The sequence below is a fragment of the Arthrobacter globiformis genome, from assembly GCF_003261175.1.
GTDB classification, from domain to species: Bacteria; Actinomycetota; Actinomycetes; order Actinomycetales; family Micrococcaceae; genus Arthrobacter; species Arthrobacter globiformis_A.
Genome location: NZ_QLNP01000038.1, coordinates 1 through 55,330 on the forward strand (window position 1 = coordinate 1; position 55,330 = coordinate 55,330).

Sequence of the window (55,330 nt, forward strand, 5' to 3'; positions counted from 1 at the left end):
CCGCGCCGACATCGAAGCAACCCGCGCCCGCCTCGGCACCAACGTGGACGCCGTCGCCGACAAAGTCACCCCCTCCAACATCGTCCACCGCCAAACCAGCAAGGTGAAGGACGCCGTCTTCGGAGTCAAGGAGAAAGTCATGGGCACCGCAGAACACGCCACCCACAGCACCACCGGCAACCTCCACCACGCCGCCCACACCACCACCGGCGGGGTCCACCAAGCCACCGACGCCGCCGGGAACGCCCTGCACGGCGCCGGCGAAGCGATCGCCGACGCACCCCAGAAAGTCGCCGCCAAAACCCAAGGCAACCCCCTCGCCGCCGGACTGATCGCGTTCGGCGCCGGGCTCCTCGTCTCCTCCCTGATTCCCCCGAGCCAGAAGGAACGCGAAGCCGCCGACGCCCTGAAGACCGCGGCCGAGCCGATGACCAGCCAGGTCACCGAGGCGGCCAAGGACATGGCCCAGGGCTGGAAGGAACCCGCCCAGGAGGCCATGGAACACGTCAAGGCCACCGCCGCCGACGCCGCCCAGCACGTCAAGGACGAAGGCCAAACCGCCGCCTCCGACGTCAAAGCCACCGCCACGGACGCCAAGGACCACGTCCAGAACACGTGAGCCGGCATGAGCCTGGCTCATTCGGCAGGACCGGAACGCTGGCCAACGCACCGGCTCCTCAGCATCGCTGCCCGTTTGGATGAGCTGCGGATCAACCGCAACCTCACGCACCTGGGCCTGACCAAGGGGTCGCTGGATGTGCTGGAGGCGGTGGCGGACCTCGAGCCCGTCTCCGTCTCCGATCTGGCCGCCCTGCTCTGTGTTAGCAAGCAAAGCCTGGGCAGGGTGGTCCGCCGCCTGCAGGGACTTGGCTTCCTGAGCAGGGAACGCAGCGATGACCGGCGCTATACCGACATCCGGCTCACGCCAGACGGACGGAAGGCACTGGCGACTGCAGAGACCCTGGTCCAGGGCCTAACGCAGAGCAGGCCGGATACAGAGTCCGCCCTGCGCCTCGACCTGGAACGCTACATCCGCGACCTGCGGATGTAGCGTTCCGCTCTGTCTGACACTGACACCAACTACACGCTGCAACCGCCCGATACCATCCGCCGGCCGCACCGCTGCCGCCGGCCTAGGAGAACCATGAAAAGACCCGATCCGCGCGGTCCCGTCAGCGCCGAGCTCATCGACCTTCTGACCCGCCGTCCAGGAGCTGATCCGGCAGCACACTCAGAACTGCTCGTACTCGCGGCCGAAGCTGCGAGACTCACGGATGACATCCTCGATGACGACGATCTCCAGCTCGCGCTGTTTTGCCTCTACGAACTGCACTATGGAGGCGTGGAGGGAGTGGATGACGCGTGGGAATGGGAACCCGGGCTGATCGCCGTCCGTCGGCTTCTGGAAGAACCGTTCGAACAGGCCTTGCGCTCTGCCGCGCTCGTGGCCGCTGGACCCCCGTCAGAGACCCCGGCTGCCGAGGGCAAACCGGACAGCGACGCAGTGGCGGACATGCTGTTTGCACTGGCTGCGCAGGATAGCGGACCCAGCCTCTCCCGCTACGTGGCCAAGAAGGCGACGGCCGAACAGCTGGCAGAATTCCTCATTCACAAATCCATCTACCAGCTCAAGGAGGCCGACCCCCACACCTGGGCGATCCCGCGGTTGGCCGGGCGCCCCAAGGCCGCCCTCGTGGAGATTCAGGCGGATGAGTATGGAGGCGGCCGGCCGCACCGGATGCACAGCGCGCTGTTTGCCCGGACCATGCAAGGGCTGGGACTCGACACCAGCTACGGCAGCTATGCAGACGCTGTTCCAGCCGTGGCCCTCGCTTCGGTGAACATGATGTCCCTGTTCGGACTGAACCGCCGGCTGCGCGGCGCGATCACGGGTCACCTTGCGATTTACGAGATGACATCGTCCCGCCCCAACCACCTGTATGCCCGGGGCTTCCGCCGCCACGGTTTTGGTGCTGACGTCACGGAATACTTCGACGAACACGTCGAAGCCGACGCCGTCCACGAACAAATCGCCGGCCGGGACCTCGCGGGAGGGCTCGCAGAGGCAGAACCACAGCTCCTCGAGGACATCCTGTTCGGGGCGACGGCGGCTCTTGCCGTCGACGCCCGCCTCACCGCCCACATCGTGGAAGCGTGGGAAGACGGCAGGTCCTCGCTGCGGACGCCCCTCCTCGCAGCGGCGTGAGGGCAACACCAGAAGGCGCGGGACCGGACACGGAGTACATCCTCCCCCTGCGCTGGGCAGAGGACTCGGGCGTTGAGGAGCTCGCGGCATACATCTCGGAGCTCGCCACCTGGACCCGGGTAACTGTGGTGGACGGCTCCCCCGCGGAGTTGTTCGCCCGGCACCGGGTGCTGTTCCCGGCGTCGGTCCGTCACCTCCCACCCGACGCCACCCGTGGCGGCAACGGCAAGGTGGCGGCGGTTCTGACAGCAGTCAGGCGGAGCACCGCCGAGCGGCTGGTGATTGCCGACGACGACGTCCGCTACACACGTGAGGGGCTGGCCGAAGCATTCGCCGCCCTAGACGACGCCGAACTGGTCCGCCCGCAGAACTACTTCGCCCCGTTGCCCTGGCACGCACGCTGGGACACTGCGAGGACTCTGATTAACCGTGCGTTCGCCGGGGACTTCCCCGGCACCCTGGCAGTCCGCCGGTCCGCACTGGCAGCCACGGACGGTTATGCGGGTGTGCTCTTCGAGAACCTGGAGCTCATCCGGACCGTCACTGCTGCCGGCGGCCGCGAAAAGCAGATGCCGGCGTTGCTGGTTGCCCGGAGGCCGCCCACAAGCCGCCACTTCTTCAATCAGCTCGTCCGGCAGGCCTATGACGACTTCGCCCAGCCCGCACGGCTGTTCACCGAGCTTGCCGCGCTGCCGGTCCTGGCAGTGGTGCTGGCGCAACGGCGAGTACCGCGGGCCCTGTGGGTCCTCGCGCTGGCCGGCGCCGCCGTCGGGATAGCGGAAATCGGGAGAAGGCGCGACGGCGGCACGGCCGCCTTCCCGGCGGACACCGTCTTGTTTGCCCCGCTCTGGGTCCTCGAACGGGCAGTCTGCGTCTGGCTGGCCCTGGCGCTGCGCGCCGGCGGCGGGGTTCCCTATGCGGGCGCCAGGATCAAAACGGCCGCCCACTCCCAAGCCGCGCTCAGGTGCCGGCACGGAGGGAAAATCCAGCCGGTCCAAGGGACCCACAACCAGAATGGAACACAACATGGATCATGAGACCAAGCAGCCAGGCGACTCCAGCTCCGTGGTGCTCTGCCCCGACGGGCCGATTCTGATCCGGGGAGACTTCGAGATTGTTACCCCGTCCGGCGATCCGGTCCCCCGGCAAAGAACCACGGTTGCGCTTTGCCGCTGCGGCGCCTCAGCCATCAAGCCTTACTGCGACGGCTCCCACAAGCTGATCAAATTCCGCACCGATGCCTGACTTCGCCCCTCTGTATCTTGCGCCGCCCGGAGGGAGTAGGCTCAGAAGCAGAGGCGGAGCAACCCTCTAAAAGCGGAATCCCGCAGCGCGGGGTTCCTGTGGTCGCGTCCGCCGCTTTCGTAACGCATGGACCGCGGACACTACAAGTCCGCGGTCGTCCCCGGACTTTGTATCCGGCCGTAAAAGAGGACCGGGGCAACCCGGTTCCCAGTGGATCGAGGCACGCGATGGCCGCCGAGCCGGGCCAGTCGCCGACGTCCGGACAGTTCCCTTCGCCGACCCTGGAGCAGTTGCAGGACCTTCTGCTGGAAAGCCCTGGGTTTGACGAATTCCTCCTCGAACTGACGGTTTTTTCTGCCGCCAAATTGGCCGCGCCGGAAGCGATGCTGTGTGCCATTTCCGTGGAGCGCGACGGGCGGCCCGTCACAGTGGCCAGCAGCAGCGACACGGCCAAGCGGATGGATGAAAAACAATACGGGTTCGACGACGGCCCCTGCCTCACAGCGCTGAGGGAAGACCGGAGGGTGCTGGTGGAGGACCTCACAACGTCCGGACGGTGGCACCGGTACGCGCAGGCTGTAACTCACGACGGCGCCGCGTCCATCCTCGCTGTTCCCCTCGACGCAGGCCCTGGCGCTGCGGCAGCCTTGAACTGCTACGCCCTCAATACGGACACGTTCAATACAACGGCGATCGCCGCGGTGGAATCATACGCCGTGTCTCTTTCCCGTATTCTCCGCCTGGCCCTGCGTGTTCACCGGCCGGCTGTGCACCCAGAAGGGCTGCACGGCGCCCTGCAATCCAGGGCCGTCATCGACGCCGCCCTCAGCCTGGTGATGGTCCAGACGCGCGGCAGTCGCGAGGAGGCCGCAGTGGTTCTCCACGAAATGGCTCAATCCAGCAAACAACGACTGAAGCAGATAGCAACGGACATCCTAAACGGCGCAAAGCTTCCGGAGCGGGAGGTCCACGATGGCGATAGGCACCGGTAAGCCCACCGGCAGCGGCAGCAGGACACCTGACTATGATGGAGAGCACCTGCCGGATGCACCTCGCAGGGGGACGATTTCCATACTGACGACATGTGAGGCCCGCCTGTGACGCAGAAGCACCAAACGGCAGGCGAACTGCCCGAGATCTTTGCCAGGGTGGCGGGTCTCCTGCTCACGGAACCAGTAGTGGACAGGGCGGTGGCCAGCATTGCCCAGGCCGCCCACGAAACCTTTGCCGGCAGCGTCGGTGCCGGCGGGACGCTTATCGACGCCCATGGCCGGCCAACCAGCACGGCCTCGACGAACAGCCTTGTGGAGGAGGCGGACCGGCTGCAGTACGACCTCGGGGAGGGACCCTGCCTGGCAGCCTGGGCCGGGGCTCGTGCTGTCCGCGTGGACGATCTCCGGCAGGAAGAACGCTGGCCGCAGTGGAGCGCCGCGAGCGCCCGCTTCGGCCTGCTGTCCTGCATCAGCGTCCCGATGCTGGTGCCCGACGTGACCGGGGGAAACGAACCGGAAGCAATTGGAGCCCTGAAAATCTACGCAGACCGGCCCCATGCCTTCGACGAGCACAGCGAGCAGGTCCTGTCCCTCCTGGCTGGGCCAGCGGCACTTTTCCTGTCCAACCTCCAGGCGCGGGAACGCGCCGCCCACCTCAGCGATTCCCTGAAGGATGCCCTGCACAGCCGGAGCCTTATCGACATGGCCAAGGGCATGCTGATGGAACGGTTGCGAGTGAGCGAACATGGTGCCCTGCAGGTCATGATCACGCGGTCGCGCGCGGAGGAAGTCCTCCTCAGCGACGTGGCCCGCAACATCATCGAACCTTCCACGGACCCCCGAGCCGGACGCCATGAGCGTTGACAAGGAGGGAGAGGCGCAAAGAGAGCGGACCGCCAAGGCATTCCGGCACGCAGAGCTTGAAATCGACGACCTTTGGATGCACTACTTCAGCATCGGTGGCGACGCCGGCGCGCTGGAGATCGAGGCGTACCTGCACGGTTCGTACATGCTGCGCCCTATCCAGCGGGACCTGCTGGACCACGCCATCTACGAATTGGGTAACTCGCACGGGGACTGAGGCGGGACTTGGAGGAGCAGGGCCGTGGCTCCCACGTTAGTCCCGCCGTCGTCAGTTAACAGCGCCGTCGCCCTGGCGGGCGGCCGTCGGTAGTCAGTTCCGCGCGCGTCAGCGGGGCTGTTGCGACGGATTGTTGGGGACGCCGTGCGAGGGCGGATTGATGGACGGTCCCGATGTTGCCGGGCTGACCTTGGAGCCGGTCTGGGTCTGGCCCACTTCCGGGGTGTCCGGAGCGGAGGTGCCGCTGGGCTGCGCGCCTCCCTTTAGAGCCTCCAGGCGGTGCTCCAGTATCTGCACCACCGGAAGCCTGTTGCCATGCGCCCGCTCGTACTCCAGCAACTGGCCCACGCCGCCCTCGTCGAGCCCCGAGATCCGGGACGGCAGGGTTCCGCTGGGGATGTGGTCGTAATCCGCGAGGGGCAGTTCATCGTGTCCAGGAATATCGTTCATTGAAGCAACCTCCTAAAACAACAGCCTGCGTTGCCAGCAAGGACGGCAGGCACCGGTCAGTCTTGCCAAAATAGCAGTGATCGTGCCGGAGCATAAGTCAGGCGCTCCTGACCGCGAGCGCAGCCAAACCCCGCCTATGGAGCAGCCAGCCGCCAGGGATGAGTAGCAGGCTGACGGCCAGGAACCCGAGGTCCCACGCCAGCGGGCCGCCCAGGTCGTCCCGGACGTGGTGGATCTGGAGCAGCTGGTGATCCACGAGGCCTTCCACGACGTTGAAGATCCCCCAGCCCGCGATTACCAGGCCGAAATGAAAGCTCCAGTTAGGTGCGAGCCTCCCCCGGCGCCAGGCGCTGATGGTGACAACCGACGCCGCGAGGACCAGGAACCACATTGCGAGGTGGAAAAACCCGTCCACGAGCGTGTTCACTTCCAGTCCGGGCACCGTGTCCACCGGATGATCGTGCGTGTTGCTCACCATGTGGTGCCACTGCAGGATCTGGTGGAGGACGATGCCGTCCACAAAGCCGCCCAGACCCAGGCCGAAGAGAATGCCCCCCGCCTTGGACGGGGGAATTCCGGCTGCTCCCTGGCTGCGTCCTTGTCCGGTCATAGGCGTACGCTACCCCACGGTCTTCCGGCATCCCGACTTCATGGATAGTCTGAGGTGATCAGCAGCCTGTTTTCTTCGCGCGGGCCGATGATGGTGGCTCGTGCAGGAGGGCTGTCAGCTCCACCCGCAGCTGGCCCGTGCGACACTGGCCAGGGGCCTCTTTCCCCTAGGAACTGCATTATGTCCGGCCCGCTCTGGCCGCCAGCGGGGGCGAGGAGCAGGTGACCCTGGGAGTGGCGCAGCTCCTCACCGCCGGGACGGGTGCGCAGAGGCAGCGCCAAACGATGATGAACAACCAGAACCTAACCGCGGTGGTGCTGGACGCCATCAACTGCACGCACGGGACGCCGGCACGCCGCGTAGCCGGTCCCGGCGCCTCCAAGCCAGCTGAGTAACTTCGACAGGAGCACCGATGGACATTGACGATGGCGTTCGCGACTATGTCGACGTCCACACTCCCCTGATGCTGGAGCGGCTTACCGAGTGGGTCCGCATACCCTCGGTAGCCGGCGTTCCTGAACGGAAACACAACCTGACCCGGTCAGCCAACTGGCTGGCCGGAGAACTGCGCGACGTCGGGTTCCCCACAACGGAGATCTGGGACGGGGCCGAGGGTCCTACTGTCTTTGCCGAATGGTCCGAATCCCCGGACGCCCCCACGATTCTTATCTACAGCCACCATGACGTCCGCGCCGTCAAGGAGGAAAACTGGGACCAGACCTCCCCGTTCGACCCCGTGCCGCGGGACGGCCGCCTCTACGGCCGGGGAAGTTCGGATGCGAAGGGCCAGGTCATGGCCCACATCTGGGGTCTCCGCGCCCACCTTCACGCCACCGGGCGCACGGCCCCGGCCGTGAACCTCAAGGTGATCGTCGAAGGAGAGGAAGAGGCCGGCTCCCCGGGACTGGCAGACATCCTTCGGGAGCACCGGTCGCAGTTGGAGGCGGACGCGGTGATCTTCTCCGACACCCTGCTGTGGCGGGCCGGCCATCCGGCGCTCTGCACCAGCATCCGCGGCATGCTCGGGGCCAGGCTCGAGGTCTACGGTCCGCTGACAGACATTCACAGCGGCGCGGTATCCGGCACCGCGCCCAACCCTGCCTTCGAGCTCAGCCACGTGCTTGCGCAGCTGCATGACCAAAAAGGCAGGATCACGCTCCCGGGCTTCTACGACGACGTCGAGGAGATTTCCTCCCGCCGCCGCGCCGAACTGGCCGCACTCCCGTTTGACGCGGAGGACTGGCTCGAGCGTTCCCATACCCGCAGCATCGGCGGCGAGGAAGGCTACACGGTCCCGGAGCGGCTGTGGGAACGTCCCGCCGTCGAGGTCATTGCGATGGCGGCCGGGGACCCCATCGGCGTTGCCCGGGCAGCGGTTCCCTCGATGGCGTCGGCGGACCTCAGCATCCGTACCGTCTCCGGGCAGAAAGTGGACGAAGTCGCTGACCAGCTCCGGCGCTGGGTTGCCGCGACCATCAGTGACCGCTACGCCTACGAGCTGTCGATCGAAACCGAGACCGCCCAGGAAGCCTACCGAACGCCGGACTGCGCATATGTTGACGCCCTCTCAGTGGCTATGGCAAAGGGCTTCGGAGCTAGCGACGTGGGGCGGATGGGAAACGCGGGCGGCGGACCCGCCGAACTTCTCTCCTCCGCACTGAATGTTCCGGTGGTTTTTTTCGGGACGGGGCTGGTGGAGGACAACTGGCATGACAGCGACGAAAGCGTCAACATCGACGTCCTGAAGGCGGGCGTGGCGACGCTGGCGGTTCTCTGGGACGAGCTGGGGCGGCAGCGAGGCTGATCCTGCTCGCCGGCACGAGGCCTGGCCGCTCCGACCAAAACGCAATGGTCCTGTTCAGACGGATGGGACAGCTTGACGGCGCGCCCAGCACGGACTAAACAATAAGTAGCCTTAGTAATTGTCAACGTCCTGCACGAGGAGGAATTGCCATGAGCGACAAGCCAGGTAACCAGACGCCGAATACCCCCAACGTCAGCGAAACCGATCTGCGGGAAATGAAGGTGGATGAGCTCCGCAAGGAGGCGAAGGACGAAAACGTCGGCGGAACCTCGAACATGCGCAAGGAAGAACTGGTGCAGGAAGTTGCCAAAGCCCGTTCCCAGGGCGAGGGCAACAACGACGGCGGCGCTGACCCTGATGATCTGGGCGCCGGGCCCGAGGGTGGCAAGATCCGGCACGGAGACGCGTCATCCAGCTCGTTGAAGTATTCGCAGGAGGTCACCTCCACAGAGGACGAACCCGAACGGGAGGGCCGCAGCCTGGCCACGACGCACCACGAGGTCATCAGGCAGTGGGCCGAGGAACGCGGCGGAAGCCCTGCGACGGTTGAAGGCACCGAACACGGCGACCATCTCGGCGTGCTGCGCATAGATTTTGGCGGCGACGACAGCAACCTGCGCCGCGTCAGCTGGGAGGAATGGTTCAAGACGTTTGACGGCCGAGGCTTGAATTTCATCTACCAGGAGCAGCGCACGGACGGAACGCAGTCCAACTTCTTCCGTCTTGAAAACCCGGAACGTGAAGACGCCTAGGGGCGCCCCGGTCCTGCGGATCGGGCTCATCGCCCTACTCGCGCTTTCCGGTTGTGCACTTTCGGGTTGCGCACCGGAGGGAACGGCGGCCTCTCTCGCAGCTGAAGAATTCCACCGGGACGTGGTCAAATCCGACATGACCGCGGCGTGCTCGCTGCTCCAGTCCAAGACGCGGGAGGAGACAGCGCGCTCCGGTGATGCTGGCAGTTGTGAGGGCCAACTGGAAAAGGCCCAGTTCACGGACCCGGGAAAGCTCCTGAGCACCGAGCAGTACGGCCGGAACGCCTTCGTGGAGTTCGAGCACGACACCGTCTTCCTGGCCGCCTCCGACGCGGGCTGGAAAATAACGGGTGCCGGTTGCACCCCCAACGGGGAAGAAGCACCGTACACCTGCGAAGTGGGAGGCAAATAGAATGCGCTGGAGCTTTGCCCTGTATCTCATCCTGATCTTCGGCGGACTGGCCTACATGGCGGCCATCGGGCTGATTCGGGGATAGGCGGACCGTGAAAAAAGCACTCAGAAACAACGGCCTCAGCCTCTTCTTCGGCCTCATCTTCCTCCTGGCCCTGCTGGGCCAGGCGCTCACCGGCCACGCCCTCTTCAATGAGGAGCAGGTGGCCTCCGGGCTGGAGGAAATCAGCTTCGCGCAGTACCTGGTGTCGTCGAACTTTGCCGTGGACGTCTCGGAGAACTGGCAGTCCGAGTACCTGCAGTTCCTGCTTTACATCTTCGCGACCATCTGGCTGGTGCAGAAGGGGTCTCCCGAGTCCAAGGAACTGAACGAGCCCGGCCCGGAGTCGGACAAAGAACAGCTCGTGGGCGAGTACAGCAACGCGAAATCCCCCAAGTGGGCGCGGGTTTCCGGCTGGCGGCAGACCCTGTACTCCAACTCGCTGGGACTCACCATGGGGCTGATCTTCCTCCTGTCCTGGCTGGTCCAATCGATTGCCGGGAACAGCAACTACAACCAGGAACAGATCCAGAACTTCCAGCAGCCGGTCAGCTGGGGCGAGTACATCGCATCGCCGGAGTTCTGGAACCGGACCCTGCAGAACTGGCAGTCCGAGTTCCTCGCCGTCGGTTCCATGGTGGTCCTGTCGATCTACCTCCGCCAGCGCGGCTCCCCGGAGTCCAAGCCCGTGGGCTCGGCGCACGACGACACAGGCACCACCGGCTAGCTAGCGCCGCCTCACAGCCCGTCGACTGCCCAGCCTTCCTGGTAATCCGGATGGTCCTTGTAAACGGCGGCGAGGGACATCAGGACGTACTCGCTGGTGGCGCCGATGGCGGTGGGGACATCGGTGACCAGCGGGACGTTCCCCAGGATGGTCCGTTTGGCCGCGCATTCCGAAAGCACGCGCCCGGGAGTGAACCAGCCGACGACGGGCCCCGCCGATCCCTCCGTCTCCAGTCCCCGCCGGGCATCCGCCTCGTCCTCGGCGATCCGCGCTTCCAGGAAATCGATCAGGTCGGCCATATGAAGTCCCTCGCATTCAGCTTGTCTGGGTGATGGTGGTTGTGTTGGACCGTCAATCGGGTCGGAACAGCGTCAGGCGTCCTCCTTCGGGCGGTGCCGTCTCTGCGGACCGAGCGGAACAACCACCACCGGGCGGGTCTGCCGGTGCGTGAGGTGGACCGCCACCGAGCCGAGCAGCAACTGCTCCAGCCGGGCCCCCACCCTGCCTTCGCGCGTGCCCACCACAATGACCGAGGCATCCGCCGAATCGGCCAGCCGCGCCAGCGCCCGCGCGGGTTCCCCGACAAGGGTCAGGAGCGACCAGCGGATTCCGGCCTTGCCGAGGACGGCCTGCAGGTGCTCCCTCAGATGGGCGCTCGTTTGCTCTGCGTCGTCAACCGCTCCCTCCTGCCCGGCGGTTTGCAGCAGGTCCTGGTCGTCCCGTTCGTTGCTGAGGTAGGAGGTGATGTCCACATAGGCACAGATGAGCTTGACGTTCAGGGAGTACGCCAACCGGGCGGCGCTTTGCACGACGGCGGACGGCTGGCCGGGCACGACGCCGGCCACCACCGGGCCGGCAATACGCTGGGGGACGAATTCGTCCTCCCCGCCCGGGGAACCGGCCTTCCTTGCTGGCTCATTCATGAGTGATGCCATTCCACACTGTCCTCACGGCAGATCGGGGTGACTCTCATTGCCAGCCTACTAGGACCCACTGGCACCGGCGGGCAAGCAGGTGGAGGATGGTCGCATGGCGGAACGTGGAAGTCGCACGCAGGTTGCTGTTGCCGGCTGGCTCTTCGGGTCCGTCACCGTTGTGCTGGGTCTGGTCATCCACGCTCTGTCCGGCCATCCCGTGCCTGCGTTGCCGATCGTCGTCGCCACCGCCGCGCTGCTGAGCCTGGCCGGCACAGTCGTCACCCGCTTCGGTGTTCCGAACTGGGCCCTGCTGGTGCTGGCCGGAGTTGGACAGCAGGTCATTCACTGGGCATTCGCATTCTTTTCCAACCCGTTGGCCACCACCACCCTGGCCGCCCACGGACATGCAGATGCAGCGCAGTTCACCGGTCCCGGCCTGCTGCTTGGAGGTGCGCCAACCCAGCCCCTGCACGTGCTGCTGTACGCACACGTTGCCGCGGCGCTGCTGACAGGTCTGCTTGTTCAGCGGCTGAATACATCGGACCCGAAGCGGTTCAGCCCGGGGGCCGCGGCGTACCCCAGATAGGGCAGGCCGAAGGTGTCCTCGATGCTGGCCAGCAGGCTGTAGTGGCTGTACAACCGGTCCGAGGTGGTGCCTGCCCTGGCCAGCGGTGAAAGCACCAGCGCCCCGATCCGTCCGCCCGCCGCTCCTCCGGGCACCGCGGCGTCCGCGCGTTCCTTCCCCTCCGCCTCGTCGAAGGTGATGACCAGCATCCCGTCCTGCTTGTACGCCGGCGAGGCCAGGATCTCCGGAACATGCTCGCGTAGCCATGCGTCCGCGGACACCAGGCCACCTTCCCGCCCGTCAACGCATGGGTTGTCGTGCCCGTCATTGCACAGGTTGGGGCTGATGTAGGACAGGTTCGGTGTGGTTGCCACGGCTTCGAGATCGGTGGCGAGGTTTGAGAAGTCGACGTCGTTGGCTTGGCACTCGGGCGACGACGTGATCGCGGCAAAGTACACGAACGGGTTGTGCCGGGTGGCGTACTGGCTGCCCTCCTGGGCAGCATGGTTCGAATCCGGGGCGCCCGGCTCCGGATGGAGGCACGGGGTGCCCATATCCTCCATGTAGCCCTTCCAGGTCTTCCCTGCCGCGCTCAACTGGCCGGCAACGGTCTGCACGGACTCGGGGTACACGCAGCCCCGGCCTTTCGCCTGGCCCAGCGGTGCCGTGCCACTCGAGTCAAACGGCTCATAGCCCGGGCAGTCGCCCTTGGTGGCGGCGTTTGGGCGCTGTCCCGAAATCTGGGCGATGTAGTTGGGTAGGGAGGCATGCCCGATTGCGTAGTACCGGCTCAGCAGCACGCCTTGCGGGCGCAGGGTCTGGGACAGGTACTTTGCATCCGACTGGTCGTTCCAGACATCCCGGAAGGACTTGTTCTCCAGGTTGACCACGAACACGTGCCCCGGCCTTGCCGCCGTGGGCGACGGCGACGGACCAGCTCCGCAGGCAGTAAGGCCCGTGAGCGCGGCCACCACCAGCCAGCGGTTAATCAGGGCAGCTCGCATTGAATCCTGCCTTCTGCAGCAGCGTTGGTTCGCGGTCCAGGCTCTAGGTGCAAGCTCCATGCTGGCACCGCTGTCCCGGCAGCAGCATGAAAGAAAGCTGGGAGTTGTTTGGGAGGGCGCACCACCTTCCTCCGGAAGGCGGGCTGGCTCACGTGTTAAGTTGAATTTGTGGGACAGACCTGTCCTGCGCGCCAGACTGAGAGAGCCAATACGTGGAATCGCCGTCGCCAGTCCGAATCCTGACCGTCTGCACGGGCAACATCTGCCGTTCCCCCGTGGCGGAACGCCTGCTCCAGGCAGGCCTTGACCAGGTGCTCCCCGGCGGCTTCGAGGTGCGCAGCGCCGGAACCCGTGCCCTGGTGGGCGAGCCCGTGCAGCCGCTCTCCGCGGATATCATCCACACCTTCGGCGGCACGGCGGAGGGCTTCGCGGCACGCCAGCTGTCGGGCAAGATTCTTCGGAACGTGGACCTGGTCCTCACCATGACGTCGGGGCACCGGGGCGAGGTGCTGCAGCTGGATGCCTCGCTGCTGAAGCGCACCTTCACCATCCGCGAGTTTGCCAGGATGCTCGATGTCCTGGAGGAACGTGGGGACCAGTTACCCCGGAGCGGCGGCCTTAACGGGGAACGGCTCGCGGCCAACACCAAGCTGTGGCGCAAGCTTCCCGCCCGGGCAGCATCTGTGCGGCACCTCGCGCTGGCCCCGGACGCCGCGGACAACGACGTCGTCGACCCCTACCGCCGCAGCGACGAGTACTACCGGCAGATGGAAGACGAACTGGCCCCGGCGATCATCTCCATCCTGCGTTTCGCCCGGCTGAACGCGCCCTCCTAAAACCGGCCGGCCGCCGTCGTTCTCACGAGCGACTTTTGGTGGTACCGTCCGATCATGAAATCCCGGAACAGTCCGGGAGCAGGGGGCAACGGCGACCCCGCTCCAGGCGCCAATGGCGGCGCCAAACCCAAGCGGACCATACGCAACATAGTTTTGGCAGGGCTGCTGGGGATTGCCTTGGTGGCCGGCGGCTTCCTGTTCAATGTGGCACAGATCTGGAATACCCAGACCGCCAAGACAGAGGTCAGCGCGGCCCCGGAAACTCCGCCGCAGACGGCCGCACCCTCGCCCAGCAAACCGGCGGCCCAACCGGTGAAGCCGGCGCCAAAACCGGTGAAACCGCCACCCCCGCCCACGCTGCCGATGAACATCCTGCTCATCGGCAGCGATCACCGTAAAGGTGACGCCCCCACGCCCAACGGCCTGCCGAACCAGCGCTCTGACGTCATGATTCTGGTGCACCTCGCGGCCGACGGCAGACACGCCTACGGCATCTCGCTCATGCGCGACCTGTGGGTTCCGATCCCTGGGTACGGCGAAGCCAAGATCAACGCCTCGCTGGAGCAGGGCGGCATGCCGCTCGCCGTGAAAACAGTGGAATCCCTGTTCGGGCAGAAGATCCAGCACTCCGTCATGATCGATTTTGAAGGCTTCAGGGGAATCACCGAGGCGCTTGGCGGCGTGGATGTGAACGTCCGGGAGGCCTTCACCTCCACGCATGACACGCACCAGCACTTTCCCGCCGGAGTGAACCGGCTCAAGGGCCAGCGCGCCCTCGAATTCGTCCGCGAACGCTACGCGTTTGCCGACGGTGACTTCCAGCGCGTCGCGAACCAGCAGCTTTTCCTCCGCTCCACGCTGGGCAAGCTCCTCTCAGCCCGCACCCTGGCGAACCCGGTGACGCTCTATAAGCTGGTCAGCACGGCGTCCAAGTACATCACGGTGGACAAGGGCCTCAACGCCGCGACCCTGGCCAGCCTCGCCTACAGCCTGCGCAATGTCCGGGTGGAGGACGCGGTCTCCTTCACGCTTCCGACAGCCGGATTTGGGACCAGCACCGACGGGCAGTCGATTATTCTGCCGGACTATGGCGCCATGGCCCAGGTTGGGGCGGCGCTGAGGCAGGACCGGGTGGGGCAGTACGCCGCCGCGCTGGGGAAGTGAGACGCTCGCAGATAAGGGGAATTCGATGAGAAAACTTTTATGGATCATCGTTGCTGTCGCGGTGGCGTTTTTCATCGTGGGTGCCGTCATCAAGGCGGTGGCCTTCCTGCTGTGGGTGGCGCCCGTCCTCCTGCTGGCGGCCGTGCTGGTGTTCTTCCTCAACCGCTCCGGCGGCAAACGCATCCCCTGACGCCTCCTCACATCCTGCCGCCTTCCCCGACGCTCTATCACTCCCTGCGGGTTTTGAGCGGACGCTCTCTCACCGGGTGCGAGAGCGTCTCCTGATTAGCGGCGAAAAGTGAGGAAGCGTGTGGCGTTTTGCGGCGGGTGGTTACTCTGCTGACATTCCGGGTACGGCACTAGTAACGTGGAAAATTCGCAGGCCTAGGCTGAACGGGAGTGCAATCGTGGGACAGAACGGAACCTCCGCTGACGGAACGCACAAGGATGCCCCGGTACCCGCTGCCTGGACCGCCGGTGCCGTGGAACTCATCCTGATCCGGCACGGCGAGAGCCAGGGCAATGTGGCCGCCACCGACGCAACGGTTTCCGGAGCCGAGGTGATCGCGGTCCCGGCCCGTGATGCCGACGTCGAACTCTCCTCCACAGGGCGGGAGCAGGTGACGGCCCTGGGCCGCGCACTGGCGGAGGTTCCCGAGGACCGCCGGCCCGACGTCGTCATTTCCTCCCCGTACATGCGGGCCTACCAGACGGCGGAGATCGCCGTGGAGACGGCGGGCTGGCCCGTCCCCGTCCGCTCGGACGAGCGCCTTCGCGACCGCGAACTGGGCATCCTTGACATGCTCACCGCCTTTGGCGTGGAAACCCGGCTTCCCCAGGAAGCAGAACGACGGCGGTGGCTGGGCAAGTTCTATTACCGCCCGCCGGGCGGGGAATCCTGGGCGGACGTGGCATTGCGGCTGCGCTCCGTGATCGGGGAACTGAACGCGCTGGGCAGCGGCCACCGGGTGATGCTCGTCTGCCATGACGCCGTGGTCATGCTGTTCCGCTACATCCTCGAAGGCATGTCCGAACGGGAGCTCCTGGACGTGGCCGCCAGCACTCCGGTCCTGAACGCCTCGCTGACCCGCTATGTGCGGCCGGACGGTGTGGGCCCGTGGACGCTGGACAGTTTCAACGTGGCCGACCACCTCATGGAGCAGGGCGTCGAAGTGACCGAACACTCCGGGGACGCCAATGTCCACCCGCGCTGAGCCTGCCAGGGCGCCTGCCGCAGGCACGGCTGCCACCCTGATCACACCAACGCTGCTGCGGAGCTGGCCGCTGCCCTCGGCCGGTTCCGACAAATACTCCCGCGGCGCGGTGCTGGTCATCGGCGGCGGGAGGCGGACTCCGGGTGCCGCGTTGCTCGCCGGCACCGCCGCACTGCGCGCCGGAGCCGGCCGGGTGACACTGGCCGTAGCGGAGTCAGTAGCCGTTCAGCTGGCGGTGACCCTGCCGGAGGCAGGGGTGATCGGACTGCCCCAGTCCGCCGGCGGTTCCGTGGGTGATGCCGGGCTGGAAAACCTGCTCGAGGACTTCGACGGTGCAGATGCCGTCCTGATCGGCCCGGGCCTGGACGACATCGAGCAGACCGAGGCGCTCCTCCGCGGCCTGCTGCGGCATGACTCCTCCCGGGATCCGGGTGATGCTCCAACAATTGTGCTCGACGCCTACGCCCTGGGCGCCCTCCCCCGGCTGCTTGACGAACTGGGCCCCTGGGCGGGGCGGCTGATCCTCACGCCGAACCCCACCGAGGCCGGGATTTTGCTGGGCGGGGATACCGGGGACTTGGCGGCCGATGTCGTCGAGCTCGCCCGCAAGTACCGCGGGGTGGTGAGCTGCCAGGGCGTCATAGCCGGACCTCCCGGCATGGGAGACCCCGACGGCGGCGCACAGGGAACCGGCTCCCCCGGCGCTGACTCCCCGGACACCGGAGACCACTGGGAAATCACTACCGGATACGGCGGGCTAGGGACGTCCGGCAGCGGCGACATTCTGGCGGGTGCGATTGCCGGGCTCCGTGCGCGGGGCACCAGCGACGCCCAGGCCGCCTGCTGGGGCACGCACCTTCACGCCGCGGCAGGCGATAGGCTCGCCAGCCGGGTGGGCAGCCTGGGCTATCTGGCTCGGGAACTGGCCGACGAACTGCCCCCGCTCATGATGGAACTGGCCACTTAGGCTGACCCGGCCGCTCAGGTCACTGGCTCACTTCATCAATTTCAGGATGGACCGGAGGGACGCGGCGGCCTTGGTCGCTGCGGCCTGCGGCTCAGCCCGGCCCGCTGCAACGTCGCTGACGGCTTTTGCTATTGGCAGTTCGCTCATGGCAGCAGCGGCAAGGTCGCCTTGCCCCTGGACAATCCCCCAGTGTTCCAGGTCTGCGGAGCCCTGCAGCACGGTGGAGAGAAGGTCCTTTGCGTAGACGCTGCCGAAACGCTCGGTACTTCCCGCTGCCACGGGAATGGACATCCAGGCCTCCGCGTACTCGGCCGGATTTGCAGCGCTGCCGGAGCGCACGGGAATCCGCTCCTCCGGAGCGATTGCCAGCCATTCGGCATAGCCGTCGGTCAGGAAGTACTCCACGAACCGGCGGGCAGGTTCGGTATCCGAATCAGCTGTCACGGTCCACGAAATCACCTCGCCGAAGTGCGCCGGACGCTGTCCGTCCGGCCCCTGAAGGCCGGCAACTACCCCGGTGTTCCGCGCCAGGAACAGCAGGTCTTTGCTGCATTCGGGGCAGCTGGGCCGCGCGTCGACGCGCGTGCCGGCCAGCTCATCCAGCATGTGCGTGGGCCAAATCGCCATGGCGGCCTTGCCTGCAAAGTACGCGGTCCGCACCGTATCAACGTCCTGGACGCCGGGCCTGGAGTAGTCCCTGAGCAGGTCGCGGTAGAAGGCGAGCGCCGCCACGCACTGCGGGCTGTCGAACGTGATGCGGCCCTTGGCATCGACCATCTCGCAGCCGTTGCCCTGCGCAATGTGCTCAAAGGACTGCTGCGTGAAAGCCTGGCCGGTCTTGTTGGCCGCGACAATGCCCGCCAGTTCCGGAGAGTTCAGCTTCCTGGCCGCGGCAACAATGTCCGCGTACGTCCGGGGCGCCTTCAATCCAGCCGCGACGAAGAGGTCCTTGCGGTAATAGATCAGCTGCTGCCAGGCGGAGCCGGGAAGGGCCAGCTGGTGGCCGTTTTCGCGGGTCAGTTCGAGTGCCCGGGCGGTCCACGTTTGTTCCCCGAGGCTTTGCACTATGTCCGCGTTTGTCTTGTAGTTGATGTGGCCGGCCGCCGCCATGGTCCGGACCTGCCCCAGCGACAGGGAAGCCATCACGTCGGGAAGGTCTCCTGAGGCGGCTGAGGACGTCAAGACCTGGTTGAAGCGGTGCGGGGGCACACCCACAAGGTCAGCCTTGATGCCTGTGGCCGAGGTGAAATCCTCGATGACGACCCGAAGCTTGGCCATGCGGTCCGGCAACGTCTCGGTGGTCCAGACCGTGATGTTGTGGTGGTCGGTGTCCGGGCTGGGCGCGGGTGGTTGACCGTTGCCGGACGTGCACGCCACTAAGAAGGCCGCCGCCAAGGACACCGCCGCTAGAACGCCCGCCCTGACGTGGCTTCTGGTCCTATTCACCTGGCGCTCCTGCCAAACGGTGCCGCAGTATGAATGCACGCCGGGCGACGAACCCCCGCGCACCACTAAGAGACCTGTAGTAAAAGCGTATCCAATTGCTCCCCGACTGTCAGTAGGGCCGGGGCTTCCGCGACGCTCAGCGCACATGAAGGGACGGCCCCCGCTCTGTGAGCCGGAGACCGCCCGCGAGAGGATCCGGATGCTGCTGCCGTGCGCTATTTGGCGCGGTGGCGTGCTCCCGGGCTAACCGCCCTTCTGGCAGCCGATTTGAAGCCCCGTGTCCTCCCGTTCACCGCCAGCCGCATCGGCTGGCGGTAGCTGTTTTATAGCACCCCGTCCTTCACGCCACAAGGGTTCGGCCGCGGATTTTTTCCTTGCGGATACCCGGCCGCTGGGGCAGGGTTTCAGGGCGAACGACGGCGGCCGGCCGGCTGTTCCGGCGGCCTCTCCGCCGGCTGGGGGTGCTATTGCTCGGCCCGGCTGGACGGGAGTATTTTAAGCGTGGGATTGAGCTCAAGCAGCAGGGCACCGATGCCCCCTTAACAGGAGCACGTCAATGACGACCATCTCCAACGCCCAACTGCCCGGCGAAGCGCAGCGTCCCTCCGGCGACCCCTTGTGGTGTTCCGAGTGCCAGACGGATGAACACCTGATCGTCGAATCGATCGAGGCCCTTCATCCCCCTCAGGACGGCTTGGTGGACGTCTCCTACACGTGCGTCGAATGCGACCACTTCTACGCACACCCGGCCGGCGTCCACGACGTGGCAGGTGTGCTGAACCGTCACGGCCAGGTGCTGGGGGTGCTGCAATTTGGCGGCGAATACTTCCACTGCGGCGCGCCGATGACTTCGGTCAGTTCGGGAACCAGCAGCATCTTCGGCTCGGAGCTGGGCCGGCACCGCACCATCCACGACGTGCATCTGCCCACCCGGCTGCTGCACTGCGCCTGCGGGTTCCAGATGGAAGTGCCGGACTGAACAAGGACCCGCACTGACCGGAAGAGGTCGGCAGGGAGCGGCGGCAGCCCGCCGTCGTACTAGCTACGAAGGTGAGGAGAACGGCAAATGTCCATCCTGGCACGCGACATCATGACCGGCGGGGCGGAGTGCATCGGCGCCAACGAAACCCTGGAGCAGGCGGCCAGGAAGATGAAGGACCTCGATGTTGGTTCCCTCCCGATCTGCGGCGAAGACAACCGGCTCAAGGGCATGCTGACCGACCGGGACATCGTGGTCCGATGCCTGGCTGAAGGCGGCGACCCCAAGAGCACCAAGGCAGGCGATCTCGCCGAGGGCAAGCCCGTGACCATCGGCGCCGACGACACAGTCGAGGAAGCCATCAGGACCATGCAGCAGCACCAGGTGCGCAGGCTGCCGGTCATCGACGGACACGAGCTGGTCGGAATGCTCAGCCAGGCCGATATTGCCAGGAACTACCCTGAGGACCGGGTGGGCGAACTGGTGGAGTTCATCTCCTACTGAGCGCCGGACCGGGTGTCGGGCTGCCCACCGCCGGAATCGGGCTGCCCGTCGCCCCTGTCAGCAGGCTCGGGTTCGGCAGGCTCGGTGGGCGAAATCTGGGCGTCCGGGTACACCTGCTCGGGGCGGTCGCCGTAATAGCGGGCGAGCCAGCGGCACAGCCCGTCGAGGCCGGGAAACAGCACACGTTCGGTGACGTTTGCTTGGTCCAGGTGGTTCCGGATGGCCCATTTCAACTCAGCCGGAAACACCACCTTGCGGTACAGCTCCGGATGCTCCGCCAGCCAGTCCGCCAGCGAAGCCTCCGGATCCGTCATGATCGAGAACACGGCGGACTGGTTGACGATCCGGTCATCCAGTGACGGAGGTTCAAAGAACAGCGGGACGCCACCGCCGTCGTCGGACCTGTATTCATCGAAGCCTTCCAGCGACTCAGCGGCAGAGGTGAGGATCTCGGTGGTGAACAGGCCGTGGCCCAGCGGCTCCACATGGGTCCGCAGGCCCGACGGCAGCAGCTCGTGCGCCGCCACGTAGTCCACGCACCAAACCACACCGGGCCGCCCGTAGCCCCGCGGGTTCGAGGTGGCGAAGTGGAGTGCGACGTACGGCGAGAACGTCCAGTCGAGCAGGCGGGTGGGAAGTCCGTGGTGCTGCGCGACGCTCAGCCAGTTCCAGAGCGAATCGCCGGGCGTGGCATTCCGGTGGGCGTACTTCTTGAAGTTGCGGAGCAGGTGCTGCTCCAAGCCGCCGGCGGCTTCAGCCTGCAGCCTCGCGAGGCCGGTTTCCAGCGGGTAGTCGTCCGAGGAGAGGCCGCGGTAGGCGATGTTGATGCGGTACTTGGCCTCCGACGGCTGCCACTGGTCCTGGGTCAGGGCAAAGACCAGCTCCTGAAGATCTCCAACTTGGACTTCCTGCCCGTTTCCCACAGAACCGCCTTTTGGACTGGCACCAACACGAGTTGCGCCGGGTACTTATCTTCAGATACTAATCATGCTTACTATATTCATGCCAGCATTGGACAACCGCAGGAGAATTTATGCGCAGAGCGCTTGCCACTTTCACCGCCGTACTTGCCCTTGCCGGTGCCGGACTATCGCTCGCGGCGCCGTCGTATGCAGGGCCATCAGCTACGGCCGCAACAGCGGCTGTCCACGCTGGGGCAGTTCAAGCTGTCCCGGTCCAGACGGGAACGTCCGATGCCGCCGGAACGCCGGCGCCCACCGGAACATCGTCCCCGTCCGCAACCCCGTCGGAGCCTCCGGCCAACCCAGGCACAGGAGAACCGGCCGAATCGGAAGCCAACCGCCTCAACTACGCCCCGTACGTCATCGCGGCGGTGTTGATTGTCACCCTGATCGTCATCTTTGTCTGGCGACGCCGCCGCGGGAACAAAACCGTGGTCTAAGCGCCGCCGAGAACGGGCTTCCATAACAGGGCACATCAGAGTAGCCGTTTCACCACTTCCAATTAAGGAGTAGGCGCCATGACCACCATGGACAGCGCGGCCGGTGCAAGGTCCCGGCTGCAAAGGGCCGCCCAGGCCGTCGGAGCAGTATTCCTGCTCGTCGGCATCCTCGGCTTCATTCCCGGCATCACGTCGAACTACCCGTCGCTGGGAATGGCCGGACCCGCCTCCGAAGCCATGCTCCTGGGCGTCTTCCAGGTATCCATCCTGCACAACATCGTCCACCTGCTCTTCGGCGTTGCCGGCCTGCTCATGGCCCGGACGCCGGGACAGGCAAAGAACTACCTGCTTTACGGCGGGGCCATCTATCTCGTCCTGTGGCTGTATGGCCTGCTGATCGGCCACGACACCGCAGCAAACTTCGTTCCGGTCAACATGGCTGACAACTGGCTGCACTTCCTGCTGGGCGTCGGCATGATCGGACTGGCCCTGCTGCTCTCCCGCAACACGCGGAGGGTCCACGGTCCCGCCACGGGCCATTAATCAGTAAACCTTTTGCGGGGGTGCCGCAGGCGCTATCCTGATGCCGTCGGTTCTGTGAACCGCTCACGGTGTTGCCGGCACCCCCGCACCAAACGGGGCGATGAAGCGCGATGCCGGGGAGTGGCAGAAGATGACCGCATATCAGCAACCAGCCAGCACCACTGAGGCTCCTCGCGTGGTGCCCCGCCGAAAAGGCAACATGGTGGTCAAGTGGATCACCTCCACCGACCACAAGACGATCGGGTACATGTACCTGATCGCTTCTTTCGTGTTTTTCTGCCTTGGCGGCGTGATGGCTTTGATCATCCGCGCCGAACTCTTCGAACCCGGCATGCAGGTACTGGTGACGAAGGAGCAGTACAACCAGATGTTCACCATGCATGGCACGGTGATGCTCCTGATGTTCGCCACCCCGCTGTTCGCCGGGTTCACCAACGTGATCATGCCGCTGCAGATCGGCGCACCGGACGTCGCGTTCCCCCGGCTGAACGCGCTGGCCTTCTGGTTCTTCCTGTTCGGCTCCACCATTGCGGTGTCCGGCTTCATCACCCCGCAGGGGTCCGCCTCCTTTGGCTGGACGGCGTACGCGCCGCTTAACAACACCACGTTTACACCGGGCGTTGGCGGTGATCTGTGGGTCTTCGGCCTGGCCTTGTCCGGCTTCGGGACCATCTTGGGTGCGGTCAATTTCATCACCACCATCATCTGCATGCGCGCTCCCGGCATGACCATGTGGCGGATGCCAATCTTCACCTGGAACACCTTCATCACCTCGGTCCTGGTGATCATGGCCTTCCCGCCGCTGGCCGCCGCGCTGTTCGGCGTAGGTGCGGACCGCCGCTTCGGCGCTCACATCTACGACCCCGAGAACGGCGGGGCGTTGTTGTGGCAGCACTTGTTCTGGTTCTTCGGGCACCCCGAGGTATACATCATCGCGCTGCCGTTCTTCGGCATCGTCTCCGAAATCTTCCCGGTCTTCAGCCGCAAGCCGATCTTCGGCTACAAGGGCCTGGTCTACGCAACCATCGCCATCGCGGCCTTGTCCGCCACGGTCTGGGCGCACCATATGTACGTCACCGGTTCCGTGCTGCTGCCGTTCTTTGCCCTCATGACCATGTTCATCGCGGTCCCCACGGGCGTGAAGTTCTTTAACTGGATCGGCACGCTATGGGGCGGCTCGCTGACGTTCGAGACACCGATGCTGTGGAGCATTGGCTTCCTCATTACGTTCCTGTTCGGCGGCCTGACGGGCATCATCCTGGCGTCCCCGCCGCTGGACTTCCACGTCTCCGACTCCTACTTTGTGGTGGCGCACTTCCACTATGTGGTGTTCGGGACGGTAGTGTTCGCGATGTTCGCCGGCTTCTACTTCTGGTGGCCGAAGTGGACGGGCAAGATGCTCAACGAGCGCCTTGGCAAGATCCACTTCTGGATGCTCCTCGTGGGCTTCCATGGCACCTTCCTGATCCAGCACTGGCTCGGCGTTGAAGGCATGCCCCGCCGCTACGCCGACTACATGCCTCAGGACAACTTCACGGCGATGAACCAGTTCTCGACTTTTGGCTCCTTCCTTCTGGGCGCGTCGCTGATTCCGTTCTTCTGGAACGTCTTCATCACCGCCCGGAGCCGGGAAAAAGTGGAAGTCGACGATCCGTGGGGCTTCGGCGCCTCGCTGGAATGGGCCACGTCCTGCCCGCCGCCGCGGCACAACTTCACGTCCCTGCCGCGCATCCGCTCCGAACGTCCCGCCCTGGACCTGCACCATCCCGAGCTGCGCGTTCGCGAGCACGACGCCGTGCACTCCCCTGTGGCTGACGCTCTTGGTGCTGCAGACATCGGCGAGCGCGACGTGAAGAACCCGAACCCGGACGTCTGACTCGGCGGCTCCTGGCATTCTGGCCAGCCGTTGGGGAAGCACCTTCCGGCACAAACTGAGGCCCCGGACTCCTTGGGGAATCCGGGGCCTCGCTGTGCCTTTACGTAGCTGTGTTCAGTTCAGGTGGCTGTGTTTAGGGATGCGCAACTGTAGTGAGTTCAGCTAACTTGCGGCGGTTCAAGCGGCCGCCGCGACCGGGAAGCGGCCCGCCCCGGCGCCCATACCGCCGTCGGCCGGGGCCAGGACGCGGACGTTGCATTCGGACTGCTGCGGATCAATGGAACGCGGCAGGTGGTGGGTCTTGGAGCATTCCCGCAGCTGTTCAAGTGCGACGGGTTCGACCCGGGCGTGGCTGACATCGACGACGAGCTGCAGGCCCTGACGGAGGTGGTTGGCGCGCTTCATAACGACGTAAAGAGCTTGGATGCTTTGGGCGGTTACATGTCCCTGGGCGGCGACCTGAGCCTCACCGCAGTCAAGGTCCACGCGGACCAGTACCTTGAGCTTCTGGTTCAAAACTTCTCCCCTCATGCGCGGCCGCGACGCTGCGACCGGATCTAACCCTAGCCTGCATGTGACTCAGGTAACAGGAAAATCCTGAATGTTGCGGAAATGGGACATTTCCGCGCCGCTCAGCATGCGGCCGACGCAGTTGGGTCCATGACAGGCGAATGGTCCGGCGAGGCGGGAATTCCCGCCTCGCCGGACCGTTTGCGTGTCCCCGGGTGTTTTGCGCGCCCCCAGCCGTTCTGCGCTTCCCCCGGCCGTGCCGCCGGGCTTCCTCACGTGCTCGACGACGGCGGACGGCCGGGCGGGCAGCTAACTGCAGGTCGGGCTAACTCCGGGTCGGGTCGGGGCGCAGCGGCTCGGGCCCGGGGTCCGGCACCGGAAGCGGGCCGGGCGGCTCCGGCGTGGGAATGGGGTTCGGAGGTGCGGGACGGGACGGGTCCGGCCGCATCGGATCCGGTCCGGGCTCGGGCGGGAACGGCTCTGGTTCGTGCACTGGCGGGATGGTCATGCTTCCCCCTCAAAGGCTTGTGTGGGTTCCTTATTGCTGACGCGAGTTCAGGATACGCCGGGCGCCGGAGCGGGGACAGGGCCCGGCAGGCATGCGGGGAGCGCCAAAAGGGCAGCCTCTCCCCCGGTAGCGAACGGCGGCCCAAATGTCAGAGCGGCTCTATATATTGAGGAAATGACCCACACTCCGCTGCAGCAACCCGCAAGCTCCTCCGCCGCTGCCACGCCCCGGCCGCCCGTCGCCAAGAGGGTGCCGGCCGAGCGCACGCACCACGGGGATACCTTCCTGGACCAGTATGAGTGGCTGCGGGACAAGGAGTCCGAGGAGGTCGTGGCGCACCTGAAGGCAGAGAACGCCTACCAGGAAGCCCTCACGGCCCACCAGGAACCGCTGCGCGAGGCCATCTTCCAGGAGATCAAGGGCCGTACTAAAGAGACAGACCTGTCCGTTCCCAACCGCAAGGACGGCTGGTGGTACTTCAGCCGGTCCGTCGAGGGCAAGGAGTACGGCATCCAGTGCCGGGTCCGCGCCCAAAACACCGGCAATCCGGTAGCGGACTGGACACCGCCGGCGGTGGAGGCCGGCGTCGAGATCCCCGGCGAGGAAGTCCTGCTGGACGGCAACGTGGAAGCCGAAGGCAAGCCCTTCTTCTCCGTGGGCGGCACCGCCGTCACCATCGACGGAAACCTGTACGCCTACGCCGTGGACAACTCCGGCGACGAGCGGTTCACCCTGCGGATCAAGGACCTGCGGACCGGCGACCTGCTGCCGGACATCATCGAGAACGTCTTCTACGGGGTTTCCTTCTCCCCTGACGGCACCCGCATCTTCTACACCGTCGTGGATGATTCCTGGCGGCCGTACCAGGTCAAGTCCCACATCCTGGGCACTCCCGTCGCCGACGATGAGGTGATTTACCAGGAGGACGACGCCGCCATGTGGCTGGGCTTTGAACTCTCGTCGGACCGGCGCCATCTCGTGCTGGGGATCGGCTGCTCCGAGTACAGCGAAACGCGCCTGCTGCGCTTTGACGATCCTGACGGCAGCCTGTCCACCGTCATCTCCCGCAACGAACGCGTGCTTTACGAGGCCGAACCGTTCCTGCTCGAGGGCCCGGACGGGCAGAAATCCGAACGCATCCTCATCACCCACAACCGCAACGCCGTGAACTCGATGGTCTCCTTGGTGGACCCGGCGGAGCTGTCCAAGCCGCTAGCCGAGCAGCACTGGAGCACCGTCGTCGAGCATTCCGACGACGTCCGGGTCAACGGGGCGGGGGTCACCGCCACCCACCTCGTGGTCTCGATCCGGAAGGACACCATTGAGCGCGTCCAGGTGATGCCTCTGTCCGGGCTGGGCACGTCCGCCCAGCAGGCTCCGGTGGAGCCTGCATTCGACGAGGAACTGTACACCTCGGGGGTGGGCGGCTCCGACTACGAAGCTCCCGTCATCCGGCTGGGCTACACGTCCTACTTCACGCCGTCGCGCGTATACGATTTCGTCCTGCCTACCGCAGATCTGCCGGCGGGCGAACTTCTGCTGCGCAAGGAAAGCCCGGTGCTGGGCGGCTACGACGGCTCAGATTACGTGGCCACGCGGGAGTGGGCCGAGGCCGCCGACGGCACCCGTGTCCCCCTGTCTGTGCTGCGGCACAAAGCCGTCAAGCAGGACTCGACGGCGGCCGGCCTGGTCTATGGCTACGGTTCGTATGAGCTGAGCATGGACCCGGGCTTCGGCATCGCCCGGCTCTCGCTGCTGGACCGCGGGGTTGTGTTCGTCATCGCCCACATCCGCGGCGGCGGCGAACTCGGCCGGCACTGGTACGAGGACGGCAAGAAGCTCAGCAAGAAAAACACGTTCACGGACTTCATTGCAGCCACAGACTGGTTGGCGCAGTCCGGCTGGGTGGCACCGGACCGGATCGCCGCGCTGGGCGGATCCGCGGGCGGCCTGCTCATGGGCGCGGTGGCCAACCTCGCCCCGGAGAAGTACACCGCCATCGTGGCGCAGGTTCCATTTGTTGATCCCCTCACCAGCATTCTGGACCCGGAACTGCCCCTGTCGGCCCTTGAGTGGGAGGAATGGGGCAACCCGATCACCGATCCCGCGGTGTATGAGTACATGAAGTCGTACACGCCGTACGAGAATGTCCGCGAGGTGGCTTATCCGAAGATCGCGGCGGTGACGTCCTTCAACGACACCCGCGTGCTCTACGTGGAGCCGGCCAAGTGGGTGCAGGAACTGCGGAACAAGACCACAGGCAGCGAGCCGATCCTCATGAAGATTGAAATGGACGGCGGCCACGGCGGGGCCTCCGGCCGCTATGTGCAGTGGCGCGAGCGGGCCTGGGACTACGGCTTCATTGCGGATTCGCTCGCGGCCACTGAACTGCTGCCCGGCGCGGGGCTCAAATAGCCGATCCATTGGCTCCGGAAGTGCCTTTTTGAACGCTCAGAAGGGCATCTTCGGAGCAATGGGTGGGGTTTCGAGGGTTCTTGCCTGCGCTGAGGTTTCCAGAAATTAGTAATCCTGCTTACTATTGACGGGCATACGGGCTCGGTGCACCTGTCCGCTGGGGGCGGGGAATCCGACGCCGGAACTGGAGCATAGCGTGAGCCATGAACAGGGATTGACCCCGCTTTCCGACGACGAACTCAATGCGCAGGCGGGCACTGCCCTTCCGGATAAAGAAGTGGCGTCCGTACTCGACCTGAACGCCGACCTCGACCTGGGCATCAGCGCCGCCGCGCCGATTGACCTCGCCGTGGCGGCCAACGCCAACGTCGCAGCGCCGATTGACGCAGCGGCCTCGGCCAACATCCTGTCCTTCGGCTCGGAGTCACAGGCCCTCGCCGACCAGGGTGTCATCATCGACCAGGGAATCACGGCGGATGCCACGGCAGACTCCGCGCAGGACAGCACCATCACGCAGGGGTCAGGTGTTGACGGTGGGAGTGCCGACGGCGGAACCGCAGATGCCGCGGGCACAGGTACGGCCGCAACAGGCACCGAGGCGGCCGGAGCAGCCGGTGCAGGAACTGCCGGCACCGCTGCCCTGCCCGACGGAACCCTGCCGGACGGCACCATCCCCGATGGCACGCTTCCGGACGGCACAGGCGTCGGCGCCCTTCCCGTCGATCCGGCCGATGCCCTCGACGGAGACCTGCTCAATGTCAACGTGGATCTCGCGGCCGACGCCGACATCGCCGCCCCGATCAACGGCGCCGTGGCCGCGAACGCCAACGTTGCCGCGCCCATCGACGCCGCAGTTGCAGCCAACATCGGCTCGATCGACAGCGACGCCTTCGCCGTGGCCCAGCAGGACGCCATCATCACGCAGGACATCGACGGCGAGGCAACCGCATCGGCAGATCAGCAGTCTGATCTGCAGCAGTAGTTCCTGAATGAGCGCCAAACACAGCGGGCCGTCCGGCGTGGACGGCCCGCCGGTCTCCCGCACACCGCCACCGGCTCCCTCACCAGGGCTGACGGCGGCAGGTGAGTCCCCCGCCCGGGGAGCCCGCGCCGCCGCCGTCATCAGCCCTGACGCAAACGGCGAGGTGCCCGTACGGGCGGAGGGAATCCAGCTCATCGGCGAGGCCAAGGGATCCGGCTACCGGGAGGCCCCGTCGCTGGTCCGCCGCGCCGACGGCCAGACCATCCAGCTCACCCGGCTGCTTTTTCACGTTCTCGAAGCCATCGACGGTGTCCGGGGCATGGATGGGATCGCGGAGGTGGCCAGCACGCAGTCCGGCCGGCTCATCACCGGAGACAATGTCAGGACGCTGATCGAGGGACAACTGCTGCCGCTCGGCCTGCTGCAGCTGGCGGACGGGTCACAGCCGGAGGTCCGCCGATCGAATCCCCTGCTGGGCATGCGGTTCCGGTACACCGTCACGGACCCGGAGCGCACCCGGAAGCTGACGGCACCGTTCGCTGTGCTGTTTAATCCGCTGATCGTGGCAGTTGTCGCCGCAGGCTTCCTGGCCTCGTGCTGGTGGGTCCTGATGGTCAAAGGGCTGGCCTCCGCCACGCACGACGCCTTCGCGAACCCGTGGCTGCTCCTGCTGATTTTCGCCGTCACGGTGCTGTCGGCCGGTTTTCACGAATTCGGCCACGCCGCGGCAGCACGCCGCGGCGGCGCCACGCCCGGCGCGATGGGTGCCGGGCTGTACCTCGTCTGGCCAGCCTTCTACACGGACGTCACCGACTCCTACCGGCTAGGGCGTGGCGGCAGGCTGCGCACAGATATGGGCGGGCTGTACTTCAACGCCATCGTCGCGATCGCCACCATGGGTGTCTGGTGGGCCACAGGTTTCGATGCGCTGCTCCTGGTGGTGCTCACGCAGATCCTGCAGATGGTGCGCCAGCTCCTTCCCCTGGTCCGCTTCGACGGCTACCACATCCTGGCCGACGCCACGGGAGTGCCCGACCTCTTCCAGCGGATCCGCCCCACGCTGCTTGGGCTCCTGCCCTGGCGCTGGGGCAAGCCTGAACCCGAGGCGCAGGCCCTCAAACCGTGGGCGCGCGCCGTCATCACGGTCTGGGTCCTGGTCACCGTCCCCCTGCTGCTGCTCAGCTTGGTGCTGATGGTCGTCTCCTTCCCGCGGCTCCTGGGCACGGCATGGGCGAGCCTGCAGCATCAGCAGGCCCTTCTGTCCGGAAGCCTTGCGAGTGGAAACTTTGCTGACGGTGCCGTGCGCGTGCTGGCGATTGCCGCCGTCGCCCTTCCCGTGGTGGGCCTGGTGTACATGCTGCTCCGGTTGGCGCGGCAACTCCTCACGGGGCTCTGGACCAAAACCCGGGGCAGGCCGCTGCAGCGGGCCACCGCCTTGGCAGCGGTGGGCGCCGTCGCCGCCGGGCTCGCGTGGGCGTGGTGGCCGCTGCCCGACACCTACCGCCCGGTGCAGCCCTACGAACGCGGGACGCTCGCCGATGCCACGGCCGCCGTCTATCCCGTCCTGGCTGGTAGCGACGGCACACTTCACGAAGGCCGGACGGGACAGACAGTGGCCCTCTGGCCGGACGGCACGAAACTGCCCACGCGGGAGCAGCCGCAACTCAGCCTGGTGCTCGTGCCGAGACAGGGCGCAGCACCCGCTTCCGCGCCCGGCCAAACGGACCCGGGCAAAGACCAGAGCCAGCCGCCGCCGGACACAGACCAAAGTCCGGGTACTGCAACCGGTGACGCCACGCCACCGTCGTGGGTCTTTCCGTTCGACAAGCCCCCGGCCCCGGAGAAGGACGGCAACCAGGCCCTCGCCGTGAACACGGCCAACGGCTCCGTTAGCTACGACGTCGCGTTCGCGCTGGTATGGGCCGACGACGGGCCGGTGGACACCCGCAACGAGGCCTACGCCTTCGCCAGTTGCACGGACTGCGCGGCGGTGGCTGTCGGGTTCCAGGTGGTCCTGATCGTGGGCCAGGCGGACGTTGTGGTGCCCGAGAACCTCTCCGCCGCCGCGAACTACAACTGCGTCCGGTGCCTGACGTACGCCCTGGCCAGCCAGCTGGTGCTCACCCTTGACGGGCCGCTCAGCACGGACGGCATGGCCCGGCTCGACGCTCTGTGGCAGGAGATCGCCGAGTTCGGACGGACCCTGCAGGGCGTTCCCCTGTCCGAGATCGAGGGACGGTTAAGCGCCTACAAGGAACAGCTCATGGAGATCATCCGGACCGACCCTAGCGCCAAGCCCCAAACCGGCACCGCTCCGTCGCAGGGATCATCGCCGTCGCCCGGAGCCAGTGGCGGGTCTGCCCCGGGCCCGGGATCCCAGCCAGGGACGCCGGACCAAACGGCGTCGTCAGGTGTGCAGTCGCCAAGTGTGCAGTCGCCAGGTGCGCAGTCGTCGGGTGCGCCGCCGCCAGGACCGACGGCGGACCCCGCCGTTCCCGCACCGGGAACGGGCACGACGCCGGTCCCCGCCCCAGCCCCCACAGGTGGGGCCCTGGACCCGGCGGCTACGGCTCCTGCCAGCGCGGCGCCCGCGTCACCGACGCAGGACACGGCAGGCCCGTAGCCCCCGGCAAGTCGTCGAATTACCGAAAGTGGCCGCCTGAGACCCCGGCCAGGCGGCCACTTTTGGTGATCAGCGGAGCTGAGAGACGTGGGACAACGGTCTAAGCAGCGAAATGCCGAGCGCGGGCCACAGGGCTCCTGCTGAACGGCGATGTGTCCCAGGCAACATATATTAAAAAGATGCTATCGGCGCTCAAGAAATACCTGCTCCTCCCGAAACTGGCGAAGCTGTCCTCCAACGCGCCAAAAGACCCCCGTGTGGCCTGGGACCAGTACTGGGGCCGGGTCGGTGCCACTGGCGCCCGCGGCGACGTGCTGTGGGATTCCGGCAGTGACCACGAGCTGCAGGCGTATCTGGAGCACCTGACGCGGCAGCTGGACCCCAACATTCCCATCGTCGATGTCGGGTGCGGCAGCGGGGTTTTCAGCCGCGCGCTTGTCGCCTACTTTCCGTATGTTCTGGGGGTGGACGTCTCAGCCAACGCAGTCTCCCGTGCGGCCGCCGAATCTGAAGGACTGGAGCGGGTCTCCTACGTCGCGGCCGACATGACAGCCCCCGCGGGCACCCGTACCGTGGCCGTCGCGCTGGCCGCAGCCGGATTCTCCGGTGAAGCCAACATCTTTATCCGGGGCGTCTTCCACGTGCTGAAACGGCCTTCCCAGGCCGCGTTGGCCGGACAGTTGCATACGCTCGTGGGCAAACGCGGCCGCGTGTTCCTGTCCGAGACCAACTTCCGCGGAAATCCCATCCAGTACGTCAGCCATCTTGGCGCGACGCTGCACTCAATCCCCGGCCCTTTGGAAAAAGCCATCCGCGCCCTGCCCATCCCGGGCCGCTTCGGTGCCGAGCAACGCAGGCGGGCCTTTCCGGAGGCCCGGTGGGATGTAGTGGAAGACGGCCCGGTCACCATTGAAACCCGGCCCCTCACGTCCGTTGACCGGCCGGAACAAATCCCGGGCTATTTCGCCGTGCTCCAGGCGCGCTGAGGGCGTGAGGGAGCCGCCGGAGGACCGCCGGGCAGGACTTGGGGCTACCTGAGCTTCAGCCAGGCGAGGGCGTCAGCCTCGGACGTGAAAAACCTCGTGGGGCACGGGAGCTTGCTGATGCCCAGGAAGAAGTTGGCCAGCACCCGGTCCACCGGAGACGAACCGAGCAGCGCGATCCTTGAGGCCTGGCACGGACGGCCGAAGACGGCACGCGCGCCACGGCTCACATCGGCAGTCGTGGCCATGTCCACGAGCATGGGATGCCGGTTCTGACCGCAAAGGAGGTTCACCCTCTCCATGGCAGCCTCGGCATCGGCCTCGTTAATGCTGGCGTTCCGCGCCCAGGTCAGCCGAAGGAGCTGTTCGGGATCCAATTCCAAGTCGAACAGCGTGTGCCGGCCCGTGCTGTGGGAATCCAAATCAAACCTCCGCGGTGGGTAAGGGGACAAGTATCAAGGTACAGCCATTCCGTACGCGGCCAACGCTCCGCGGACTGATAATGTGAGTCCAAAGTCACGGTAGCCTCAAGAGGCACTCGCAACACAGGGGGCACATGGTCCAGGCACCGGCGGAGTCTGCCTCCGTACCTCGCGAGGCGGTGGTCGCGCTCACCGATGCTGCCCGCCTGGACGCCGTGGCGTCGGTCCTCACCGAAGCGGGTTTTTCCGTACGCAAAGCGCCCGACGCCACATCACTCGCCGGCGCTCTGGAAGGCAACAGCGCCGCCGTCGTACTTCTTGATACCGAACTGACGGACGGGTACGCGTGGGAGGGCACCCCGGTGCTGCTGCTGGTTGACCTCGCCGGCGACTTCGACCTGGCCCAGCTCGAACCTTGGGGCATCGCCGACTACATCTCCTACGACGCAGCCGCCCGTGAGCTGACCCACCGGGTGGAAACGCTGATTGGCCGGGCCCGGGAACGCCGCCGCATCCGGGCTGAAGCCGAGTTCCTGCGTGAAAGCCTCCGGAACGTCTCGGCCGCCATCCGCGGCACCAACAGCCCCCAGCAGATGGCGGGGCACTTGGTCCGCGGCTTCGGGGAATCCCTTGGGGTGGACCATGTCTGGTTCACCACCTTCCAGGATTCGCGCGTGCCCAGGATCAGCGCCCAGTGGTGCCTACCCGGCCACTCCAAGCTGCCGGACACGCTCGGTTCCTTCGAGGAAGCTGCCCGGGAGCAGACGACGTCGCTGTGGTCGGCGGCCGAGGCCCTCGCGGTTCCGGACCACCAGACGGAACAATCGGCAGCACTGGCCGAGGGATTGCGGGAGTGGTCCGGCCTGGGCCCGGTGCGCGCGTCGGTTGCCCTGCCGGTGGGAGAAGGCGAGACGGCCTTGGGCATCGTCTGGATAGCGCAGGTGGCGGGACCCCGCGACTGGACCAGGGCCGAGATCGCCCTCATCCAGCACGTCGCCGGCAACCTCGCCCACAGCCTCATCCAGGGCCACCTGATCAGCGCCCAGTTGCAGGTGCTGCAGCAGCTCCGGGAACTGGACAAGGCCAAGACAGACTTCCTGGCCACGGTCAACCACGAGCTCCGCACGCCGCTCACGTCCATCACGGCCTACCTCGACATGATCCGCGATGGAGCCGGCGGCCCAGTTCCCGCGGGCATCGAATCCATGATGGACGTCATCTCGCGGAACTCCGACCGCCTCCGACGGCTGATCGAGGACATGCTTACGGTCTCCCAGCAGGACACCCCCGGCACCCTGAGCCTCAAGCAGGTGGAGCTCGGCCAGGTCCTGCGGATCGTCGTGGCTGCATTGCGCCCGCTCGCCGAGTCGCGGAACGTCACCATCTCCGGCGCCGACTCGCACGAGGACGTCAAGGTCCAGGCCGACGAGGCCCAGCTGGAGCAGGTCTTCACCAACATCGTGGCGAACGCCATCAAGTTCACGCCCCATGGCGGCCGGATCAGCATCACCTTCATGTCCGCTGACTCCGCGGGCGGGAGCCCGTGCGCCGCCGTCAGCATCACGGACACGGGGGTGGGGATTCCCGATCAGGAAATCGCCCAGGTGTTCACGCGTTTCTACCGGGCATCCAATGCTTCCTCTGCGGCCATCCCGGGCAGCGGCCTGGGACTCGCCATCGCACAGGACATCGTCCGCCGCCATGGCGGCACACTGGATCTTTCGTCCGTTCTGGGCAAGGGAACCACCGTATCCGTGACCCTTCCGGTCGACGGGCCCCCGGCCGAGGACGGCGGCGAGAACGACGACGCAGGGCCCGGGGGGCCCACGCCCGGCGACGAATCAACCGGCTGAGGCCAAACGAAAGCCGCCCCGGCCGTGAAGGTCCGGGGCGGCTTTCGCGGATCCGCTTGGCCAGGGGCCAATCCTAGTGGGGCCACCAGCCGACGCTGGCGTAATTGACCTCGGAGTTCGAAGAGGAGGACGTGGTGGTGTCCTTCTCCTTCGGCGCCGCGTTGGCAGGAGCGGCGAAGCCTGCAACTGCAAGGATGCCGGTCATAACAAGTGTTGCGGCAAGTTTCTTCATCCGCTGTCCCCTTCGTCGTTGTAGCTGTAAACCGAATGCACATTACGGGCGACAGTATACGGTCATCAGATCAAGGTTTGGTCAAGTCAAATCCTGTCAATTCCGAAGGATTTGCCATGTTTTTTCCGCCCGTTCTTGCATTTGCCGTAATAAGCGTTGTTCTGCCTCGTACCCCGTCCTCCCGTGGACTGGATTGTGGATAATTGGGAGCATGCCTATGCAGCGTGACCTGTCCCCCTTCGTGATTGCAGAGCTGGCCGCGCGCGAAAGCTGGAAGCGGCGGGACTACACCGCCGGACACGACCAGGCCGGGCACGCCGCGGAACTGGCCCGGGAGGCCGGTGACGAGCTGCGCTGGTGGAAGATGGTGCTGCTGCAGGCCGAATGCCTGCGGGACCAAGGCGCCATGCAGGAGTGCCAGAAGCTCGCCGCGGAACTCGCAGCCCATCCGGTTGCGGGTTCGGCCCCCGACCTGGGTGCCCGGGCCGCAATGCTGCTGGCGCATTCGCTGCAGGGCCTTGGCCGGCTCCACGAGGCAGTGGATGCTGCCTCCACCGCAGCCGGCCTGGTGGCCGGCGACTTCGAGAACGTCTACCTGCACATCCATGCCCAGCAGGCCCTGATCGCCGCCCTCGCGGAAAGTGGCCGGCTCGAGGACGCCTGGCAGGAGTGCATGGACCTGGAGTCCCTGCTCACCGACCACGTGGACGAAGATACGGCCGGCAAGGCCTACTGGGTTATTGGCAACGTCGCGTTCCTCAGCAACCGGGTCAGTGAAGCCGGCCGTTACCACGACCTGGCCGCGGGCAAACTCTCCCCTTCGCAGGACGTCGCCCTGTGGGCCCGCTTCAACCGCGCCTCCGCGGAAATGCGCCTGCAGGCCAAACTGGCTGACGCCGCAACGCTGCGCTGCATCGAACGCGCCGAACTTGCCACCGAAGTGGTGGGCGGCAGCGAACGGGACATCCTTGAGATGTCCCTGGTCCGTGCCCACTGGTGCTTCCTCACCGGGGACATGGAGACGGCAATCAGCCTCCTGACTCCGCTCCGCAGCAAGTTCCCCATCCTTGCCACCCAGACCGCGGCGGAAGCTACCTTCATCCTGGGCAAGGCACTGATGGCGCAGGGACACGAACCGGAATCGCTGCAGATGCTTGACGATGCCGCTACGCTGTTCGATACAGCTGCTGCACCGGAGCGTAGCGCCACCGTCCGTGGTTTCATCGCCTCAGCGGAGCCTTCGGACCGGAGCCAACAGCAATTTCTCCAGGGGGGGTAAATGCCAGAAGCCAGAGTGTTTCCCGGTGCCGCGCCGCTGGAGCCCGGGGCTCCCCCCGCCGCTGCCGTCTTCACCGTGTTGCCCGACCTTGCCGTCAAGGCGGTCCTCCCGCCCGGCACGCACCTAAACGAGGCTGCGGCCGCCCAACTGCACAGCCGCCTCGGCGAGCTGGCGGGAGACCGGAGGGTCGCCGTCGTACTTGAACTGACGGGAGTGGCCTCCGTGACCCGCGCGGCACGGGCTGCCTATGCAGCGATCCCGTCGGTATCCGCTTGGGCGATTTTGGGCGACTCGCCGGTGGACAGGCTGCTGGGGCACTTTCTGCTGGGCGGCGAATTCAGCTCCGTGCCAGCCCGTTATTTCAGCGACGAGAACGACGCCCTCAACTGGTTGAGCCGCCTTGACCATGTTCTCTAACGACGATCCCCGGCTGGGGAAGCTGCTCGACGGAATCGTCCGCCTGGCAGCCGGGGAACTCCACTCGCGCATTGAAATCTCCGAGGCCAGGGACGAGCTGGACGCGGTGATCATGGGCACCAACCTGCTCGCCGAGGACCTGCAGATCATCTACCAGGAGCTCGAGGAGCGCGTGGACTTGCGCACGCGCATGCTCAACGCGGCGCACGAAGAGCTGCAGCAGATGGCGCTCACCGATGCCCTGACGGGACTCTACAACCGGTCGGCGCTGGTCAGCGCCGTCAACGCGGCCCAGGCAGAGGTGGCCGACGGCGGGCTTCCGCCAGCGTTGCTGCTGCTGGACCTGGACGCCTTCAAGAGCATCAATGATTCGTACGGCCACTCGATGGGCGACCAGGTGCTGGCAACGGTCGGCGCACGGATCCGCTCGTGCGTGCGCGACGGCGACATGGTGGCCCGGCTGGGCGGCGACGAGTTCGCCGTCCTGCTCCCTGCCACCACGCCGGCCAAGGCAGCCGCCGTCGGAAACCGGATCCTGGATTCGCTCAACGGAACCCTTCAAGTGGACGGCAAGACCATCCGATGCGGCGCGAGCCTGGGGCTTCGGATTGCGGATCCCGGCGAGACGTCGGAGGAACTGCTGATTGAGGCGGACATCGCGATGTACGCCTCCAAGGCCGATGGCCGCAACAAGCTGCGTGTGTTCGAACCGGCCATGCTGCATGCCCGGCAGCTCCGCAACCAGCTGGTGGGGGAACTGCGCGAGGCTATCTCCAACGACCAGCTGGTGCTGTACTACCAGCCGGTCATCGAACTTGCCTCGGGCAAAATTGAAGGCGTGGAGGCACTGGTCCGCTGGAAACACCCCAAGCGCGGCTTGATCATGCCGGACGAATTCATCCCCATCGCCGAGGAAACCGGGCTCATCTCGGAGCTCGGCAACTGGGTGCTGAAGAATGCGGTGGAGCAGCTCCGGCTCTGGAGATCGTCTCCCGCAACCCGCCGGCACAACTTCGATATGCGCATCAACATTACGGCGGCAGACCTTCAGCGGCTCCAATTCATCGAGGACGTCCGGGAAGCGCTCACCGCCGCGGACCTCGAACCGTCGCTCCTGGTCCTGGAGCTCACCGAAGGCGCGATTATCCAAGGCAACGAGCTCGACAGGTACACGCTCGCCAGCCTCCGGAAGCTAGGCGTGGGCCTGGAGATCGACGACTTCGGCACCGGGTACTCGTCCATCAGCTACCTCCGGCGCCTGCCCGTGGACCGGGTCAAGGTGGACCGGACGCTGCTCACTGCCCTCGGCAGCGACCCCGCGCAGCCGGCCCTGATCGCCGCCATCCTCCAGCTCATCCGGGCCTGCGGGCTTGAGGCCGTGTGGGAGGGCGTCGAGAACGCGGAGCAGGCCGAGCACCTCCGCAGCACGGGCTGCATCAGCGGGCAGGGCTACTACTTCAGCCGCCCTCTCCCCGTTGCCGAGTTCACCGAGCGCCTGGCCAGGCAGGACGTCTGGCCAGGCTGATCCCCATCGGTTGCTCCGTAGATGCCGTTTTGAAGGCTCATAAGGGCATCTACGGAGCAATGGACGAGCGCCTAGCCTCCGACGACGGCGGCCGTTGCCTCGGCGATGGCGCGCTCTTCGTCCGTGGGCACCACCAGCACGGGGATCCCGGATGCCTTCGTGGAAATCACGCGGGGTTCCTTGGACCGCTCACTGTTCAGCCCGGCGTCGAGTTCGATGCCCAGCGCCCCCAGCTTCTCCCCCACCAGGGCACGGAACTGGTGCGAGTTCTCGCCGATCCCGGCGGTGAACACCAGCGCCTGGGCCCCGCCGACCGCCACGTGGTAGCCGCCGATGTACTTGGCCAGCCGGTAGGAGGTGACCGCCAGCGCGGTGGCCGCGCGGGAATCACCGGACTCGGCCGCCTCCACCACCGAACGCATGTCGTTGTTGCCGGCCAGCCCCTTGAGCCCAGACTCCCGGTTGAGCATCGAATCGAGGTCCTCGGCGTTCCAGCCGGTGCGGGCCAGGAACACCAGAATGGACGGGTCCAGGTCGCCTGAGCGGGTGCCCATGACCAGGCCCTCCAGCGGCGTGAAGCCCATCGACGTGTCCACGGACTTGCCGCCCCGGATCGCCGTGATGGATGCGCCGTTGCCCAGGTGGGCGATCACGCCGTCGAACTCCTCCACCGGGATGTCCAGCAGCGCGGCAGCCCGGTTCGTGACATATTCGTGCGAGGTCCCGTGGAAGCCGTACCGGCGGATCCCGTGGTTGGTGTAGAGCTCGTCGGGAACGGCGTAGCGCCAGGCGTGCTCGGGCAGGCTGCGGTGGAAGGCGGTGTCGAACACGGCCACCTGCGGCATGTCCGGCCACTTCCTGGTGATGGCGCGGATCCCCAGCACGTTGGCGGGGTTGTGCAGCGGCGCCAGCGGGTTGAGCCGCTCGATGGCGCGGGTGATCTCGTTGTCGATCAGCACCGGCGCGCCGAACCGCTCGCCGCCGTGCACCACCCGGTGCCCCACCGCGTCCAGCTGCCGCTCGCCCAGCACCTCATGAATGGCCGCGTCCACCTGCTCGAGGGCTTCAGCATGGTCCGCCGGGCCCACCACCTCACCGTCGCCCTGGCCGCCGTTGGACACCCCGATCCGCTCGATCAGTCCCTCGGTGAGGACGCTGCCTTCGGCGACGTCGCGCACCTGGTACTTGAGCGAGGACGAGCCGGAGTTGATGACGAGCACGAGCATGGGGCCTCCTAAGCCTGGGCTGCTGAAACGGCGGACGGTTCGGCGGACGGTTCTGTGGTGCTGGGGGTTTCCAAAGGGACGGCCGGGCCCTGCGCCTGGATGGCGGTGATGGCCACCGTGTTCACGATGTCCTCCACGGTGCAGCCGCGGGAGAGGTCGTTGACGGGCTTGCGCAGCCCCTGCAGGACGGGCCCGACGGCGACCGCCCCGGAGCTCTGCTGCACCGCCTTGTACGTGTTGTTGCCCGTGTTGAGGTCCGGGAAGATGAACACGGTCGCCTGCCCGGCGACGGACGAGCCTGGCATCTTGGACTCGGCGATGGAAGCATCCACGGCGGCGTCGTACTGGATGGGGCCTTCGACGGCGAGGTCCGGGCGGCGCTCACGGACCAGGTCGGTGGCCTGCCGGACTTCCTCCACCGCAGACCCCGAGCCCGAGCCGCCGGTGGAGTACGACAGCATGGCCACCCTCGGCTCAACGCCGAACTGGCCCGCGGTCTCCGCCGAGGCCAGGGCGATGTCCGCGAGTTGCTCCACGTTCGGATCCGGGTTCACCGCGCAGTCGCCATAGACCAGCACCCGGTCCGGCATGAGCATGAGGAACACCGAGGAGACGATCTTCACTCCCTCCCGGGTCTTCACGAACTCCAGCGCCGGGCGGATGGTGTGCGCGGTGGTGTGTGCGGCGCCTGAAACCATGCCGTCCACCACGCCCAACTGGACCATCATGGTGCCGAAGTAGCTTTCGTCCTGCATGACCTCCAGCGCCCGGGCCAGGTCCACGCCCTTGTGCGCCCGCAGCTCGGCGTACCTCGCGGCGAAGTCCTGGCGCAGCTCGGATGTTGCGGGGTCCACGATGTTGATGCCGGCGAGATCGATGCCCCGGCTGGCGGCGAGCTCCCGGATGTCGGCTTCCCGGCCCAGCAGCGTCAGGTCGCAGACGTCCCGGCGGTGCAGGATCTCGGCGGCCTTCAGGATCCGGATGTCCTTGCCCTCCGGCAGCACGATGTGGCGGCGCTGCGAGCGGGCGCGTTCGATGAGGTCGTGCAGGAACCGCAGCGGGGTCATCCGCTCGGCACGGGGCAGATGCAGGCGCTCGAGCATCTCGGCCTCGTCCACCTGCCGGGACCACAGGCCCAGCGCGGAGGCCACCTTGCGCCGGTGGCCGCTCCAGATCTCACTGCGGACCTCGGACACACGCCGGGCCGTGGTGTACGTGTCATCCTCCGTGGCGAACACTGGGAACGGCGCGGAGGCCAGCAGCGGGTAAATGTTCGCGTCAGGCGCCAGGCCGCCGGTGAGGATCAGCCCCGACGGCACCGGGAACTCGGGCGAGAACGACGACGCCAGGCAGGCCACCATCACGTCCGCCCGGTCACCCGGCACGATTACCAGCGCGCCGTCGTCGAGCACGTTCAAAAAGTTGCCCACGTTCATGGCGGCGACCTTGACGTCACGGACGTCCCGCTCCATGTCCGCGCGGCCGGCGATCTGCCGCACGCCCAGCGCCGCAGCCACCTCCCCGGTGGTGGGCCGCGCGATGTCCTCCAGTTCCGGGAAGACGTACACCGGCCGGCCGGACGCGCCCGGCTTCACGGCGGTAACGATCGCGTCCACGTCCTCCGGGTCTGCCCGGTTCACCATCATGGCCAGCAGCGAGCACTTCTCGGCGGCGAGCTCCTTGCGGGCGACGTCGACGGCGGCGGCAGTCTCCGCCACGCTGCGCCCCTTGGCGCCTACCACCGCGACGACGGAGGCGGCCAGGTTGTTCGCGAGCCGCGCGTTAAGGTCGAATTCGACGGCGGCATCCTGGCCGGTGAGGTCGGTGCCCTCCACGATCACGACGTCGCAGTGCCGGCCCATCTCGGCGAAGATCTCCACGCATCGGGAGTCGATGTCCTCGCGCTTGCCCTCGGCGAGCAGGCCCCGGACCTCGGTGAATGTCAGCCCGCCGCAGCAGCGCTGGTCGTCCAGGTCGAAGCGGGATTTCATGAGCGCCACCATCGGATCCGCGCCGGCGTCATCGCCATGGACCACGGGTTTGAAGAATCCGATCCGGTCCGCGTGCCGGTGGAGCGTGTCCGCCAGGCCCAGCGCTATGAGCGACTTGCCCGATCCCGGAGTGGTCGCACTGACATATATCCCCTTGGCCATGATCTGTCCTCTGGTTGGAAGCTCCTGCGTGGAACGTACTGCATTGGACGTGCCGGTTTGCCGACAGCACGCGCCGGGGCGCGCACTCCCCATACTTTCACTTGTTGCCGCGCTTCCGGGAGCAGACAATGGTGTTGATTGCCACGTCGGCGCACATTCGCCGTCCCGGACCCGGAGTGGGCCAGCGCCCCGGGACCGGCCCATCCGCAGCAGCCTGTCAGCTGCAACGTCCTGAACAGCAGCCTCCCGGGCTGCACAGTTCCTGAACGATGGTGGTCCCGATGAACCCCGCTGGCCGCGCTTCCGATCCATCCGCCGCTTCGTCTCCCCGTCCCCTGCGCCGGCTCATCGCTGCCCGCCCGGTGGCAGCGTTCCTGGTCATTGCGATCGCGCTGACGTGGGTGGCGCTCATCCTGTCCATCGCGCTGCTTGGCAACGCGGTGCCCGGCATCCTCGCCGAACTGCTCATCCTGCTGGGAACGGCCGTCCTGGTGACCCGGACCGCCGACGGCAAGCCCGGCGTCCGGTCCCTGTTCCGCCAAACCGTCCGCTGGCGCGTCGGAGCAGGCTGGTACGTGGCGGCGGTCCTTGCCCTGCCCGCGCTGACCGTGCTCGTCGCGGCCGCCACCGGCACCTTCCATCAGCCCACGGACGGATGGGCCACGCTGGCTGGGTCATACCTGCTGAACACCCTGATCGTTGGCGCCCTGCTGGGGAACATCTGGGAGGAGCTCGCCTGGACGGGGGTGGTCCAGCGCCGGCTGATGGAGCGCTACGGCCTGCTGACCGGCAGCCTGCTCACCGCCATTCCCTTCGCTCTCATCCACCTCCCGCTGGCCTTTGCGGACAAGGGCTTCGGCGCCACCGCGTGGCCCGATGTGGCCCTCGCGTGGGGCGTGCTGCTGGTCTTCGCCCCGCTGTTCCGTCTGATGGTGGGCATCGCCTACCTCGGAACGGGCCAGAGCCTGCTGATTGTGGCCCTCCTCCATGCCTCGTTCAACGCCTCGGAGCAGACGAAACTAGCAGTGTTCGACGGCGCGTGGCAGCAGATTGCCGCGGCCACCGTTTTGCTGGTGGTTTTGGCGCTGCTCCGGAAATTCCGCACACTGACGGCGGAGGCGGGTCATGGCGCAGCCGTCGCCGGCTGAGCAGCCCATGCCCGCCAGGCGCGCATTGCACGCCGGCGGCGCGGACCGCCGTCGGTCCCGGAAGGAAGGGGCGCGGCACCGGACCGTACCGCGGCGCGGAACTAAAGCACGGCGCCGGACCATAGGGCCGCGCGGGGCCCTGACCTGGCCGGCGGGCCACCGGCTCCCGCTGTTCTTTGCCCTGGCCTTCGCCATTTCATGGATGCTTTGGCCGCTGACCCTCCTCAACCCGAACAGCTCGCCCCTGATACCGTTCGGACCGGCTTTGGCCGCGGCCATCACCGCCTACCTCGCAGGCGGCAAGGCCGAGTTGCTCCGGCTGCTCCGGCAGCTGGCCCGCTGGCGCGTGGCCGGCCGCTGGTACTTGGCGGCCGCAGGCCTGCCCTGCCTGCTGGTGGCGGTCTCTGCCGGCCTCACCGTCTCCGGCGGCGCACCCGCCCCGGAGCTTGGCCCGAACCCGGGCTGGTTCATGCTGCTGGGCACCTTCGCGTTCACGCTGGTGGCGGTGGGCCTCTTCGAGGAGCTGGGCTGGCGCGGCTACGCCCAGCCGCTCCTGCAGCGGGACCGCCCGGCCCTGTCCGCGGCGCTGCTCCTCGGGCTGGTGTGGGCGGCATGGCACCTGCCGGAGCTGCTGTCGGATCCCACGGGGCAGCGGCCGCCGCTTCCGTTCCTGCTGATGGTCCTGGCGCAGTCCGTGCTGCTGGCCTGGCTCTACAACAGCAGCGGCAGCGTGCCCATCTGCATGGTCTTCCACGCGGCATTCAACACCTCCGGGGCCCTGGTCTTCCCCGCCATGCTGGGACCCGACTACCTCACGCTCTGGTGGACCGTGGCGCTCCTCCATGTCCTGGCAGCGCTGGTGGTCATCGCAGTCGCCGGACCCCTCCGGCTGGCCCGCACCCTTGACACGAACCCCTCCAATGGGATTACCTAATGAACGATCGGTAAATAAAGCTGGAGGCAACGACGCATGGCTGAAACGGCAATTCCCAATGTGACCCACCACATCCTTGAGAACGACTACGCCTCGGAATGGATGGGCATAGAAGTCCTCGCCCTCAGCGACGGCCACGCGACCGTCCGGATGACCCTCCGGCAGGAAATGCTCAACGGCTTTGGCATGGCCCACGGCGGAATGATCTTCGCCTTCGCAGACACCGCCTTCGCCCTCGCCTGCAACCCCGCGTCGCCCGCCGACCCCGACAGCATCACCGTTGCTGCCGGCGTCGACATCAACTTCCTCAAACCGGCCTACCAGGGCCAGGTGATCACCGCCGTTGCCGACCGCCGCTCCAGCGCTGGCCGCAGCGGCCTCTACGACATCCAGATCTTCGCTGCCGATCCCGGTGCCGCGGCCAGTTCCGGCCAGCCGGGGGAACTCATTGCCGAGTTCCGCGGACGCAGCCGTACCATCCCCAAGAAGTAGGAAGCAGACCATGACCCTCCACGCCCCTGAACCCACTGTCGCTGCACGCACTGTCGCCGCACCCGCAGACGCCGTGCTCGACCCTGAGGAGACCATGTCCCGGGACGAACTTGAGGCGCTGCAGCTAAGCCGGCTCCAGCACACGGTCGCGTACGCCTACGACAGGGTCCCGCTGTACAAGCGCAAGTTCGACGACGCCGGCATTCACCCCTCGGACCTGCGCGAACTCGCCGACCTCGGCAACTTCCCCTTCACCACCAAGGAGGACCTGCGCCAGGAGTACCCCTTCGGCATGTTCGCCGTCCCCCAGAGTGAGGTGGCACGCGTGCACGCCAGCTCCGGCACCACTGGCCGGCCCACCGTCGTCGGGTACACCAAGCAGGACCTGGCCGACTGGGCCAAACTGGTGGCCCGCTGCCTCCGCGCCTCCGGCGTGCGTCCGGGCATGAAGGTCCACAACGCCTACGGCTACGGCCTGTTCACCGGCGGGCTGGGTGCCCACGCCGGTGCCGAAGCGCTCGGCTGCACGGTGATTCCGATGTCCGGCGGGCAGACCGAACGCCAGATCCAGATGATCCAGGACTTCAAGCCGGACGCCATCCTGGCCACACCCACCTACCTGCTCACCATCGCCGACGCCATGGCGCACATGGGCATCGACCCCACCTCGACCTCGCTGAAGTACGCGGTGCTCGGTGCGGAACCGTGGACGCAGGAAATGCGCCACGAGCTCGAAGTCACCATGAACATCAAAGCCTGCGACATCTACGGGCTCTCCGAGGTCATGGGACCCGGCGTCGCGGGCGAATGCGTGGAGACCCAGGACGGCAGCCACATCTGGGAGGACCACTTCCGGCCGGAGATCATCGACCCCTTCAACCCCGCGCCGGGCAAGGAGAACGTACTGGGCGACGGGGAACACGGCGAGCTGGTCTTCACTTCGCTTACCAAGGAAGCCCTGCCGATCATCCGCTACCGCACCAAGGACCTCACCCGACTGCTTCCCGGCACCGCGCGCCCGGCACACCGCCGGATGGGGCGCATCACCGGCCGCAGCGACGACATGATCATCCTCCGCGGCGTGAACCTCTTCCCGTCCCAGATCGAGGAAATCGCCCTGCGGATCCCCGAGCTCAGCCCGCACTTCCAGCTCGAGCTGACCCGGCCTGAGGGCCAGCGCATGGACCAGCTGACCGTGAAGATCGAGCGCCGTGACAATGTCACCACCGGTCAGAGCACGACGGCGGCCCGCACCCTGCGCGAGCAGATCAAGATCCACGTGGGTTCTTCGTGCACCGTTGACGTGGTGGAGCCCGGATCGCTCGAGCGCTCCAACGGCAAGCTGCGCCGGATCTACGACCTGCGGCCGAAGGGATAGGTCCGACGAACTCCGCACGCGGGGACCCGCCTGCCGGCGGGTCCCCGCGCTGGGTTTAAGGGCCGTCAAGGCGTGATCGACCAGCCGAACATCATGGCGTGGTCCTCGTGCGCCAGGTTGTGGCAGTGCCCCACATAGGGTCCGACGAAGTCCCGGAAACCCCGGTAAATGATCACGGACTCACCGGGATCGAGGGCCACGAGGTCTTCCTTCGAGACATCGTCGGGATGACCGGAATCTGCTCCGCGCGTTACGTCCCTGCCGTTGCGCATGACTGTCCGGTGCTCCTCCATGTGCAGGTGAAACGGGTGGACCCAGCCGCCGCCGCTGTTGCGGATCTCCCACAAGTTGAAGCTGCCCTTCCTTTGCTGGGCCAAAGGTGTGCGTCCGGCAGGGTTTCTCAGGCTCGCCGCCACTGCCGCCGGCTCGAAGGGCTTGCCGTTGATGAGCCACTCGGTCTCCCCTCCCAGGGTGCCGCGCTTCACTTCGAAGATCAGGCGGTTGTGCAGCATGGTCTGCCAGTTGCTCGGCAGCGGCGGCAGCGGACGGAGAGCCGCGGGGATCCGGCTGTCGTCCGGAGCATCGTCGCCGATCACGAACTTCAGAACGGGCACCCTGTACTTCGGGTCGGGCAAGAACCGGGACGAGTTGCTCCACATCCGGCCGTTGGGCATCTTCATCACATTGGTGAGGTAGACGACGTCGCCCTTGGTGGTTGGTGTACCGTCCTGGTACCGGGTGAAATCAACAATTACTTCGCGTCGCTTGGCCGGCCACAACTCAAAGGAGTCGCGTTTGATCGGAACGGGCAACAGCCCGCCGTCGGACGCGATCTGCGTGAACTGCATGCACTGTTGGCCGTCCGGGATACGGTACTGGCCCTCAAGCTCGTCGCCCTGGTAGCCCAGCGATGCCGACGATTTTGGTCCCTGGGTGGAGCTCATCAGCTTGAACTCATAAATCCTTGAGACCGAGGCATCCAGGAACCGGAAGCGGTACTTGCGCCGCTTCACCTCCAGCACCGGGGAAGCGGTGCCGTTTACGGTGAAGATGTCGCCCACGAAGCCATGGTTGGGAAAGTGCTTGTAGAACGTCTTGCCCCACCATTCGGGGTGCTCGGCCGGGTTTTTGGCAGCCGGGAACTCCTTCTGCACGTCGTGGATGTCCTTGTGCACGGTTTCGCCGTCGTCCAGCCGGCAGTCGTAGAAGGCCAGCGGAATATCGTATTTGACGTCGAAGGATCCGTCCGGGTTGTTGGTGCGGACGCCCGGAAGCCGCAGACCCTGCCGCTCGTCGCCCATATCCATGCCGTACTTCGGGTCATAGATCGGGTACAGGCCCACCATGCCCTTGTAGACATTCGATCCGGTGTGGTCCATCCGGTGGTCATGGAACCAGAAGAAGCTCTGCTTCTCCCGGTCATCGTTGCCCGCCGGCCAGTTCAGGTAGAGGTTGTCCACGAACATCTTCGGCAGGTAGCCCGGCAGCTTCGGCCCGGCCACCATCGAATAGTGCGGGTTGCCGTCGCTCTCCGGGGCGGTGTGGCCGTTGTGCAGATGGGTCAGGAAGGACCAGTCCGGCGAACCGAAGTCCTGCCGGTCCAGGTTCAGCGGGTTCTCGTCCAGGTGATTCGCGAACCGCACCAGCGCCGGCCTGCCATACTCGGCGTTGATCATCGGCCCGGGGAAGGTTCCGTTGAAGCCGTAGATCGTGCTGGGAGGCAACGTGCGCTTCGTGCCCGCGGCAATCCTTCTGCCGGATGAGTCGTACGACCGCGTTGGATTGCCGTCTGAGTCGATCGGCAGCACCTGCGAAGTGGTGAATGAGTGGGTCCGCAGCAGCACGTCGATCTTGTAGACAATGGGGTCACGGTAGCCGACTTTCGAGGGCCACATCTGGTGCTGCTCATTGCGCAGCGAGTTTTGCTGACCCGGGCCCGGTCCCGGCGGATTCTTCCAAGCGCTGTAGACCGACTTTGGCACCGGGGCCAGCGCCTTGGGGATGGGCAGCGCGTCACGGAACGGCGTGAGGATCAGCGGGCTCGTTGGGTATTTTTCGATGTAAAACAATTCATCACCCAGCGCTGTCGATGTGGCGGCGAATGCGCCGTCCGGCGACAGCAGCCCTCGCTGGGCCAGCATCGGACCGGCCCAGGTTTGTGCGGCCGCGAGTGCCGCTCCGGCTCCTCCGGCCGCTCCCAGGCGCAGCAGCGCGCGGCGCCCCAGCCCGTTTGATGTTGCAGATTCTTCAGACATGGTCAGTGCCTCCTTGGCCCGGGGCACATGCCAAACCCTTTGCCCCGGTCGTCATCCCAATATGTGGTTTTGAGACCGAACGCTGGCTACCGGGACCTCCTTGTCCCGCCGGTCAGCTTTGCCGCACTGATTCCCCTGACGAAAGAAAACTGTGGGATCCGGACCTTGGGAAAACGCTGACGGCCAGCCGTGCAGACCCTCCGAATTGGCGGTCTGCCCGGATTACCGAACGTTCATGAGAAAATAGCGCGTATGCCCAGTACAGCAGCAAACACAGCAGCCCCCACCAAGCGCGGCCGTCCCGGCTACGACCAGCAGTCCGTGCTGCTGATCGCCGTCGACGTCTTCAACCGCCACGGCTACGATGCCACGTCCATGGGCATCCTCGCCGAAAACCTGGGCATCTCCAAGTCGGCGATCTACCACCATGTGCCCTCAAAGGGTGACCTGCTGAAGCTCGCACTGGACCACGCGCTCGGCGGCCTGGAGGCCATTCTGGAGCAGCCCGGGGCCACCTCGGGGGCGGCCGATGCGCGGCTGGAGTTCGTGCTTCGCCAGACCATCGCCGTGCTGGTGGAGCGGCTGCCCTTCGTGACGCTGCTGCTGCGGCTGCGCGGGAACACGGACATTGAGCGGAACGCCATGGAACGCCGTCGCGCCTTCGACCACAAGGTGGCTGAGCTGATCTCTGCGGCCCGCGACGAGGGGTCACTGCGCCAGGACATCGATCCCCGCACCGTGACCCGGCTCCTGTTCGGAACCATCAACTCGATCGTCGAGTGGTACAAGCCGGGCGGTTCGCTTTCGCCGGAAAAGCTGGCCGACGACGTCATCACCATGGCGTTCGACGGGCTGCACGCCAAGCCCTGACGCGCCAGCGAGTAGGCGTTGGCGAATTGGCCGTTGACGCCGGGCGCCCTGATGCCCACCCTGAATGCATGGCCACGAAACTGTCGGATCTTCTGTTCGGCGCATTTCCTGATCTCCGGTACCAGCCCACCTCCAAGAGGATCCGTGCCGGCATCGACGGAAGTCCCGTCGTCGACACGCTGGAAGCCTTCCTGGTATGGGAACCGAAACGCGTCACTCCGGTTTACGCCGTGCCAGAAAAGGATTTGCTGGCGCGGCTCGAGGCGCCTGCAGCCGAGGGGGACGCCGGCCCGGACGAGTATCCGGTCCGCCTGATGGCAGAGGCTCCGCCGGCGCTGGATCCGCGGACAGGGTTCAGGCGGCATACTGCGGCTGGCGAGGAGCTCGACGTCGTGGCATCCGCATTCACCGTGCCCCGGGCAGCGTTCCGGCCCTCGGATCCGGATCTTGAAGGGTACGTCATCCTGGATTTCGGCGCCTTCCACTGGCTCGAGGACCACGAGGAGATCATCGGCCACCCGCGGGACCCGTTCCACCGCGTGGACATCCGCGCGACGCTGCGGCGCATCGAGGTGAAGCTCGACGGCGTGGTGCTGGCGGACACTGTCGGAGCCCATCTGCTCTACGAAACGCTGCTCCCGGTGCGGTACTACATCCCGCCCGAGGACGTGCGGCTGGACCTGCTCGAGGCCAGCCCGCACCGGACCGTCTGCCCCTACAAGGGCGAGGCCAGGTACTGGAGCTATCCGGAGTCGGCCCGGGGCAAGAACATCGCCTGGGCCTATGACTCGCGGTTCATCGACGCCCGGCAGATCCACGGCCTGGTCTGCTTCTTCAACGAGCGGGCGGACGTGTTCCTGGACGGCGAACCACAGGACCACCCGGTCACCCCGTGGTCCTGAAACCCCAACACCAACCCTCTCTCACCTCCCGCAGCCTTTCCCCAAACCCTCTCTCACCTCCCGTAGCCTTTCCCCAAACCCTCTCTCACCTCCCGCCGCTTACAACCAAGCCCTTCCTCACCTAGGTGAGGAAGGGCTTGGGAATCTGCAACGGTGGGCGGATCAAAGCTGATATTCAGCCTGTGTTCCGAGCCTCTCGTGAACGCAGAGGATGTTGTTTTCGGTGTCCATGAACCAGGCGCATTTCTCGGCGTCGGTTGAACAGATATGGTGATCAGTTTTCAAATCGGGGAGGTCATAGTCTTGGAACCGAACGCCCTTGGACTCCATGTCCTGGACGGTCCGTTCAATGTCAGTGACCTCAAAACTCAATGCGGTGTGCTCGGAGTGCTTTCCGTCAGTTACAGGCATCAGCTGCAGCATGGGGCCGTCAGCGTTGCCGAATAAATCGCTTCCATCTTCAGCCTTGCCACGGTGTGGGAGGCCCAACGTTTCCGCGTAGAATCCGCGGGCGCGGTCCGGATCATCGACAGGCAGGATGGTTGTGGCTGTTCTCAGTGCTAGGGTCATTTCGCCACCTCCTACGCGGGTCATTTTACGCCCGTAAACCCTGAAAGATCAGGGCAAATTCCGCCCGGCCGCGCCCAGTGAGGACGCGTGCGGGAAAACCCTGCAGGACCCGATAGAGCGTCGGGGGGAACCCTGCAGGATCTGATAGAGCGTGCGGGTTACTTCTCCACGAGGGTGAGGACGTCATAGGTGGCCACGATTTCGTCGTTCTGGTTGGTCAGGACCGCGTCCCAGGCCACCTCGCCGTACTCGTCGGTCTCGCGCGGGGTGATCTTCTTGGCGGTCAGGGTCACCCGGATGGAGTCGCCCGCAGCCACAGGGGTGATGAAGCGCAGGTTCTCCAGGCCGTAGTTGGCCAGGACCGGACCCGGAGCCGGCTCGACGAAGAGCCCGGCAGCCCAGGCCAGGAGCAGGTAACCATGCGCCACGATGCCCGGGAAGAACGGGTTGGCTTCCGCGGCCTCCTGGTTAGTGTGCGCGTAGAACGTGTCACCGGTCGAGTTGGCGAAGGCCGAGATGTCCTCGAGCGCCACCTCGCGCAGCTCCGAACGGATCGCGTCGCCGATGCGCAGTGTCTCGAGGGACTTCCGGAACGGGTGCGTGCCCTCGGTGTCCACGGTGAAGTTGCGGTCGGCGCCGGTGTGCCAGATCCCGGTCACGGCGGTGAGCATGTTGGGCGAGCCTTGGATGGCGGTGCGCTGCATGTGGTGCATCACGGAGCGGATGCCGCCCAGTTCCTCGCCGCCGCCGGCACGTCCGGGTCCGCCGTGGACCAGGTGCGGGACGGGCGAACCGTGGCCGGTTGACGATCGCGCGTCCTCGCGGTTCAGCATCAGGACGCGGCCGTGATGGGCGGCAATGCCGGTGACCAGTTCCTGCGCCACGGACGGATCGTTGGTGCAGACCGAGGCGACCAGCGAACCGCCGCCACGGGCGGCGAGCCGGACGGCGTCGGGAATGTCGTTGTACCCGATCACGGACGACACCGGACCGAAGGCCTCCAGCGAGTGCACCGGCTCGGCCTCGGCGTCAGCCCAACTGAGCACCACGGGCGACATGAATGCGCCGCCCTCGACGACGCCCGTTGCGCCGTCCGCGCTGGTGACCGACGGCGAATCGAGGGTTCCGTACGCCAGCTCACCGCCGGCGTCGAGCATTGACTGCACGGCTGCGCGGACATCGGCGAGCTGTTCCACGGAGGCGAGCGCGCCCATGGTGACGCCCTCGGCGCGCGGATCGCCGAGCACCACGCGCTGCTCCACCCGGGCTGCGATGGCGGCAACCACGGCGGGCACCAGCTCCTGCGGCACGATGGCACGGCGGATCGCGGTGCACTTCTGCCCGGCCTTGACCGTCATTTCGGTCACCACGGACTTGATGAAGGCGTCGAACTCCGGGGTGCCTTCCACGGCGTCCGGGCCGAGGATGGCGGCGTTGAGGGAGTCGGTCTCGGAGGTGAACCGCACGCCGCCCAGCACCACGTTGGGGTGGGACCTGAGGGACTGCGAGGTGGACGCCGAGCCGGTGAAGGCAACGAGGTCGCGGTAGTCCAGCACGTCCAGCAGCCCGCGGACCGAGCCGGAAATCAGCTGCAGTGATCCCTTGGGCAGGATGTTGGATTCGATGATGGCCTTCACCACGGCTGCGGCGACGTAGCCGGTGGGCGTGGCGGGCTTGACGATGGTGGGGACGCCGGCGATGAACGCGGGCGCGAGCTTCTCCAGCATCCCCCAGACCGGGAAGTTGAAGGCGTTGATCTGCACCGCGACGCCGGGGATGCGGGTGTAGATGTGCTCGCCAGCGAACGACCCGTCCTTGGACAGCACCTCCATGGGCCCGTCCACCACCACCTGGGCGTTGGGCAGTTCACGCCGGCCCTTGGACCCGAACGTGAACAGCACGCCGATGCCGCCGTCGATGTCGATCATCGAGTCGATCTTCGTTGCCCCGGTCTGCGCGGAGAACGCGTAGAAGTGCTCGCGCCGCGCGTTCAGGTACTGCGCCAGCTCCTTGAGCTTGAGGGCACGCTGGTGGAAGGTCAGCTTGCCGAGTTCCGTTTGGCCGGTGGTGCGGCCGTAATCCACGACGGCGGCCAGGTCGAGTCCGTCCGTGCTCACCTTGGCCAGGATCTCGCCCGTGCTGGCGTCCCGGACGGGGACAGCGGAGGCTGCCGAGCCGGCGTCGGGAGTCCACCAGGAATCCTGCACGAAACTGGGGACTGTTTCCACGGTGTCCAGGGTGGCCTCGGGGGCAGTGGCGGTGGTGGTCATCGTTGACGGGTCCTTCCAACGGGGGGACAAATCTGATCCGGCCAGAACATTACTGACCGTCCGTTCGGTAATATGTCTACAGTACATGAATGCGCCCCGCTGCACACTAGTGGCACCGCACACGACCCAAGGAGAGCACATGACGCCGGAAGCCCGCGACGCAGAACTGGCGGCCACCCAGGCACCCGAAGGCCCAACGCCCGGAGAGCTGTGGAAGATCACCCTCGGCGAGCTGGACGAGAAGATGGGCGTGAAGATCGTGGAGGAGTCCGTCGAGCGCGTCGTGGCGACCATGCCGGTGGAGGGAAACCGGCAGTCGTTCGGCCTGCTGCACGGCGGCGCCTCGCTGGCCGTGGGCGAAGCCGTGGGATCGTGGGCGGCGGTGATCCACGCCAGCACGCTGGGCAAGACCGCCGTGGGCGTGGACGTCTCCGCCACGCACCACCGCTCGGCACGGACCGGCGTCATCACCATCACGGCCACCCCCATCCACCTTGGCGGCACGCTGACCACGCACGAGGTACTGATCACCAACGACGCCGGGCAGCGGCTCTGCAGCATGCGGATCACCAACCTGCTTCTTGCCCCGAGGGCCTGACGCCTTCCCTGACGCCTTCCCTGACGCCTCCGCAGCCCCTACGCGGCCACGCCCCGGCTAGGCTGATCTGGTGACCGAGCTTGGCAGCCTGATTCCCACCCTGACCGCGGTGGGCCTCCTGATGGCCCTGACGGCCGCCGTCCTCAAAGGTTTCCGGGTTCCGCATGCATTCGCACCGGCCCTCGCCATCCTCCGCGGCGCCGCGCAACTCGCCGCCGTCAGCCTGATCCTCGGCGCCGTGATCGCCAGCGCCGAATGGGTGGCCGTGGCGCTGGCCGTCATGTTCACGGTCGCCAGCCTTACCGCCGCACGCCGCCTCGCCTGGTCCTGGCGCCACCTTGCCGTCGTGGCCGGTTCGATGGCCGCCGGCATCCTCGCAGCCCTGGTCATCGTGTTCGGTACCGGCGCCATCGAGTTCACCTCCCGCTACGCGCTGGCGATCGGCGGGATCGTGGTGGGCAATTCCATGGCGATCGCGGCGCTCGCGGGCCGCAGGTTCAACGAGGCCGTGACCGACCGATGGGACCAGGTGGAGGGCTGGCTCGCCCTGGGCGCCTCTCCCCGGCAGGCGACCCGCGAGATGGCACGCAGCGCCGTGTACTCCGCACTCATACCGTCGGTGGACCAAACCAAGACGACGGGCCTGGTCACACTGCCGGGCGCTTTCGTCGGGGCGATCTTCGGCGGGCTTTCGCCGCTGGAGGCGGGCCGGTTCCAGATCGTGGTGCTGGCCTCGATCATGGCCGCCGGGTCGGTCACCGCCATCCTGCTCATCGCCTTGCTGGCCCCCGTCCGCGTGCGGCCGGCGCCGCTAAAGTAGGAACCCGGCTGAAGTAGGAATCCGGCGCCGTGCCGTTGACATTGCCGCGGGCGCTTTATACTCTGGCCGCTCCGGACCAGAGGCAGCGGCACTGCTGGGCCGGGCCCTCATTGTCTGCCCTCAGCAGGTGCAATCATGAGCACGCGATTCACACGGGCCGCCGCCGCGCTGGCGGCCGTCCTCTTCGTAGTCCTGCTGGCGGGCTGCGTATCGAAGCCTGCCCCTTCGACGCCGCCCACCCACTTTTACGTGAGTGCTGCGGGAAGCGACACCAACTCCGGGACGTCCCCGGATTCGCCCTGGCAGTCGCTGCAGAAAGTCAACGAGACGGCATTCAACCCCGGAGACTCGCTCAGTTTCCGCAGGGGTGACGACTGGATGGGCAAGGTCGAGCTCGACGAAAGCGGAACGCCGTCGTCGGCCATCAGGCTGAACAGCTACGGCAACGGGCCCCTGCCGACAATTACCAGCGGGGAGGGCGGAGACTGCTTCCGGCTGGACGGCAGCTATATCGAGGTTGACGGGCTGCGCGCCACTGGCTGCGGGTACGCCGGCTTCAACGTATCCGGCGACCACGTGGTGGTGAAGAATTCCGAGGCTTCCAAGAACAGCGCCGGAATTAGGGTGGGCGCGGGCTCCGACTTCGGAAACTACTTCAACAATGTCCTGACGGACAACAACATCATGAACGTCAACACCCGGGGAAGGCGGTGCGGCACCGCGCATGAAGCCAACTGCAGCGACGACTCCGGTGCATTCGGCGTGCTGATCAACGGCAACGACAACGAGTTCTCGGGCAACACCGTCACCGGTTCCACGGCATACTCCTACGACTTCCGCCGGGACGGAAGCGCCTTCGAGATCTACGACGGCAGCCGCAACAACATCCATCACAACAAGGCCATAGACAACACGGTGTTCTCCGAAGTCGGGCGCTCCGACGGGAAGGCGGACGGCAACACTTTCCGCTACAACCTGATCCGTTCCTCGTGCGGCAAGAAATGCGCCGAGGCCGCAGGCCTGATCATCCGCGGCCCGGACACGCGCTACGGCCCCACCAACAGCACCACTTTCGAGTTCAACACTGTATGGCTCAACGGCAACCACTCCCGTGGCGTGGTCTGCCACGCCCGCTGCCCCTCTTCGACCGTCATCCGTGCAAACATCCTCGTGGCCATGCGTGACGCGCTGTGGATGGACGGGTCCGGCTGGACGGAGCAATCGAACGTTGTCAACGGCCCCAGCAATGTCGCGCTGGACAGCAGTTCGACGACGGCTCCCGCAAAGTTCGTCAAACCCAGCAAGGACCTCCACCTCACCAGCGGCAGCCCGGCGATAGACCGCGCGGAAAGCAGCCCTTCCGGGGTGGACCTGGATCAGAAGCCCGTTCCGCAAAAGGGGCACTGTTCCGGAACCGGAAAGGCCGACGCCGGCGCTTACGAATACGACCCGGCCAACTGCTAGCTGCGGCATAAGCCAGCCATAGCGTCTTCCGCGCGCTGCGGCGCGGGACGATAATCAGGTATCCGCTTTGCACACCAATTGAGGTGATGGATGTGTCTGTTTATACGTTGGGTATCTGGCTCGTAAAGCCTGGCCACGAGGACGACTTCGTGAAGGCCTGGAAGGACATGGCCGACCGGACCCACCAGGATTATCCGGGCGGCCGGGGCCTGCTGATGCGGGACCGTGATGTGCCCAACCGCTTCATCAGCACCGGTCCTTGGGCCTCACTCGAGCAGATCGAACAGTGGCGGGCGTCGGCGGCGTTCACGGAGGGCCTCGCGTCGATCCGCGACATCATTGAGCACTTCGAGCCGCACACGCTGGACGAAGCCGCCACAACCGGCTGAGCCGCCCGGCTCCATCTGCGCTGGCGCCATCTGTGCCTGTGCGGCTAGCGCCTGCCGCGGCGCCGCACGACTACCAGCACCAGGCCGCCGAGCAGCAGGGCCGCGCCCGCTACAGCAGCGGCGAGCGTCAGACCGGATACTCCCGTGTCGGCGAGCATCATCGGCCGTGAATCCGGGGCCGGAACTGCGGCAGGAAGCACGGCCACCACCGTCGGCTGCGGCGCGGGCGCGAGCACCGCAGGCTCGGGGCCCTGTGAGGCCGCGGGTTGGGATGGCACGGGCGTCTGTGTGGGGCTCGGCGTGGCCGGACCGGCACCGGCACCGCCCGGTGCCGGCGGTCCCGGTGCCGGCGATCCCGGTGCCGCCGGTTCGGGGG

Annotated in this window: 58 protein-coding genes (1 of these 58 cut by a window edge); 42 read left to right on the plus strand and 16 right to left on the minus strand. The window is 66.3% G+C overall.

Annotated elements, in window-relative coordinates; translation table 11 throughout:
• From DBZ45_RS03070 to DBZ45_RS03105, 8 genes are all read left to right on the plus strand, one after another.
• Positions 1-619, plus strand: a 619-nt coding sequence (locus DBZ45_RS03070; protein WP_111902501.1) for a DUF3618 domain-containing protein, incomplete at its 5' end; no start/stop codon positions are given.
• A gap of 6 nt (positions 620-625) precedes the next feature.
• On the plus strand, positions 626-1,051 hold the full coding sequence (locus tag DBZ45_RS03075) for a MarR family winged helix-turn-helix transcriptional regulator (RefSeq protein WP_111902502.1): 426 nt from the start codon (positions 626-628) through the stop codon (positions 1,049-1,051).
• 93 nt (positions 1,052-1,144) lie between these two features.
• Complete coding sequence (locus tag DBZ45_RS03080; protein WP_111902503.1) at positions 1,145-2,206, plus strand: iron-containing redox enzyme family protein; 1,062 nt, start codon at positions 1,145-1,147, stop codon at positions 2,204-2,206.
• Positions 2,203-3,243 (plus strand): glycosyltransferase, encoded by a 1,041-nt coding sequence (locus tag DBZ45_RS03085; RefSeq protein WP_190242980.1) that lies wholly within the window; start codon positions 2,203-2,205, stop codon positions 3,241-3,243. The genes DBZ45_RS03080 and DBZ45_RS03085 overlap by 4 nt, the downstream gene beginning before the upstream one ends.
• Complete coding sequence (locus DBZ45_RS03090; RefSeq protein WP_111902504.1) at positions 3,233-3,451, plus strand: CDGSH iron-sulfur domain-containing protein; 219 nt, start codon at positions 3,233-3,235, stop codon at positions 3,449-3,451. The genes DBZ45_RS03085 and DBZ45_RS03090 overlap by 11 nt, the downstream gene beginning before the upstream one ends.
• 227 nt (positions 3,452-3,678) lie before the next feature.
• A complete protein-coding gene (locus DBZ45_RS03095) occupies positions 3,679-4,443 on the plus strand; it encodes a GAF and ANTAR domain-containing protein (RefSeq protein WP_111902505.1) in 765 nt (254 codons plus the stop codon).
• A 105-nt stretch (positions 4,444-4,548) separates the two neighbouring features.
• On the plus strand, positions 4,549-5,307 hold the full coding sequence (locus DBZ45_RS03100; RefSeq protein WP_111902506.1) for a GAF and ANTAR domain-containing protein: 759 nt from the start codon (positions 4,549-4,551) through the stop codon (positions 5,305-5,307).
• The gene (locus DBZ45_RS03105; RefSeq protein WP_111902507.1) at positions 5,297-5,524 is read left to right on the plus strand and encodes a hypothetical protein; all 228 of its coding nucleotides are present in this window, start codon (positions 5,297-5,299) and stop codon (positions 5,522-5,524) included. The genes DBZ45_RS03100 and DBZ45_RS03105 overlap by 11 nt, the downstream gene beginning before the upstream one ends.
• A 108-nt stretch (positions 5,525-5,632) precedes the next feature.
• Here the strand turns inward: DBZ45_RS03105 and DBZ45_RS03110 are convergent, their stop codons facing one another.
• Positions 5,633-5,974 (minus strand): hypothetical protein, encoded by a 342-nt coding sequence (locus DBZ45_RS03110; RefSeq protein WP_111902508.1) that lies wholly within the window; start codon positions 5,972-5,974, stop codon positions 5,633-5,635.
• 97 nt (positions 5,975-6,071) lie between these two features.
• On the minus strand, positions 6,072-6,584 hold the full coding sequence (locus tag DBZ45_RS03115) for a DUF2243 domain-containing protein (RefSeq protein ID WP_111902509.1): 513 nt from the start codon (positions 6,582-6,584) through the stop codon (positions 6,072-6,074).
• 221 nt (positions 6,585-6,805) lie between these two features.
• Here DBZ45_RS03115 and DBZ45_RS22800 point away from each other — a divergent pair, with 221 nt between their 5' ends.
• From DBZ45_RS22800 to DBZ45_RS03135, 5 genes are all read left to right on the plus strand, one after another.
• Positions 6,806-6,979, plus strand: a complete 174-nt coding sequence (locus tag DBZ45_RS22800; protein WP_190242981.1) for a hypothetical protein — start codon at positions 6,806-6,808, stop codon at positions 6,977-6,979.
• Between the two features lie 17 nt (positions 6,980-6,996).
• Positions 6,997-8,388 (plus strand): M20/M25/M40 family metallo-hydrolase, encoded by a 1,392-nt coding sequence (locus DBZ45_RS03120; protein WP_111902510.1) that lies wholly within the window; start codon positions 6,997-6,999, stop codon positions 8,386-8,388.
• Positions 8,389-8,537: 149 nt separating this feature from the next.
• Entirely contained in the window at positions 8,538-9,140 is a 603-nt protein-coding gene (locus DBZ45_RS03125; protein WP_111902511.1) for a Rho termination factor N-terminal domain-containing protein, read from the plus strand.
• Positions 9,127-9,552 (plus strand): hypothetical protein, encoded by a 426-nt coding sequence (locus tag DBZ45_RS03130; protein WP_146617433.1) that lies wholly within the window; start codon positions 9,127-9,129, stop codon positions 9,550-9,552. Before DBZ45_RS03125 ends, DBZ45_RS03130 begins: the two co-directional genes overlap by 14 nt.
• Positions 9,553-9,644: 92 nt before the next feature.
• Complete coding sequence (locus tag DBZ45_RS03135) at positions 9,645-10,319, plus strand: DUF6766 family protein (RefSeq protein ID WP_111902513.1); 675 nt, start codon at positions 9,645-9,647, stop codon at positions 10,317-10,319.
• A gap of 11 nt (positions 10,320-10,330) precedes the next feature.
• Here the strand turns inward: DBZ45_RS03135 and DBZ45_RS03140 are convergent, their stop codons facing one another.
• Together DBZ45_RS03140 and DBZ45_RS03145 are read right to left on the minus strand one after the other, a co-directional pair.
• On the minus strand, positions 10,331-10,618 hold the full coding sequence (locus DBZ45_RS03140; RefSeq protein ID WP_111902514.1) for a DUF6221 family protein: 288 nt from the start codon (positions 10,616-10,618) through the stop codon (positions 10,331-10,333).
• A 72-nt stretch (positions 10,619-10,690) separates the two neighbouring features.
• Entirely contained in the window at positions 10,691-11,242 is a 552-nt protein-coding gene (locus DBZ45_RS03145) for a universal stress protein (RefSeq protein ID WP_223256894.1), read from the minus strand.
• A 106-nt stretch (positions 11,243-11,348) separates the two neighbouring features.
• Here DBZ45_RS03145 and DBZ45_RS03150 point away from each other — a divergent pair, with 106 nt between their 5' ends.
• Positions 11,349-11,822: a hypothetical protein gene (locus DBZ45_RS03150; protein WP_111902516.1), complete on the plus strand. Its 474-nt coding sequence runs from the start codon at positions 11,349-11,351 to the stop codon at positions 11,820-11,822.
• On the opposite strand, the gene DBZ45_RS03155 is transcribed toward DBZ45_RS03150, so the two are convergent.
• On the minus strand, positions 11,759-12,805 hold the full coding sequence (locus DBZ45_RS03155; RefSeq protein ID WP_111902517.1) for an alkaline phosphatase family protein: 1,047 nt from the start codon (positions 12,803-12,805) through the stop codon (positions 11,759-11,761). The genes DBZ45_RS03150 and DBZ45_RS03155 overlap by 64 nt on opposite strands.
• A gap of 212 nt (positions 12,806-13,017) precedes the next feature.
• On the opposite strand from DBZ45_RS03155, the gene DBZ45_RS03160 reads away from it, so the two are divergent.
• The 5 genes from DBZ45_RS03160 (at position 13,018) to DBZ45_RS03175 (ending at position 16,986) form a co-directional block, all read left to right on the plus strand.
• Positions 13,018-13,641, plus strand: a complete 624-nt coding sequence (locus tag DBZ45_RS03160) for an arsenate reductase/protein-tyrosine-phosphatase family protein (RefSeq protein WP_111902518.1) — start codon at positions 13,018-13,020, stop codon at positions 13,639-13,641.
• A gap of 54 nt (positions 13,642-13,695) precedes the next feature.
• On the plus strand, positions 13,696-14,805 hold the full coding sequence (locus tag DBZ45_RS03165) for an LCP family protein (RefSeq protein WP_111902519.1): 1,110 nt from the start codon (positions 13,696-13,698) through the stop codon (positions 14,803-14,805).
• A 25-nt stretch (positions 14,806-14,830) separates the two neighbouring features.
• Positions 14,831-14,995: a hypothetical protein gene (locus tag DBZ45_RS22805; protein WP_190242982.1), complete on the plus strand. Its 165-nt coding sequence runs from the start codon at positions 14,831-14,833 to the stop codon at positions 14,993-14,995.
• Between the two features lie 217 nt (positions 14,996-15,212).
• Positions 15,213-16,019, plus strand: a complete 807-nt coding sequence (locus DBZ45_RS03170; protein WP_440130492.1) for a histidine phosphatase family protein — start codon at positions 15,213-15,215, stop codon at positions 16,017-16,019.
• Entirely contained in the window at positions 16,003-16,986 is a 984-nt protein-coding gene (locus tag DBZ45_RS03175) for an ADP-dependent NAD(P)H-hydrate dehydratase (RefSeq protein ID WP_190242983.1), read from the plus strand. Before DBZ45_RS03170 ends, DBZ45_RS03175 begins: the two co-directional genes overlap by 17 nt.
• 27 nt (positions 16,987-17,013) lie before the next feature.
• Here the strand turns inward: DBZ45_RS03175 and DBZ45_RS03180 are convergent, their stop codons facing one another.
• On the minus strand, positions 17,014-18,432 hold the full coding sequence (locus DBZ45_RS03180; protein WP_223256895.1) for an ABC transporter substrate-binding protein: 1,419 nt from the start codon (positions 18,430-18,432) through the stop codon (positions 17,014-17,016).
• 556 nt (positions 18,433-18,988) lie between these two features.
• On the opposite strand from DBZ45_RS03180, the gene DBZ45_RS03185 reads away from it, so the two are divergent.
• The gene (locus DBZ45_RS03185) at positions 18,989-19,411 is read left to right on the plus strand and encodes a hypothetical protein (protein WP_111902521.1); all 423 of its coding nucleotides are present in this window, start codon (positions 18,989-18,991) and stop codon (positions 19,409-19,411) included.
• Positions 19,412-19,498: 87 nt separating this feature from the next.
• Entirely contained in the window at positions 19,499-19,915 is a 417-nt protein-coding gene (locus tag DBZ45_RS03190) for a CBS domain-containing protein (RefSeq protein ID WP_111902522.1), read from the plus strand.
• Here the strand turns inward: DBZ45_RS03190 and DBZ45_RS03195 are convergent.
• Positions 19,909-20,838: an FRG domain-containing protein gene (locus DBZ45_RS03195; RefSeq protein WP_111902523.1), complete on the minus strand. Its 930-nt coding sequence runs from the start codon at positions 20,836-20,838 to the stop codon at positions 19,909-19,911. The two genes, DBZ45_RS03190 and DBZ45_RS03195, sit on opposite strands and share 7 nt — an antisense overlap.
• Before the next feature lie 110 nt (positions 20,839-20,948).
• On the opposite strand from DBZ45_RS03195, the gene DBZ45_RS03200 reads away from it, so the two are divergent.
• From DBZ45_RS03200 to ctaD, 3 genes are all read left to right on the plus strand, one after another.
• Positions 20,949-21,317, plus strand: coding sequence for a LuxR family transcriptional regulator (locus tag DBZ45_RS03200; RefSeq protein WP_111902524.1), 369 nt, complete (start codon positions 20,949-20,951; stop codon positions 21,315-21,317).
• A gap of 78 nt (positions 21,318-21,395) precedes the next feature.
• Positions 21,396-21,860, plus strand: coding sequence for a DUF4383 domain-containing protein (locus DBZ45_RS03205; RefSeq protein WP_111902525.1), 465 nt, complete (start codon positions 21,396-21,398; stop codon positions 21,858-21,860).
• 130 nt (positions 21,861-21,990) lie between these two features.
• Positions 21,991-23,736 carry an aa3-type cytochrome oxidase subunit I gene (gene ctaD, locus DBZ45_RS03210; protein ID WP_111902567.1) on the plus strand — a complete coding sequence of 582 codons (1,746 nt, stop codon included), beginning with the start codon at positions 21,991-21,993 and terminating at the stop codon, positions 23,734-23,736.
• A 177-nt stretch (positions 23,737-23,913) separates the two neighbouring features.
• Here the strand turns inward: ctaD and DBZ45_RS03215 are convergent, their stop codons facing one another.
• Complete coding sequence (locus DBZ45_RS03215) at positions 23,914-24,252, minus strand: hypothetical protein (protein WP_111902526.1); 339 nt, start codon at positions 24,250-24,252, stop codon at positions 23,914-23,916.
• 676 nt (positions 24,253-24,928) lie between these two features.
• Here DBZ45_RS03215 and DBZ45_RS03225 point away from each other — a divergent pair.
• The 4 genes from DBZ45_RS03225 to DBZ45_RS03240 all read left to right on the plus strand — a co-directional run bounded on the left by DBZ45_RS03225 (position 24,929) and on the right by DBZ45_RS03240 (position 31,760).
• The gene (locus DBZ45_RS03225) at positions 24,929-27,169 is read left to right on the plus strand and encodes a S9 family peptidase (RefSeq protein ID WP_111902527.1); all 2,241 of its coding nucleotides are present in this window, start codon (positions 24,929-24,931) and stop codon (positions 27,167-27,169) included.
• Positions 27,170-27,365: 196 nt separating this feature from the next.
• Complete coding sequence (locus DBZ45_RS03230; protein WP_223256896.1) at positions 27,366-28,151, plus strand: peptidoglycan-binding protein; 786 nt, start codon at positions 27,366-27,368, stop codon at positions 28,149-28,151.
• 7 nt (positions 28,152-28,158) lie between these two features.
• Positions 28,159-30,774: a hypothetical protein gene (locus DBZ45_RS03235; RefSeq protein WP_111902528.1), complete on the plus strand. Its 2,616-nt coding sequence runs from the start codon at positions 28,159-28,161 to the stop codon at positions 30,772-30,774.
• Between the two features lie 179 nt (positions 30,775-30,953).
• Positions 30,954-31,760 (plus strand): class I SAM-dependent methyltransferase, encoded by an 807-nt coding sequence (locus DBZ45_RS03240; protein ID WP_111902529.1) that lies wholly within the window; start codon positions 30,954-30,956, stop codon positions 31,758-31,760.
• Positions 31,761-31,804: 44 nt separating this feature from the next.
• Here the strand turns inward: DBZ45_RS03240 and DBZ45_RS03245 are convergent, their stop codons facing one another.
• On the minus strand, positions 31,805-32,179 hold the full coding sequence (locus tag DBZ45_RS03245) for a DUF7793 family protein (RefSeq protein WP_111902530.1): 375 nt from the start codon (positions 32,177-32,179) through the stop codon (positions 31,805-31,807).
• 134 nt (positions 32,180-32,313) lie between these two features.
• Here DBZ45_RS03245 and DBZ45_RS03250 point away from each other — a divergent pair, with 134 nt between their 5' ends.
• Positions 32,314-34,032, plus strand: coding sequence for an ATP-binding response regulator (locus DBZ45_RS03250; protein WP_111902531.1), 1,719 nt, complete (start codon positions 32,314-32,316; stop codon positions 34,030-34,032).
• A gap of 73 nt (positions 34,033-34,105) precedes the next feature.
• On the opposite strand, the gene DBZ45_RS22810 is transcribed toward DBZ45_RS03250, so the two are convergent.
• Positions 34,106-34,264, minus strand: a complete 159-nt coding sequence (locus DBZ45_RS22810; protein ID WP_190242984.1) for a hypothetical protein — start codon at positions 34,262-34,264, stop codon at positions 34,106-34,108.
• A gap of 211 nt (positions 34,265-34,475) precedes the next feature.
• Between DBZ45_RS22810 and DBZ45_RS03255 the strand changes: the two genes are divergently transcribed.
• From DBZ45_RS03255 to DBZ45_RS03265, 3 genes are read left to right on the plus strand one after another with little or no spacing between them, the layout of a single operon-like run.
• Positions 34,476-35,543 carry a hypothetical protein gene (locus tag DBZ45_RS03255; protein WP_223256897.1) on the plus strand — a complete coding sequence of 356 codons (1,068 nt, stop codon included), beginning with the start codon at positions 34,476-34,478 and terminating at the stop codon, positions 35,541-35,543.
• A complete protein-coding gene (locus DBZ45_RS03260; protein ID WP_146617434.1) occupies positions 35,544-35,960 on the plus strand; it encodes a DUF7793 family protein in 417 nt (138 codons plus the stop codon).
• A complete protein-coding gene (locus tag DBZ45_RS03265) occupies positions 35,950-37,485 on the plus strand; it encodes a putative bifunctional diguanylate cyclase/phosphodiesterase (RefSeq protein ID WP_111902534.1) in 1,536 nt (511 codons plus the stop codon). The genes DBZ45_RS03260 and DBZ45_RS03265 overlap by 11 nt, the downstream gene beginning before the upstream one ends.
• 71 nt (positions 37,486-37,556) lie before the next feature.
• Here DBZ45_RS03265 and DBZ45_RS03270 read toward each other — a convergent pair whose 3' ends face one another.
• Positions 37,557-38,711: an acetate kinase gene (locus DBZ45_RS03270; RefSeq protein WP_111902535.1), complete on the minus strand. Its 1,155-nt coding sequence runs from the start codon at positions 38,709-38,711 to the stop codon at positions 37,557-37,559.
• A gap of 8 nt (positions 38,712-38,719) precedes the next feature.
• Positions 38,720-40,864 (minus strand): phosphate acetyltransferase, encoded by a 2,145-nt coding sequence (gene pta / locus DBZ45_RS03275; protein WP_111902536.1) that lies wholly within the window; start codon positions 40,862-40,864, stop codon positions 38,720-38,722.
• 281 nt (positions 40,865-41,145) lie between these two features.
• On the opposite strand from pta, the gene DBZ45_RS03280 reads away from it, so the two are divergent.
• Genes DBZ45_RS03280 through paaK form a run of 4 tightly spaced genes read left to right on the plus strand, consistent with a single transcriptional unit; the run spans position 41,146 to position 44,816 of the window.
• A complete protein-coding gene (locus tag DBZ45_RS03280; protein WP_190242985.1) occupies positions 41,146-42,012 on the plus strand; it encodes a CPBP family intramembrane glutamic endopeptidase in 867 nt (288 codons plus the stop codon).
• A complete protein-coding gene (locus tag DBZ45_RS03285; protein WP_111902538.1) occupies positions 41,990-42,946 on the plus strand; it encodes a CPBP family intramembrane glutamic endopeptidase in 957 nt (318 codons plus the stop codon). The genes DBZ45_RS03280 and DBZ45_RS03285 overlap by 23 nt, the downstream gene beginning before the upstream one ends.
• A 36-nt stretch (positions 42,947-42,982) precedes the next feature.
• Positions 42,983-43,438, plus strand: a complete 456-nt coding sequence (locus DBZ45_RS03290) for a hotdog fold thioesterase (RefSeq protein ID WP_111902539.1) — start codon at positions 42,983-42,985, stop codon at positions 43,436-43,438.
• A gap of 10 nt (positions 43,439-43,448) precedes the next feature.
• Complete coding sequence (paaK, locus tag DBZ45_RS03295; protein WP_190242986.1) at positions 43,449-44,816, plus strand: phenylacetate--CoA ligase PaaK; 1,368 nt, start codon at positions 43,449-43,451, stop codon at positions 44,814-44,816.
• 65 nt (positions 44,817-44,881) lie between these two features.
• Here the strand turns inward: paaK and DBZ45_RS03300 are convergent, their stop codons facing one another.
• The gene (locus DBZ45_RS03300; protein ID WP_111902540.1) at positions 44,882-47,071 is read right to left on the minus strand and encodes a multicopper oxidase family protein; all 2,190 of its coding nucleotides are present in this window, start codon (positions 47,069-47,071) and stop codon (positions 44,882-44,884) included.
• Between the two features lie 252 nt (positions 47,072-47,323).
• Here DBZ45_RS03300 and DBZ45_RS03305 point away from each other — a divergent pair, with 252 nt between their 5' ends.
• Both DBZ45_RS03305 and DBZ45_RS03310 read left to right on the plus strand, forming a co-directional pair.
• Entirely contained in the window at positions 47,324-47,941 is a 618-nt protein-coding gene (locus DBZ45_RS03305) for a TetR/AcrR family transcriptional regulator (protein ID WP_111902541.1), read from the plus strand.
• A 68-nt stretch (positions 47,942-48,009) separates the two neighbouring features.
• On the plus strand, positions 48,010-48,843 hold the full coding sequence (locus DBZ45_RS03310; protein ID WP_111902542.1) for a DUF427 domain-containing protein: 834 nt from the start codon (positions 48,010-48,012) through the stop codon (positions 48,841-48,843).
• A 162-nt stretch (positions 48,844-49,005) separates the two neighbouring features.
• Here the strand turns inward: DBZ45_RS03310 and DBZ45_RS03315 are convergent, their stop codons facing one another.
• Positions 49,006-49,413, minus strand: a complete 408-nt coding sequence (locus tag DBZ45_RS03315; RefSeq protein ID WP_111902543.1) for a VOC family protein — start codon at positions 49,411-49,413, stop codon at positions 49,006-49,008.
• Positions 49,414-49,571: 158 nt separating this feature from the next.
• The gene (gene paaZ, locus DBZ45_RS03320) at positions 49,572-51,683 is read right to left on the minus strand and encodes a phenylacetic acid degradation bifunctional protein PaaZ (RefSeq protein ID WP_111902544.1); all 2,112 of its coding nucleotides are present in this window, start codon (positions 51,681-51,683) and stop codon (positions 49,572-49,574) included.
• A gap of 139 nt (positions 51,684-51,822) precedes the next feature.
• Here paaZ and DBZ45_RS03325 point away from each other — a divergent pair, with 139 nt between their 5' ends.
• The 4 genes from DBZ45_RS03325 (at position 51,823) to DBZ45_RS03340 (ending at position 54,954) form a co-directional block, all read left to right on the plus strand.
• Positions 51,823-52,281 carry a PaaI family thioesterase gene (locus DBZ45_RS03325; protein WP_373427309.1) on the plus strand — a complete coding sequence of 153 codons (459 nt, stop codon included), beginning with the start codon at positions 51,823-51,825 and terminating at the stop codon, positions 52,279-52,281.
• Between the two features lie 70 nt (positions 52,282-52,351).
• Entirely contained in the window at positions 52,352-53,101 is a 750-nt protein-coding gene (locus DBZ45_RS03330) for an ABC transporter permease (RefSeq protein ID WP_111902545.1), read from the plus strand.
• A gap of 135 nt (positions 53,102-53,236) precedes the next feature.
• Positions 53,237-54,565, plus strand: coding sequence for a right-handed parallel beta-helix repeat-containing protein (locus DBZ45_RS03335; protein ID WP_111902546.1), 1,329 nt, complete (start codon positions 53,237-53,239; stop codon positions 54,563-54,565).
• An 86-nt stretch (positions 54,566-54,651) separates the two neighbouring features.
• Entirely contained in the window at positions 54,652-54,954 is a 303-nt protein-coding gene (locus tag DBZ45_RS03340) for an antibiotic biosynthesis monooxygenase family protein (RefSeq protein WP_111902547.1), read from the plus strand.
• A gap of 44 nt (positions 54,955-54,998) precedes the next feature.
• Here the strand turns inward: DBZ45_RS03340 and DBZ45_RS03345 are convergent, their stop codons facing one another.
• Positions 54,999-55,330 carry the 3' end of a trypsin-like serine protease gene (locus DBZ45_RS03345; RefSeq protein ID WP_111902548.1) on the minus strand. The gene runs 1,846 nt beyond the window's last position, so the window shows 332 of its 2,178 coding nt (coding positions 1,847-2,178); the start codon falls outside the window, past its right edge; its stop codon occupies positions 54,999-55,001.

Bases quoted from the DNA above. Each gene is read 5' to 3' on its own strand.
- DBZ45_RS22805 (WP_190242982.1), top strand. From the start codon at position 14,831: ATGAGAAAACTTTTATGGATCATCGTTGCTGTCGCGGTGGCGTTTTTC.
- DBZ45_RS03115 (WP_111902509.1), bottom strand. From the start codon at position 6,584: ATGACCGGACAAGGACGCAGCCAGGGAGCAGCCGGAATTCCCCCGTCC.
- DBZ45_RS03265 (WP_111902534.1), top strand. From the start codon at position 35,950: ATGTTCTCTAACGACGATCCCCGGCTGGGGAAGCTGCTCGACGGAATC.
- DBZ45_RS03280 (WP_190242985.1), top strand. From the start codon at position 41,146: ATGAACCCCGCTGGCCGCGCTTCCGATCCATCCGCCGCTTCGTCTCCC.
- paaZ (WP_111902544.1), bottom strand. From the start codon at position 51,683: ATGACCACCACCGCCACTGCCCCCGAGGCCACCCTGGACACCGTGGAA.
- DBZ45_RS03165 (WP_111902519.1), top strand. From the start codon at position 13,696: ATGAAATCCCGGAACAGTCCGGGAGCAGGGGGCAACGGCGACCCCGCT.
- DBZ45_RS03290 (WP_111902539.1), top strand. From the start codon at position 42,983: ATGGCTGAAACGGCAATTCCCAATGTGACCCACCACATCCTTGAGAAC.
- DBZ45_RS03075 (WP_111902502.1), top strand. From the start codon at position 626: ATGAGCCTGGCTCATTCGGCAGGACCGGAACGCTGGCCAACGCACCGG.
- DBZ45_RS03140 (WP_111902514.1), bottom strand. From the start codon at position 10,618: ATGGCCGACCTGATCGATTTCCTGGAAGCGCGGATCGCCGAGGACGAG.
- DBZ45_RS03250 (WP_111902531.1), top strand. From the start codon at position 32,314: ATGGTCCAGGCACCGGCGGAGTCTGCCTCCGTACCTCGCGAGGCGGTG.
- DBZ45_RS03235 (WP_111902528.1), top strand. From the start codon at position 28,159: ATGAGCGCCAAACACAGCGGGCCGTCCGGCGTGGACGGCCCGCCGGTC.
- DBZ45_RS03205 (WP_111902525.1), top strand. From the start codon at position 21,396: ATGACCACCATGGACAGCGCGGCCGGTGCAAGGTCCCGGCTGCAAAGG.
- DBZ45_RS03335 (WP_111902546.1), top strand. From the start codon at position 53,237: ATGAGCACGCGATTCACACGGGCCGCCGCCGCGCTGGCGGCCGTCCTC.
- DBZ45_RS03120 (WP_111902510.1), top strand. From the start codon at position 6,997: ATGGACATTGACGATGGCGTTCGCGACTATGTCGACGTCCACACTCCC.
- DBZ45_RS03150 (WP_111902516.1), top strand. From the start codon at position 11,349: ATGGCGGAACGTGGAAGTCGCACGCAGGTTGCTGTTGCCGGCTGGCTC.
- DBZ45_RS03110 (WP_111902508.1), bottom strand. From the start codon at position 5,974: ATGAACGATATTCCTGGACACGATGAACTGCCCCTCGCGGATTACGAC.
- DBZ45_RS03175 (WP_190242983.1), top strand. From the start codon at position 16,003: ATGTCCACCCGCGCTGAGCCTGCCAGGGCGCCTGCCGCAGGCACGGCT.
- DBZ45_RS03105 (WP_111902507.1), top strand. From the start codon at position 5,297: ATGAGCGTTGACAAGGAGGGAGAGGCGCAAAGAGAGCGGACCGCCAAG.
- ctaD (WP_111902567.1), top strand. From the start codon at position 21,991: ATGACCGCATATCAGCAACCAGCCAGCACCACTGAGGCTCCTCGCGTG.
- DBZ45_RS03315 (WP_111902543.1), bottom strand. From the start codon at position 49,413: ATGACCCTAGCACTGAGAACAGCCACAACCATCCTGCCTGTCGATGAT.
- DBZ45_RS03090 (WP_111902504.1), top strand. From the start codon at position 3,233: ATGGATCATGAGACCAAGCAGCCAGGCGACTCCAGCTCCGTGGTGCTC.
- DBZ45_RS03255 (WP_223256897.1), top strand. From the start codon at position 34,476: ATGCCTATGCAGCGTGACCTGTCCCCCTTCGTGATTGCAGAGCTGGCC.
- DBZ45_RS03325 (WP_373427309.1), top strand. From the start codon at position 51,823: ATGACGCCGGAAGCCCGCGACGCAGAACTGGCGGCCACCCAGGCACCC.
- DBZ45_RS03240 (WP_111902529.1), top strand. From the start codon at position 30,954: ATGCTATCGGCGCTCAAGAAATACCTGCTCCTCCCGAAACTGGCGAAG.
- DBZ45_RS03285 (WP_111902538.1), top strand. From the start codon at position 41,990: ATGGCGCAGCCGTCGCCGGCTGAGCAGCCCATGCCCGCCAGGCGCGCA.
- DBZ45_RS03190 (WP_111902522.1), top strand. From the start codon at position 19,499: ATGTCCATCCTGGCACGCGACATCATGACCGGCGGGGCGGAGTGCATC.
- DBZ45_RS03145 (WP_223256894.1), bottom strand. From the start codon at position 11,242: ATGAATGAGCCAGCAAGGAAGGCCGGTTCCCCGGGCGGGGAGGACGAA.
- DBZ45_RS03260 (WP_146617434.1), top strand. From the start codon at position 35,544: ATGCCAGAAGCCAGAGTGTTTCCCGGTGCCGCGCCGCTGGAGCCCGGG.
- DBZ45_RS03310 (WP_111902542.1), top strand. From the start codon at position 48,010: ATGGCCACGAAACTGTCGGATCTTCTGTTCGGCGCATTTCCTGATCTC.
- DBZ45_RS03305 (WP_111902541.1), top strand. From the start codon at position 47,324: ATGCCCAGTACAGCAGCAAACACAGCAGCCCCCACCAAGCGCGGCCGT.
- DBZ45_RS03095 (WP_111902505.1), top strand. From the start codon at position 3,679: ATGGCCGCCGAGCCGGGCCAGTCGCCGACGTCCGGACAGTTCCCTTCG.
- DBZ45_RS03200 (WP_111902524.1), top strand. From the start codon at position 20,949: ATGCGCAGAGCGCTTGCCACTTTCACCGCCGTACTTGCCCTTGCCGGT.
- DBZ45_RS03225 (WP_111902527.1), top strand. From the start codon at position 24,929: ATGACCCACACTCCGCTGCAGCAACCCGCAAGCTCCTCCGCCGCTGCC.
- DBZ45_RS03300 (WP_111902540.1), bottom strand. From the start codon at position 47,071: ATGTCTGAAGAATCTGCAACATCAAACGGGCTGGGGCGCCGCGCGCTG.
- DBZ45_RS03155 (WP_111902517.1), bottom strand. From the start codon at position 12,805: ATGCGAGCTGCCCTGATTAACCGCTGGCTGGTGGTGGCCGCGCTCACG.
- DBZ45_RS03185 (WP_111902521.1), top strand. From the start codon at position 18,989: ATGACGACCATCTCCAACGCCCAACTGCCCGGCGAAGCGCAGCGTCCC.
- DBZ45_RS03080 (WP_111902503.1), top strand. From the start codon at position 1,145: ATGAAAAGACCCGATCCGCGCGGTCCCGTCAGCGCCGAGCTCATCGAC.
- DBZ45_RS03340 (WP_111902547.1), top strand. From the start codon at position 54,652: ATGGATGTGTCTGTTTATACGTTGGGTATCTGGCTCGTAAAGCCTGGC.
- DBZ45_RS03270 (WP_111902535.1), bottom strand. From the start codon at position 38,711: ATGCTCGTGCTCGTCATCAACTCCGGCTCGTCCTCGCTCAAGTACCAG.
- pta (WP_111902536.1), bottom strand. From the start codon at position 40,864: ATGGCCAAGGGGATATATGTCAGTGCGACCACTCCGGGATCGGGCAAG.
- paaK (WP_190242986.1), top strand. From the start codon at position 43,449: ATGACCCTCCACGCCCCTGAACCCACTGTCGCTGCACGCACTGTCGCC.
- DBZ45_RS03125 (WP_111902511.1), top strand. From the start codon at position 8,538: ATGAGCGACAAGCCAGGTAACCAGACGCCGAATACCCCCAACGTCAGC.
- DBZ45_RS22810 (WP_190242984.1), bottom strand. From the start codon at position 34,264: ATGAAGAAACTTGCCGCAACACTTGTTATGACCGGCATCCTTGCAGTT.